Annotated in this window: 51 protein-coding genes and 5 pseudogenes (2 of these 56 cut by a window edge); 22 read left to right on the forward strand and 34 right to left on the reverse strand. The window is 69.6% G+C overall.

Features of this window, described 5'->3' with window-relative positions; genetic code table 11:
• The 11 genes and pseudogenes from AB0F91_RS15400 to purD form a co-directional block, all read right to left on the reverse strand.
• Positions 1-7: the 5' portion of a hypothetical protein gene (locus AB0F91_RS15400; protein ID WP_360598043.1), read on the reverse strand. Its footprint begins 617 nt before the window's first position; 7 of the gene's 624 nt are visible here — the first part of the coding sequence; the start codon lies at positions 5-7; its stop codon lies beyond the left edge, outside the window.
• Positions 8-162: 155 nt separating this feature from the next.
• Positions 163-348 carry a hypothetical protein gene (locus tag AB0F91_RS15405; RefSeq protein WP_360598045.1) on the reverse strand — a complete coding sequence of 62 codons (186 nt, stop codon included), beginning with the start codon at positions 346-348 and terminating at the stop codon, positions 163-165.
• Between the two features lie 122 nt (positions 349-470).
• Positions 471-1,637: a pyridoxal phosphate-dependent aminotransferase gene (locus AB0F91_RS15410; RefSeq protein ID WP_360598047.1), complete on the reverse strand. Its 1,167-nt coding sequence runs from the start codon at positions 1,635-1,637 to the stop codon at positions 471-473.
• A 69-nt stretch (positions 1,638-1,706) separates the two neighbouring features.
• Positions 1,707-1,922: pseudogene (locus AB0F91_RS15415) on the reverse strand (transglycosylase SLT domain-containing protein); the annotation flags it as partial.
• 420 nt (positions 1,923-2,342) lie between these two features.
• Positions 2,343-3,950 (reverse strand): annotated as a pseudogene (locus AB0F91_RS15420) (WXG100 family type VII secretion target); the annotation flags it as partial.
• 65 nt (positions 3,951-4,015) lie between these two features.
• The gene (locus AB0F91_RS15425) at positions 4,016-4,327 is read right to left on the reverse strand and encodes a hypothetical protein (protein ID WP_360598049.1); all 312 of its coding nucleotides are present in this window, start codon (positions 4,325-4,327) and stop codon (positions 4,016-4,018) included.
• A 143-nt stretch (positions 4,328-4,470) separates the two neighbouring features.
• Positions 4,471-5,229 carry an ESX secretion-associated protein EspG gene (locus AB0F91_RS15430; RefSeq protein ID WP_360598050.1) on the reverse strand — a complete coding sequence of 253 codons (759 nt, stop codon included), beginning with the start codon at positions 5,227-5,229 and terminating at the stop codon, positions 4,471-4,473.
• Positions 5,226-6,806 (reverse strand): hypothetical protein, encoded by a 1,581-nt coding sequence (locus AB0F91_RS15435; protein WP_360598052.1) that lies wholly within the window; start codon positions 6,804-6,806, stop codon positions 5,226-5,228. The genes AB0F91_RS15430 and AB0F91_RS15435 overlap by 4 nt, the downstream gene beginning before the upstream one ends.
• Positions 6,807-6,814: 8 nt before the next feature.
• Positions 6,815-7,426 carry a DUF3558 domain-containing protein gene (locus AB0F91_RS15440; RefSeq protein WP_360598053.1) on the reverse strand — a complete coding sequence of 204 codons (612 nt, stop codon included), beginning with the start codon at positions 7,424-7,426 and terminating at the stop codon, positions 6,815-6,817.
• Complete coding sequence (locus tag AB0F91_RS15445) at positions 7,407-7,796, reverse strand: PE domain-containing protein (RefSeq protein ID WP_360598055.1); 390 nt, start codon at positions 7,794-7,796, stop codon at positions 7,407-7,409. Before AB0F91_RS15445 ends, AB0F91_RS15440 begins: the two co-directional genes overlap by 20 nt.
• Positions 7,797-7,884: 88 nt before the next feature.
• The gene (gene purD, locus AB0F91_RS15450) at positions 7,885-9,150 is read right to left on the reverse strand and encodes a phosphoribosylamine--glycine ligase (protein ID WP_360598057.1); all 1,266 of its coding nucleotides are present in this window, start codon (positions 9,148-9,150) and stop codon (positions 7,885-7,887) included.
• Positions 9,151-9,372: 222 nt separating this feature from the next.
• Here purD and AB0F91_RS15455 point away from each other — a divergent pair, with 222 nt between their 5' ends.
• The 5 genes and pseudogenes from AB0F91_RS15455 to AB0F91_RS15475 all read left to right on the forward strand — a co-directional run.
• Positions 9,373-10,509, forward strand: coding sequence for a glycerophosphodiester phosphodiesterase (locus AB0F91_RS15455; protein WP_360598059.1), 1,137 nt, complete (start codon positions 9,373-9,375; stop codon positions 10,507-10,509).
• Between the two features lie 93 nt (positions 10,510-10,602).
• Positions 10,603-11,442, forward strand: coding sequence for a serine hydrolase domain-containing protein (locus tag AB0F91_RS15460; protein WP_360598061.1), 840 nt, complete (start codon positions 10,603-10,605; stop codon positions 11,440-11,442).
• Between the two features lie 276 nt (positions 11,443-11,718).
• Positions 11,719-13,261 (forward strand): annotated as a pseudogene (locus AB0F91_RS15465) (amino acid permease).
• Positions 13,262-13,801: 540 nt separating this feature from the next.
• Complete coding sequence (locus AB0F91_RS15470) at positions 13,802-14,293, forward strand: alpha/beta hydrolase (RefSeq protein WP_360598062.1); 492 nt, start codon at positions 13,802-13,804, stop codon at positions 14,291-14,293.
• A gap of 37 nt (positions 14,294-14,330) precedes the next feature.
• A pseudogene (locus AB0F91_RS15475) lies at positions 14,331-15,866 on the forward strand (sodium:proton antiporter); the annotation flags it as partial.
• Between the two features lie 145 nt (positions 15,867-16,011).
• On the opposite strand, the gene AB0F91_RS15480 reads toward AB0F91_RS15475, so the two are convergent.
• Positions 16,012-17,298 carry an adenylosuccinate synthase gene (locus AB0F91_RS15480; protein WP_360598064.1) on the reverse strand — a complete coding sequence of 429 codons (1,287 nt, stop codon included), beginning with the start codon at positions 17,296-17,298 and terminating at the stop codon, positions 16,012-16,014.
• A gap of 74 nt (positions 17,299-17,372) precedes the next feature.
• Between AB0F91_RS15480 and AB0F91_RS15485 the strand changes: the two genes are divergently transcribed.
• Both AB0F91_RS15485 and AB0F91_RS15490 read left to right on the forward strand, forming a co-directional pair.
• Positions 17,373-18,044: a hypothetical protein gene (locus AB0F91_RS15485; RefSeq protein WP_360598065.1), complete on the forward strand. Its 672-nt coding sequence runs from the start codon at positions 17,373-17,375 to the stop codon at positions 18,042-18,044.
• 147 nt (positions 18,045-18,191) lie between these two features.
• Positions 18,192-18,830: an HNH endonuclease family protein gene (locus AB0F91_RS15490; RefSeq protein ID WP_360598067.1), complete on the forward strand. Its 639-nt coding sequence runs from the start codon at positions 18,192-18,194 to the stop codon at positions 18,828-18,830.
• A 445-nt stretch (positions 18,831-19,275) separates the two neighbouring features.
• On the opposite strand, the gene AB0F91_RS15495 is transcribed toward AB0F91_RS15490, so the two are convergent.
• Positions 19,276-20,124, reverse strand: coding sequence for a phosphotransferase (locus AB0F91_RS15495; protein WP_360598068.1), 849 nt, complete (start codon positions 20,122-20,124; stop codon positions 19,276-19,278).
• Positions 20,125-20,278: 154 nt separating this feature from the next.
• On the opposite strand from AB0F91_RS15495, the gene AB0F91_RS15500 reads away from it, so the two are divergent.
• Positions 20,279-20,752, forward strand: coding sequence for a MarR family transcriptional regulator (locus AB0F91_RS15500; protein ID WP_360598070.1), 474 nt, complete (start codon positions 20,279-20,281; stop codon positions 20,750-20,752).
• A gap of 330 nt (positions 20,753-21,082) precedes the next feature.
• Here the strand turns inward: AB0F91_RS15500 and AB0F91_RS15505 are convergent, their stop codons facing one another.
• From AB0F91_RS15505 to AB0F91_RS15555, 11 genes are all read right to left on the reverse strand, one after another.
• A complete protein-coding gene (locus tag AB0F91_RS15505) occupies positions 21,083-22,909 on the reverse strand; it encodes a GAF domain-containing protein (RefSeq protein ID WP_360598072.1) in 1,827 nt (608 codons plus the stop codon).
• A 48-nt stretch (positions 22,910-22,957) separates the two neighbouring features.
• Positions 22,958-24,199, reverse strand: a complete 1,242-nt coding sequence (locus AB0F91_RS15510; RefSeq protein ID WP_360598074.1) for a bifunctional 3,4-dihydroxy-2-butanone-4-phosphate synthase/GTP cyclohydrolase II — start codon at positions 24,197-24,199, stop codon at positions 22,958-22,960.
• Positions 24,199-24,684, reverse strand: a complete 486-nt coding sequence (locus AB0F91_RS15515; protein WP_360598076.1) for a flavin reductase family protein — start codon at positions 24,682-24,684, stop codon at positions 24,199-24,201. The genes AB0F91_RS15510 and AB0F91_RS15515 overlap by 1 nt, the downstream gene beginning before the upstream one ends.
• Before the next feature lie 82 nt (positions 24,685-24,766).
• Positions 24,767-25,855 carry an LLM class flavin-dependent oxidoreductase gene (locus AB0F91_RS15520; protein WP_360598078.1) on the reverse strand — a complete coding sequence of 363 codons (1,089 nt, stop codon included), beginning with the start codon at positions 25,853-25,855 and terminating at the stop codon, positions 24,767-24,769.
• A gap of 146 nt (positions 25,856-26,001) precedes the next feature.
• Entirely contained in the window at positions 26,002-26,715 is a 714-nt protein-coding gene (locus AB0F91_RS15525; RefSeq protein ID WP_360598080.1) for an SDR family oxidoreductase, read from the reverse strand.
• Positions 26,712-27,512, reverse strand: a complete 801-nt coding sequence (locus tag AB0F91_RS15530; RefSeq protein ID WP_360598082.1) for an alpha/beta hydrolase — start codon at positions 27,510-27,512, stop codon at positions 26,712-26,714. The genes AB0F91_RS15525 and AB0F91_RS15530 overlap by 4 nt, the downstream gene beginning before the upstream one ends.
• Positions 27,513-27,540: 28 nt before the next feature.
• A complete protein-coding gene (locus tag AB0F91_RS15535) occupies positions 27,541-28,659 on the reverse strand; it encodes an LLM class flavin-dependent oxidoreductase (RefSeq protein WP_360598084.1) in 1,119 nt (372 codons plus the stop codon).
• On the reverse strand, positions 28,656-30,227 hold the full coding sequence (locus tag AB0F91_RS15540; RefSeq protein WP_360598086.1) for a long-chain fatty acid--CoA ligase: 1,572 nt from the start codon (positions 30,225-30,227) through the stop codon (positions 28,656-28,658). Before AB0F91_RS15540 ends, AB0F91_RS15535 begins: the two co-directional genes overlap by 4 nt.
• A complete protein-coding gene (locus tag AB0F91_RS15545; RefSeq protein WP_360598087.1) occupies positions 30,224-31,261 on the reverse strand; it encodes an LLM class flavin-dependent oxidoreductase in 1,038 nt (345 codons plus the stop codon). Before AB0F91_RS15545 ends, AB0F91_RS15540 begins: the two co-directional genes overlap by 4 nt.
• 104 nt (positions 31,262-31,365) lie before the next feature.
• On the reverse strand, positions 31,366-32,370 hold the full coding sequence (locus tag AB0F91_RS15550) for a phosphotransferase family protein (protein WP_360598088.1): 1,005 nt from the start codon (positions 32,368-32,370) through the stop codon (positions 31,366-31,368).
• A complete protein-coding gene (locus AB0F91_RS15555; RefSeq protein WP_360598090.1) occupies positions 32,367-33,647 on the reverse strand; it encodes an acyl-CoA dehydrogenase family protein in 1,281 nt (426 codons plus the stop codon). The genes AB0F91_RS15550 and AB0F91_RS15555 overlap by 4 nt, the downstream gene beginning before the upstream one ends.
• A 672-nt stretch (positions 33,648-34,319) precedes the next feature.
• Between AB0F91_RS15555 and AB0F91_RS15560 the strand changes: the two genes are divergently transcribed.
• Positions 34,320-34,487: a hypothetical protein gene (locus AB0F91_RS15560; protein ID WP_360598092.1), complete on the forward strand. Its 168-nt coding sequence runs from the start codon at positions 34,320-34,322 to the stop codon at positions 34,485-34,487.
• Here the strand turns inward: AB0F91_RS15560 and AB0F91_RS15565 are convergent.
• Entirely contained in the window at positions 34,477-35,040 is a 564-nt protein-coding gene (locus tag AB0F91_RS15565) for a hypothetical protein (RefSeq protein WP_360598093.1), read from the reverse strand. The two genes, AB0F91_RS15560 and AB0F91_RS15565, sit on opposite strands and share 11 nt — an antisense overlap.
• Before the next feature lie 241 nt (positions 35,041-35,281).
• Between AB0F91_RS15565 and AB0F91_RS15570 the strand changes: the two genes are divergently transcribed.
• On the forward strand, positions 35,282-36,598 hold the full coding sequence (locus tag AB0F91_RS15570) for a PQQ-binding-like beta-propeller repeat protein (protein ID WP_360598095.1): 1,317 nt from the start codon (positions 35,282-35,284) through the stop codon (positions 36,596-36,598).
• Between the two features lie 22 nt (positions 36,599-36,620).
• On the opposite strand, the gene AB0F91_RS15575 is transcribed toward AB0F91_RS15570, so the two are convergent.
• Complete coding sequence (locus tag AB0F91_RS15575) at positions 36,621-38,516, reverse strand: FAD/NAD(P)-binding protein (RefSeq protein WP_360598097.1); 1,896 nt, start codon at positions 38,514-38,516, stop codon at positions 36,621-36,623.
• Positions 38,517-38,858: 342 nt separating this feature from the next.
• Here AB0F91_RS15575 and AB0F91_RS15580 point away from each other — a divergent pair, with 342 nt between their 5' ends.
• Both AB0F91_RS15580 and AB0F91_RS15585 read left to right on the forward strand, forming a co-directional pair.
• Positions 38,859-40,118, forward strand: a complete 1,260-nt coding sequence (locus AB0F91_RS15580) for an MFS transporter (protein ID WP_360598098.1) — start codon at positions 38,859-38,861, stop codon at positions 40,116-40,118.
• Between the two features lie 313 nt (positions 40,119-40,431).
• Positions 40,432-41,619, forward strand: coding sequence for a diguanylate cyclase (locus AB0F91_RS15585; RefSeq protein ID WP_360598100.1), 1,188 nt, complete (start codon positions 40,432-40,434; stop codon positions 41,617-41,619).
• A gap of 48 nt (positions 41,620-41,667) precedes the next feature.
• Here AB0F91_RS15585 and AB0F91_RS15590 read toward each other — a convergent pair whose 3' ends face one another.
• From AB0F91_RS15590 to AB0F91_RS15605, 4 genes are all read right to left on the reverse strand, one after another.
• Entirely contained in the window at positions 41,668-42,312 is a 645-nt protein-coding gene (locus AB0F91_RS15590) for a TetR/AcrR family transcriptional regulator (protein WP_360598102.1), read from the reverse strand.
• On the reverse strand, positions 42,312-42,482 hold the full coding sequence (locus AB0F91_RS15595) for a DUF397 domain-containing protein (protein WP_360598104.1): 171 nt from the start codon (positions 42,480-42,482) through the stop codon (positions 42,312-42,314). Before AB0F91_RS15595 ends, AB0F91_RS15590 begins: the two co-directional genes overlap by 1 nt.
• Positions 42,454-43,329: a helix-turn-helix transcriptional regulator gene (locus AB0F91_RS15600; protein ID WP_360598106.1), complete on the reverse strand. Its 876-nt coding sequence runs from the start codon at positions 43,327-43,329 to the stop codon at positions 42,454-42,456. Before AB0F91_RS15600 ends, AB0F91_RS15595 begins: the two co-directional genes overlap by 29 nt.
• Positions 43,330-43,464: 135 nt before the next feature.
• Positions 43,465-43,875, reverse strand: a complete 411-nt coding sequence (locus tag AB0F91_RS15605; RefSeq protein ID WP_360598107.1) for a DUF3151 domain-containing protein — start codon at positions 43,873-43,875, stop codon at positions 43,465-43,467.
• A gap of 223 nt (positions 43,876-44,098) precedes the next feature.
• Here AB0F91_RS15605 and AB0F91_RS15610 point away from each other — a divergent pair, with 223 nt between their 5' ends.
• Genes AB0F91_RS15610 through AB0F91_RS15620 form a run of 3 tightly spaced genes read left to right on the forward strand, consistent with a single transcriptional unit; the run spans position 44,099 to position 45,982 of the window.
• Positions 44,099-45,271, forward strand: coding sequence for a hypothetical protein (locus AB0F91_RS15610; protein WP_360598109.1), 1,173 nt, complete (start codon positions 44,099-44,101; stop codon positions 45,269-45,271).
• A gap of 32 nt (positions 45,272-45,303) precedes the next feature.
• The gene (locus AB0F91_RS15615; protein ID WP_360598293.1) at positions 45,304-45,585 is read left to right on the forward strand and encodes a type II toxin-antitoxin system prevent-host-death family antitoxin; all 282 of its coding nucleotides are present in this window, start codon (positions 45,304-45,306) and stop codon (positions 45,583-45,585) included.
• Positions 45,578-45,982, forward strand: coding sequence for a type II toxin-antitoxin system VapC family toxin (locus AB0F91_RS15620; RefSeq protein WP_360598111.1), 405 nt, complete (start codon positions 45,578-45,580; stop codon positions 45,980-45,982). The genes AB0F91_RS15615 and AB0F91_RS15620 overlap by 8 nt, the downstream gene beginning before the upstream one ends.
• A gap of 54 nt (positions 45,983-46,036) precedes the next feature.
• Here the strand turns inward: AB0F91_RS15620 and fbaA are convergent, their stop codons facing one another.
• Together fbaA and AB0F91_RS15630 are read right to left on the reverse strand one after the other, a co-directional pair.
• Entirely contained in the window at positions 46,037-47,068 is a 1,032-nt protein-coding gene (gene fbaA / locus AB0F91_RS15625; RefSeq protein WP_360598113.1) for a class II fructose-bisphosphate aldolase, read from the reverse strand.
• 113 nt (positions 47,069-47,181) lie between these two features.
• Positions 47,182-48,003: an LLM class F420-dependent oxidoreductase gene (locus tag AB0F91_RS15630; protein WP_360598115.1), complete on the reverse strand. Its 822-nt coding sequence runs from the start codon at positions 48,001-48,003 to the stop codon at positions 47,182-47,184.
• Positions 48,004-48,064: 61 nt separating this feature from the next.
• On the opposite strand from AB0F91_RS15630, the gene AB0F91_RS15635 reads away from it, so the two are divergent.
• Positions 48,065-48,979, forward strand: coding sequence for an aldo/keto reductase (locus AB0F91_RS15635; protein ID WP_360598116.1), 915 nt, complete (start codon positions 48,065-48,067; stop codon positions 48,977-48,979).
• Here the strand turns inward: AB0F91_RS15635 and AB0F91_RS15640 are convergent.
• Positions 48,976-49,605 carry a maleylpyruvate isomerase N-terminal domain-containing protein gene (locus tag AB0F91_RS15640; protein ID WP_360598118.1) on the reverse strand — a complete coding sequence of 210 codons (630 nt, stop codon included), beginning with the start codon at positions 49,603-49,605 and terminating at the stop codon, positions 48,976-48,978. The two genes, AB0F91_RS15635 and AB0F91_RS15640, sit on opposite strands and share 4 nt — an antisense overlap.
• 120 nt (positions 49,606-49,725) lie before the next feature.
• Between AB0F91_RS15640 and AB0F91_RS15645 the strand changes: the two genes are divergently transcribed.
• The 4 genes and pseudogenes from AB0F91_RS15645 to AB0F91_RS15660 all read left to right on the forward strand — a co-directional run bounded on the left by AB0F91_RS15645 (position 49,726) and on the right by AB0F91_RS15660 (position 53,418).
• A complete protein-coding gene (locus AB0F91_RS15645; RefSeq protein ID WP_360598120.1) occupies positions 49,726-50,610 on the forward strand; it encodes an SDR family oxidoreductase in 885 nt (294 codons plus the stop codon).
• An 11-nt stretch (positions 50,611-50,621) separates the two neighbouring features.
• Positions 50,622-51,095, forward strand: a complete 474-nt coding sequence (locus AB0F91_RS15650) for a pyridoxamine 5'-phosphate oxidase family protein (RefSeq protein WP_360598122.1) — start codon at positions 50,622-50,624, stop codon at positions 51,093-51,095.
• 80 nt (positions 51,096-51,175) lie between these two features.
• On the forward strand, positions 51,176-52,648 hold the full coding sequence (locus tag AB0F91_RS15655) for an NAD(P)/FAD-dependent oxidoreductase (protein WP_360598124.1): 1,473 nt from the start codon (positions 51,176-51,178) through the stop codon (positions 52,646-52,648).
• Positions 52,645-53,418 (forward strand): annotated as a pseudogene (locus tag AB0F91_RS15660) (metal-dependent hydrolase). The gene AB0F91_RS15655 and the pseudogene AB0F91_RS15660 overlap by 4 nt, the downstream one beginning before the upstream one ends.
• Before the next feature lie 563 nt (positions 53,419-53,981).
• Here AB0F91_RS15660 and AB0F91_RS15665 read toward each other — a convergent pair.
• Positions 53,982-54,263 carry a YciI family protein gene (locus AB0F91_RS15665; RefSeq protein WP_360598126.1) on the reverse strand — a complete coding sequence of 94 codons (282 nt, stop codon included), beginning with the start codon at positions 54,261-54,263 and terminating at the stop codon, positions 53,982-53,984.
• Between the two features lie 170 nt (positions 54,264-54,433).
• On the opposite strand from AB0F91_RS15665, the gene AB0F91_RS15670 reads away from it, so the two are divergent.
• Entirely contained in the window at positions 54,434-55,009 is a 576-nt protein-coding gene (locus AB0F91_RS15670) for a SigE family RNA polymerase sigma factor (RefSeq protein WP_285971557.1), read from the forward strand.
• Positions 55,010-55,068: 59 nt separating this feature from the next.
• Positions 55,069-55,978, forward strand: the 5' portion of a protein-coding gene (gene nagA, locus AB0F91_RS15675; RefSeq protein ID WP_360598128.1) for an N-acetylglucosamine-6-phosphate deacetylase. 281 nt of this gene lie beyond the right edge of the window; only the first 910 of its 1,191 coding nucleotides appear in the window; it begins with the start codon at positions 55,069-55,071; its stop codon lies beyond the right edge, outside the window.

Here is a 55,978-nt window from a genome sequence, read left to right on the forward strand (position 1 = left end):
TGCTCATCGGTCCTTCCTCGGCGGAGCGGTGCGCGCTCCACGGTGGCGGACCGAGGTGAGGAAGCGATGAGGATCAGGTCAGGGTGGGAAAACGCCGATGCGGCGCCCAGCAGTCGTGGCCGGTCGCCGCATCCAAGGCCGCGTCCCCTGAAGTCCGAGCTGTCAGCGCCCGATGCGCTTCGCGTCCTTCTTGCCGCTGATCGCGCCGTAGGCCGCGGTGCCCAGGAACACCGCGCCGCCGATGATCGCGATCCACAGCACGGCCTTGAAGACGAAGCCGATCACCGCGCCGAGGACCATGAAGGCGATCCAGGCGACGATGAGCCCTCCGACGATCTTCCAGAACATGGCTCCTCCATGACGTTTCCGCGCCACGCCGGCCCGGTGCTGTCCAGCGTGCCACCCGCGGTGCGAAAACTCTCTCCGTCCAGTCAACGTTCAGGGGGATATCGGGGTTCCCCCTGACTGGTTCACCGGAGCCATTCACCCAGGCGACGAACCCCTTCGTCGACGTCCTCGGTCGCTCCCGCGAACGAGAACCGCACGAACTTCCCGCCGTCCACCGGGTCGAAGTCCACCCCCGGCGCGATGGCCACACCGGTGTCGGCGAGCAGGCGCTGGCACCAGCTGAGGCTGTCGTTGGTGTATGCGGAGACGTCGGCGTACGCGTAGAAGGCCCCTTCGGCGGGGGCGAGCTTGTCGAGACCGATTTTCTCGAGCCCGGTGAAGAGCCGATCCCGGTTGCGCCGGTAGTGCTCCACGTGCGCGTCGGCCTCCGCGTACGACTCCTGCGTGAACGCCGCGACGGCCGCGTGCTGCGCGATCGCGGGCGGGCAGATCGTGAAGTTGCCCGTGAGCACATCCACCGCCCGGTGCAGCCGCTGCGGCACGAGCATCCAGCCCAGGCGCCAGCCCGTCATGGCGAAGTACTTCGAGAACGAGCCCAGCACGAGCGCTTCGCGGCCGTACTGCCACGCGCAGTCGAGCTGCTTCTCGTAGGAGATGCCGTGGTAGATCTCGTCACTGACCAGCTGCACCCCGTGGGACGCGCACCAGCCGGAGATCGCCGCCAGCTCCCCCGGGGGCAGGACCGTGCCCGTCGGGTTGCTGGGGCTCGCCACGATCAGTCCGTCCAGCGGCCCCAGCTCGTCGAGGAGGTCGACAGTCGGCTGGAAGTTGGTCTCCGCGGTCGTCGCGAACTCCACGACCTCGCAGCCCAGGACCTTCAGCAGGTTCCGGTACGCCGGGTAACCGGGCCGCGCCATCGCCACGCTCGCGCCCGGGTCGAAGGCGCTGAGGAAGCTCAGCAGGAAGCCCCCCGAGGACCCGGTGGTCATCACGACGTCCTGCGCACTGACATCGACGTCGTACGTCCTGCGGTAATGCCCCGCGACGGCCTCACGCAGCTCCGGGATGCCGAGCTGCTCGGTGTACCCCAGCGTGTGCTCGTCCAGCGCTGCTTTCGCCGCCCGCCGCACCGCTTCCGGCGCGGGCGCCGACGGCTGCCCCGCCGCCAGCGACACCAGGTCCCCGTGACTGCGCTGCCTCGCCTGCGCCGCGGACAGCACGTCCATCACATGGAACGGGGGAACGCCGGCCCGCAGCGCGGGCCCACCGAAAGCACCGATGTCGACCATGCGGCCAGGCTAACCCGGCACGGCTCGTGAGCAACGGGCGCCGCTCACGAGCCCTGCTCCGGGCCCCGCTCAGTACCCGCGGTACGCGCCACCATGCGCCATCGCCGCGATGCCCGGCACGTTGCTCATCGAGCCGTACCGGTCGAGCGAATACCGCACGCCCGCGATGATGTTGTCGACCGGGTTGTAGATGTTGTCGTGCCCCGGGAGCTTGTGCGCTTGGAACGTCGAGTCGATGCACTGCATCAAGCCCTTGGAAGGGTGCCCGGCGGCCGCGTTGGAGTTGCCGGTGAGGAAGACGTGGTCGCCCTCACGCGCGGTCCAGGTGCCGAGCTCGGTCGTCACGCACCAGACGTCGGCGCGCCCGGCCGGCTCACGGCGCAGGAACGCCCCGCCGGCCACCGGGTCGTTCGCCCGCACGGCAGCCTCGCGACGCCACGTCTCGTGCTCACCCGTGCGGTCGGTGACCGACAGGCGCGCCTGGGCGCCGGAGAGGTAGACGGCCAGCGTGATCGCCTCGAGCACCTCGCCCGGCGCCTGGTAGATCGTCACCTTCGGCTTGGTGTACCCAGGCCGCAGGTGCCGCGTGCCCTCCGCGTCGGTCACGGCTTCGAGCCACGCTTCGCGCTGTGCGGTCGACATCGCCAGGACCTGCCGCACGGCTTCGGACTTCGGGTTTCCCGCGCGACGCAACAGGTCCTGCGCGTAGTCGTGGTCGATCAGGAACTGGTGCCGGGGCCCGCGGCCACCACGGTCGTCGACGCGAACGGCGTGCGGCACGCCGTCGAGCAGCTCGCGCAGCTTTCCGAGCATGTCCGGTTCGGACTGTGCAATGGAGACAGTCGGCCGGTGACGACGGGTCTCGACGTGGCCGTCGCCCGCGATCCAGCCGAGGATCGCCGCCTCGCGCACCGTCACGTCGAGCGCCGAATCTGTGTCGGCGGGCGCGGCGAGCAGGATCCGGTCACGACTGCCGACCTCGTCGGTCGTCACGAAGCGAACTTCGTCGGCGTGGACGTTGCGCTGGGCTTGGGGGACCACACCGTGGATCTCGCTGTGGTGCACAGCCACGCCATTCGCCGGCGCGGTGCTCGTGCGTGGCTTCCGGCCACACTCTGTCCCATCCCCGCCCGGCCCGGTGATCGGACCGTCCTTGGCGACCGCGACCCGCGGCAGGTTCAGCCAGCGGTGGTTCGGGGTGGTGGTCGCCGCCCAATGAGAGTTGGCCAGCGTGACCAGCGGCGCGTTCTCGTGGTGGACGACGCGCGTGACGCGGGTCCACTCGCTGCGCCGGGTCTGCGGGTTGTAGCCGATGGTCTCGTCGCCGACCTCGACGTCGTGGTGCTTCAGCAGCCCACGCCGCGTCAGGATGGCCGTGTCCAGCGGCACGCAGTCCCAGTTGTTGATCGCGTTGGGATTACCCCCCGATTCGTGCTGGATGATCGCCCAGATGTTCTTCACGTCGGCTTCCGTGACGTTCACGCCGTTGGCCTGCAGGATCTTGATGGCCTCGTCGATCCACTCCTGCACGTTGCCCGGCGGCGGGGACCCGGGCGGCCCGCCGCTGGGGCCGAGGCCGCCGCCCCCGCCGCCACCACCACCGCCGCCTCCTCCGCCGCCACCGTGGTGGGACGAGGTGTGAAGGCCGCCGGTGCTCTGGGGGACCGTGCCGTCCTTGCCGGGCAGGGGAACCTTGTCGTAACCGCCCTCGATCTGGGTCTTCATGAGTGTCTGCGACTGGCCGATCATGGTGTTGGCCTGGGTGAGCAGACCTTGCACCTCGCCGTCCCACTGCGTGGTGATGCCGTTGATCTGGGCCTTCGCCTTGGCCTTGATCTCGTCCGCACTGGGGCTGGGCGCGGGCTTCTTCTCGTCCGCGGCGGTCTTCGCGGCGGCTGCAGCGGCGTTCATGTCCTTCTGCGCCTGCTGGTTGACCGCGTTGACCGCTGCTTCGGCGCCCTGGAGCTTGTCGTGCGTGACCTTGGACTTGATGTCGGCGAGGTTTTTCGCGAGCGTCGTCAGGTCGTTCGCCACATCGCCCAGGTGCGCCTCGACCTTGGCGCCCGCGCTGCGGACCGTGCGCACGTAGTCGAAGAACTTGTCGGCCGCATCGCCGGACCAGACGCTGCTGTCGAGCGCCTTCGTGGTGTTGTCCAGCGCCTGCGAGTGGTCCGCCGCGTCGGTGGCGGCGCCGCGGAACTGGTCGGCCGCCTTGTTGATGGCGTCCACGTTGAGCTTGGCGACCTGGTCGACCTTGTCCGTGAACGCTTTCCAGTTGTCCGGAGTCCCGGCACCGACCCCATCCAAAGCCACTTGTCGCTCCCCCTGCTTTTCTTTTCTTTCCCGCGAGCCTGCTTTGTCCTATTTGCGGCAGTGCCTCAGTTGTCGACGTGGACCGTCAGGTCGCTCTTGCCGACCTCGTCCATTTCGGTCATCAAACCGGCGGCCTTACGCATCGCGGACGCGAGCGCGTCCATGTGCTGGCCCGCGGCGTCGAACTGGCTGTGCACACCGTTCTTGAACTCACCGACCGCACTGTGGGCGTCCTGCGAGCCGGGCATCCCGCCGAACGGGCTGTCCTTTTCGTGGTCCATGCCGGTGAGCTTTTCCTTGGACTTCTGGTATTCATCCTTCAGCTTCTCGACCTGCCGCGCCGCGATGGCCATCGAGTCGACGTCGTAGACAGCCACGGTCCGCTCTCCCCTTCACGAAAACCAACGTCCGACCGATCAGACGTGGGCATGACCAAGTCGGTTCCCGACCCACTTTAAGACCTCGGCCGCGCTCCCGGTACGGATCTTCGGCGAATCCACCCCGGCGTGCCGGGAGCGGTTCACAAAGCCGCCTGCAACTCCCGCACCCGCTCCACCAGCACCGCGTTGTCCGCCGGGGTGATGGTGGCCCACGTTTGGCCGTCGGGGTCGTCGGTGAGCTGGAAGAGATAGCGGCCCGCGTCGGTGTCGAAGAAGGCCGTGGGGTGGGGCGAGCGGCGGATGGTGCCGTCGCGGAGGGTGCGTTCGGCGGTGAACTGGCCGCGGGCTTCCTGGCCGAGCAGCATGCCGGCGAGCTCCTGGGCTTCCCACAGGGCGAGGCCACGGTCCTCCAGCGCCGTGACCAGGGATTTGGGTTCGCCGCCGGCTTCAGCGTCCGCGGCGACGAGGGTGGCGTGGGGCACCGAGACGCTCTGTCCGAGACCTGCGGAGAGGTCGCCGGCGACGGGGACGGCGGCTTCGGCCAGCGCGCCCTCGTCGGCGGGGATGAGCCAGACCTCGTCGCGGTCGACGACGGCGAGCACGGCCTGGCTGCCGCGGCTGACGGCGCGCCCGTGGATCTCGCGGTCGGCCCAGACCCAGACGTCGAGCGCGTACTGCGGGCGCGACAGCAGGTGCAGCTGGTCGAACAGCTCACCCGACGCGCGGCGCCCGCGGGCGAGGCGGCGGTGCGAAAGTCCCTCCCACGCCTGTTCGATCAACTCAGCGCGCTCGGAATGGGTGCGGCCGGGCGAGGGCACGCTGAGCGCGGCCGGGCGGCGGCCCAGCTCGAGCGACTCCCACAGGACGTCGAACTCGAGCGTCGAGAGCACGAGGTTCACGCGTCGTCGCCGATCACGTCGTCGGAGACCAGGCGGGGGTCGGTGAAGAGGTCCTTGTCGTCGACGCCGAAGCGGCGCACGTGGTCCGCGTCGTCCTCGTTCTGCGTGGCCGCGGGAGCGAGGAACTTCGCGTCGCCCGAGGGCTGCTTGGGCTCGATCTGCTCGGTCTTGCGCAGCGCGATCGCCTCTTCCTCCGGCAGCTCGCCCACCGGCAGCGGACGCACCGGTCCCTTCGACGGCGCACCACCGAAACCCCGGCCGGGCCGTTCGCGATCACCGGCCAGCGCGCCACCGGCCACGCCCGCGCCGAGCGCCGCGGCACCCGCGCCGAGCTCACCGGCCGACGCACCCGCCCGCGGCGGCGCGGCGGGACCGCCCACGCTCTCCTCCGGCACGACGGGTGACTGCGGACCGCTGCCGACCAGCCGCCCCCGGCTCAACGCCGGGTTGCCACCACCGGTCCCCCCGGCCGGACCGCGGCCGAGGACGGCGTCCAGCCCGGTCGACGAGCTACCCGGGGCAGCACCACCGGAACCCGGCCCGGGACCACCGGCAAAACCACGACCGGCACTGGGCCGGCCCTCGAAACCAGGACCAGGCCCGCCACCCCGAACCGGCGCACCGAACCCAGGCCGCCCAGGCACCTCCGGCTGACCGCCGCCCCGAGGCAGTTCCCAACCAGGCGGAGGCGGCGGCGTCGAAGGCCCGGAAACCGGCGGAGCAACAGGCGGCACCGGGCGCCCGGGAGCCGAAGCCGGCGCCGTGTACCGAGCCGACCCGCCCGAGCCGCCTGAACCGGCCGACCCACCAGCCCGCGGTGGCACCGCGATCCCATACGCCGGTGTCGGCGGATCCACCGCCACCAGGTTCGCCACCGGCTGCACCAGCGGCGGATCCACGTACTGCGACTCCACCGACGCCGAAGCCGGCCGCACACCACCGTCCGGCGTCACGTCGACCGCCGAACCCGCCAGGTCGAGGACGCTCTTGCGCCCGTCCGGCTGCGTCATCGACAGCGACTGCGGCTGGCTCAGCGGCTCCGACGACAGCAGATTCTCGCCGCTCTGCTGCGCGTACGCGTTCAACGCCTCGAGCGCCTGGCTTCGCGCGTTCTGCGCGGCATCGACCGCCGACGCGTGGTCGGTCTCGAAGCCGATGAGGCTCAGCACGGAATCGCCGAGCGTGTAGCCGCCGGCGCCCTTCATCAGCGTGGCCGGGTCGGGCAGCTTGAACTTGGTGCGGTTGAAGGCCTCGCCCTGCGCGAAGAGCAGCTCGGCGGTGTTCGACACCTTCCGCATGGCGTCCTGAGAGAACCCGGCCTGGTCGGTGAACACCTGCCCGGCGGCGCCGCCCGCCTGGCTCTGCCACTCCACGCCGAGCTGCGTCAGCTGCGTACGCAGCGCCTGGTCGGTCTCGGCGAGCGCGGTCGCGACGGCCTTCAACGCCTCGACGGCCGTGCCGATGCTGCCGATGCCGTCGCCGTCGGAGAACTTCCGGATCTCGTCCGCGAGGGACGTGTCCGTCCAGCCGTCGAAGCGCTGGTCGCGGATCTTGCCCGCGAGGTCGGCGATCTCCACGCGCCCTCCTAAGTCCGTGTCTTGAGGTACTGCAGCGCCAGGTCGGCCGCCTGCGTCGCCTGGTGGCACAGCTGCTGCTGGGTGAACGCGCCCGCGGTGACCGCAAACGCTTGCGCCGCCAGCGTCTGGCCTTTCGCGACGCCGACGAGCACCTCGCAGTCCGAAGGCGTGCCGGCCGCGCGGTAGTTCGTGAGCGCCGGGTAGCCCTCGACCGAGAACGGCGCCGTGGTCATGCTGTTCTTCCGCCGCGCGCCGGTGAGCCACTCCTGCAGGTCGGCGGTCACCGTGCGCAGGTGGTACGCGTGGAACGGCTCGGCCTTGTCCGCGTCGAACACGCAGGTAGGCCCGTCCTGCGGATCGGCGGCCTTGCGCGGCACGGCGTTGACCTGCAGCTCGTCGAGCTGCGCCTGGCCCAGCAGATCGCACGGGTCCACGCCGGTGAGCGAAAGGTCGGCCGGGCGCGGCGGCAGCTGCGAAGCCTTCGCGGCCTGCGAAGCCGAGCTCACCGCGGTCTGCACCGGCAACGCCGTGCCGGCATCGCCGGACGAGCACCCGGTGACACCGAGCGCGAGCACCGCGACCGCGCTGAAAGACAGGGCGCTAGTGGATGCCGTGCGCACCACGGTCCCCGAACGCCGCGGCCTTGTCGTCCTCACTCGTCTGGTACGTCTGCGCCGCGCCCCGCAGCTGCTCGCCCAGGCGCCGCAGGTTGGCGACGTACGCCCGCGCTTCAGCGGCGTAGGAGTGATCACCTTCCGCGACGATCATGTTCCACGCCGCCACGGAGTTCACGCTCACCGCGTCGGCCGAGGGCGCGTCGATGCGCAGCTCGCCCAGGCGCGTGAGCAGCTTGTCCTCGAGCGCGTTGGCCTGCTCGTCGACGGCCTTCGCCACGTCCAGCAGCTTCTCCGGCGCCACGATGAGGTCCGCGACGCCGGGCGCGGCCGGGACGGACGACGCCAGGTCGGACAGCGGACTGCTTTCCGCCATAACGCTCCCCCTCGGTGATGTCTACGGACAGTGACCGTTCGGCCCCGCTACGAGGCTACCAACCGTCGGGTGATCGGGAGGTGGAAACTCAGGCGTTCACCGGCATGGTGATGTCGCCGTTGGCCGCCTTGAGCGCGATGTCGGTGCGGTGGTGCGAGCCCGCGAGGTGCACGCGCTCAACCGTCTCGTACGCGTGCTTGCGCGCCGACTTGAGCGATTTGCCCGTGCCGACCACGGACAACACGCGCCCGCCCGCCGACACCACGGCGCCGTCCTCCCGCCGCCGCGTGCCCGCGTGGAGCACGCCTTCGAGTTCGCCGCCGGTGATCACGTCGCCGGTGCGCGGCTTGCCGGGGTAGCCGTCGGCCGCGATCACGACCGTCACGGCCGCGCCGCCCGACCACTCCAGCGGCGGCTGCTTCGCGAGCTTGCCGGTGGCCGTCGCGTGCATGAGGCCGGCCAGCGGCGTGCGCAGCAGCGCCAGCACGACCTGGGTCTCCGGGTCGCCGAAGCGGCAGTTGAACTCGATCACCTGCGGGCCCTCGGACGTCAGCGCGAGGCCGGCGTAGAGCAGGCCGGAGAAGGTGGCGCCGCGCGCGTCGAGCTCGTCGACCACGGGCTGCACGATGCTGGCGACCACGTCGTCCACCAGGTCTTCCGGGGCCCACGGCAGCGGGGCGTACGCGCCCATGCCGCCGGTGTTCGGGCCCGCGTCGTCGTCGCCCACGCGCTTGAAGTCCTGCGCGGGCAGCAACGGGACCACGGTGCGGCCGTCGACGAAGCAGAACAGCGAGGCCTCCGGTCCGTCCAAAAAGGACTCCAGGAGGACGGGGTGACCACCGTCGAGGAGCATCAGGGCATGCTTGCGCGCGACCTCGACGTCCTGCGTGACGACCACACCCTTGCCGGCCGCGAGGCCGTCGTCCTTCACGACCCAGGTGGGGCCGAAGCGCTGCAGCGCGGCGTCGAGGCGTGCCGGGGTGTCCACGACCTCGCTGCGCGCGGTCGGGACGTTCGCCGCGGCCATCACGTCCTTGGCGAACGCCTTCGAGCCCTCGATGCGCGCGGCGGCGGCCGACGGTCCGAAGCAGGCGATGCCCGCCTTCCGCACCGCGTCGGCAACGCCCGCGACCAGCGGAACCTCGGGGCCGACCACCACGAGGTCGGCCTTCCATTCGCTCGCCAGGGCAGCGACCGCTTCGGGATCAGCCGGTTCGACACCCATCTGCTCGGCGACCGCGGCCGTCCCGGCGTTGCCGGGCGCGCAGGCGAGGGCGGTGACGGCGGGATCGCCGGACACCGCGAGGACGAGTGCATGCTCCCGGGCGCCGGACCCGATTACCAGTACGCGCACGTCGAACAGCCTAACGGGCGCTGCTCCTCGTGGACATTTCGCCGTCCGTCAGCCCTGTCCGCGGTGCTGTCCGGAAGCGGAGTCCATGCACCGTTTACCGGCTTGTCAGCCTCTTGTCCGTCCTGTGCCGCCCGCCCGACGCTTGCAGCCGTGAGGGTGGCGCGGTAGTCGTGGCGCAAAACCGTCGTAAAGGACGGATGCCCGGTAGAGAGAGGTCCCTCCATGAAGCGCAAACGCGTGGGTGTGCTCGCCCTGTCCGGTCTCGCCCTGCTCGGGGTCGCGAGCCTGGCCATCGGTCCCGCCACTGCGGCTCCGCAGGCGGTGCAGGGTGCGGCGGCGCACGGACCCGGGCACGATGACCCCGTGATCGTCGGACACCGGGGCGCGCCCGGCTACCGCCCGGAGCACACGCTCGCCTCCTACGAGCTGGCGTTCCGCATGGGCGTGGACTTCGTCGACGTCGACCTCGTGCCGACCAAGGACGGCCGGCTCGTCGCACGGCACGAGCCGGAGATCGGCGGCACGACCGACGTGGCGGACCACGAGGAGTTCGCCTCACGCAAGACCACCAAGGTCATCGACGGCGTCACGATGACCGGCTGGTTCACCGAGGACTTCACGCTCGCGGAACTCAAGACGCTGCGCGCGAAGGAGCGGATCCCGGAGAACCGCCCGAACAACCAGCTGTACAACGGCCGCTTCCAGATCGCGACGTACCAGGAGGTCATCGACCTCACGCGGCGACTCGGCAAGGAGCTGCACCGCACGCTGGGGACCTACCCCGAGGTGAAGCACTCGACGTACTTCTCCTCCATCGGCAATCCGACCGAGCCGAAGCTCGTCGCGTTCCTCGACCGCAACGGCCTCAACCGCTCCGACGCGCCAGTGATCATCCAGTCGTTCGAGGTGGCGAACCTCAAGGAACTGCACAAGCAGGTGCGGGTGCCGCTGCTGCAGCTGACCGAGGCCACCGGCGCCCCGGCCGACTTCGTGGCCGCCGGCGACAAGCGCACGTACGCCGACATCGTGACGCCGGCGGGGCTGCGTGAGGTCGCGAAGTACGCGAAGTACCTCGGCCCGGACAAGGCGCAGGTCATCCCGCGTGACGCTTCGGACAACCTGGGCAAGCCGACCTCGCTGGTTGCCGACGCGCATCGCGTTGGCCTGAAGGTGCAGCCGTACACCTTCCGCAACGAGAACCCGTTCCTGCCGGCGAACCTGCGATCGTCGGCCGACCCGACGGCGTTCGGCAACGTGTTCGCGGAGGAGGCGGCGTTCTTCAAGGCCGGTGTCGACGGCTTCTTCGCCGACCAGGCGGACACGGCGCTGGAGTCGCTGCACGATTTCCTGGGTCGCTGATTTTCCTTTGCAGTAAGGCTTTTTGCAGGCCCGTTCACCCGATGGTGGACGGGCCTGCTGTTTTTGTCGGTGCGGGTTCCTAGTGTTGTCGGCATGGTTCTCGGGCAGGAGATCGACCGACTGGCGCGCGACACCGGGTTTTCCGGGGTCGTGTCCGTCAGCCGTCGTGATGAATCGGTGCTCGCGCGTGCGTACGGCTTGGCGCACCGCGGGTACGGCGTACCGAACACAGTGGACACACGGTTCGCGATCGCCAGTGGCACCAAGGGTTTGACCGCCCTGGTGGTGGTTCGGCTCATCGTCGAGGGCTTACTGACCTTGAGCACACGGGTGTGCTCTCTGCTGGGGGCTGACCTGCCGTTGATCGACGACGAGGTGACGGTGGAGCACCTGTTGGCCCACCGGTCGGGCATCGGCGACTACTTCGACGAGGACGCGGAGCCACCGGCGCAACCGCAGTCGTTCACGTCGGCGGCGGCGTATTTGCCCGCACTGGACGGGTTCCCGCAACGGTTTCCGCCGGACTCGCGGTTCGAGTACAGCAACGGCGGGTTCGCGGTGCTGGCCCTGCTGGCCGAACGGGCCGCCGGTGAACCATTCGCCGACCTGGTGCGCTCGCGCGTGACCGAGCCGGCCGGCATGGCCCACACCGGCTTCCCGCGCTCGGACGCGCTACCCGGCGGCACTGCCACCGGCTATCTGGAAGACGGCCGTACCAACGTCTTCAGCCTGCCCGTAGTGGGCAGCGGAGACGGCGGGAGCTATTCCACGACAGGCGATTTCGCGGCATTCTGGCGCGCGCTCCACACCGGGCGGATCGTCCCGGCGGAGTGGGTCGCCCGCATGATCGCGTCCGAAGCCCGGAGACCGCCACCCGCGAACAGCTCCGCTACGGCCTCGGCTTCTGGCTCCCTTCCGACGACACCACGGTGATGCTGGAGGGCTACGACTACGGCGTCTCGTTCCGCAGCGTGTCGAGGCCGTCCGACGGACTGGTGTTCACGGTTGTTTCCAACACCTCTGAAGGTGCGTGGCCGCTGAGCCGGTGGCTCGGAGGGGAGTTGCTGAGGTAGCGATCCCGGGCCCGGGTGGACCAGGCCGGTGGTCCTCGCCGGGGTTCTTGACGGATCCTTGACACCCGCAGACGCGCCGGGCTAGCTTCTCCGGAACTTCAAAGGTCTGTCCACATACCTTTCAGGTGGGTGCCCGATGGATGTCTCCGACCAGCAGACCGCCGAACCCGACCGACACGACGAGGACAGCGCCCGGCTGCACGCGCTGGGGTATGCGCAGGAGCTCAAGCGCACGATGTCGTCGTTCTCGAACTTCGCGGTGTCGTTCACGATCATCTCGATCCTGTCCGGATGCCTGACGCTGTACGGCTTCGGCATGGAGACCGGCGGTCCCGTGGCGATGATCTGGGGGTGGCCGCTCGTCGGCCTCTTCGTGATCCTCGTGGGGCTCGGCATGGCGGAGGTGTGCTCCAGCTACCCGACGGCGGGTGGTCTGTACTACTGGGCGGCGAAACTCGCCACGCGCAACGGGCCCGCGTGGTCGTGGTTCACCGGGTGGTTCAACCTGATCGGCCAGATCGCCGTGACGGCGGGCATCGACTTCGGGGCGGCGCTGTTCCTGAACGCGTTCCTCGACCTGCAGTGGGCTACTCCGCGACGCCGGGGCACACGATCCTGTTGCTGGCGATCATCCTCGTCGTGCACGGGGCGTTGAACACGTTCGGCGTGCGCGTGGTGGCGATCCTCAACAGCGTGAGCGTGTGGTGGCACTTGATCGGGGTGCTGGTGATCGTCGGTGTGCTCGTGTTCGTGCCGGCGCAGCACCAGGATGCGTCGTTCGTGTTCGGGCACTTCGCCAACGAGACGGGCTGGAGCTCGTCGGTGTACGTGTTCGCGCTCGGGTTGCTGCTGGCGCAGTACACGCTGACCGGCTACGACGCCTCGGCGCACATGACGGAGGAAACCAAGAACGCCGCGAAGGCCGGGCCGCGCGGGATCATCAACTCGATCCTGGTGTCGCTCGTCGCGGGGTGGGTGCTGCTGATCGGGCTCACGTTCGCCATCCAGGACTACGACGGCGCGGTCAACTCGGCCACGGGCGTGCCGCCGGCGCAGATCTTCATCGACGCCACCGGTGCGGTCACGGGCAAGTTCCTGCTGCTGATCTGCATCGGCGCGCAGCTGTTCTGCGGCATGGCCTCGGTGACGGCGAACTCGCGGATGATCTACGCGTTCGCCCGCGACGGCGCCATTCCCGGCTCGAATATCTGGCACCGCATCAACAAACGCACGCAGACGCCCACCAACGCCGTGTGGCTCGCGGCCGGCGCCGCGCTGATCCTGGCGCTGCCGTACCTGTGGAGCGCCACGGCGTACGCGGCGGTCACGTCGATCGCGACCGTCGGGCTGTACGTGGCCTACGTGATCCCGGTCTTCCTGCGGGTCCGGCGCGGCGACAGCTTCGAGAAGGGGCCGTGGAACCTCGGGCGCTGGGGCAAGCCGATCGGCATCGTCGCGACGGCGTGGGTCGTGGTGATCTTCGTGCTGTTCATGCTGCCGCAGGGCTCTCCCATCACGGCCGACTCGTTCAACTACACGCCGATCGCGTTCCTGATCGTGCTCGGCGGCGCGGCGCTGTGGTGGGTCGTGTCAGCGCGCAAGTGGTTCCCCGCCCGAAGGTGCAGGGATCCACGGCAGAACTGGAAGCCGTCGAACGGGAGCTCAAAGAACTGGGATAGACCCGGGATCAACCCGGAGGCGGAGGTGGCGGGCGGCGAGCCTGGTGAGGATCGGGGCGGTGGAACCGGACCGAACAGCCGCATTCGCGCTCGCCGCCGTAAGCCTCAGCGCCCGCACCGTCGCACCCGCCGCCGCGGCCACCCCGACCGTGCCCTGGGGGACTTGCCCCGTCCCGACTCCCGACGCGTCGAACAACACCGTCCAGCGCGACCCGCGCCAGCAGTGCGCCACGCTGACCGTCCCGCGGTCCGGCGGGTCCGGACTGGGCCAGCCGAGCGTGCAGTCGACCACCGCCGTCGGGAAACACCTGCTGAGCCAGTACGACCTCATCGGCTTCGACGACCGCGGCATCGACAATTCCACTCCGGCCCTCTGTGGACTGCCCGACACCGACCGCGCCGCCACCCTCGCCGACCCGTACCCGGCGCCCGACGGCGACATCAGCGCCAACGTCGCCGACGCCCGCCACGTCGCCGACACCTGCGCGAAGAACGTCGGCGACTACCTGCCGTACCTCGACCCAAAGCGTCGCCCAGGACATGGACCGCATCCGCCAAGCCTTGGGCGCGCGGCAACTGAACTACTGCGGCGCTTCCTACGGCACCTCACGCGGCGCCGTCTACGCGTCGATGTTCCCGCCGAACACCGGCAAGATCGTGCTCGACAGCAGCACCCCGCCGGAAGGCGTCACGGCCGTGATCCGGCTGACGGGCGAGGGCGTGGAAACGGCGTTTCCAGCGTCTGCCACCTGGGCCGCGGACCACGACAGCACAACGCCGTGCGGAAGGAGCGCCAGGCCCACCCGCTCACCAACGGCATGCCCGCCACTGGTGCTCCAGAACCACGCCGGCCCCTCCACCGCCTACTCCGGTGCCCTGCCGGTGCGCGCCGCCCTCGGCCGCCGCGCCGAGCTGACCACGATCGACGGCGCCCGCCACGGCGTGGACCTCACCCACGCGTGCACCGCGGGCCGGCTCACCGATTTCCTCTGCGAAGATCACCTGCCCGGGCGCGACACGGCTTGCCCGTAACCCGTCGTCCGAGATCAACCTGGGTGAAGATGCGGACATGGAGACCCTCACGCTGGTCGGAGTTCTCGCCGGCTCGCTCGGCCTGACCGCGCTCGCCCGGCGCTACCACGTGTCGGCGCCGCTGCTGATCGTCGTGGTCGCGCTGGGGGTCGCGCTGATCCCCGGCGTGCCACGCATCGAGCTCGAACCGGAGCTGATCCTCACGGTGGTGCTGCCGCCGCTGCTCTACTCGACGTCACTCGACAGCTCGCTCACGCACTTCCGCGCCAACCTGCGCCCGATCATCGGGCTGGGGGTGGTGCTGGTGGTGGTGACGGCCGTGGTCGTCGCGTTCGTGGTGCACCTGCTGCTGCCCGATCTGCCGTGGGCGTCGGCGCTGGTGCTCGGGGCCGTCGTGGCGCCGCCCGACGCCGTGACGGCTGTGGCGATTGGGCACAAGCTCGGCCTGCCGCGCGGGGTCATGACGGTGCTGACCGGCGAAAGCCTGGTCAACGACGCCGCCGCGCTCACGCTGTACAAGGTCGCGCTCGCCGCCGTCGCGGGCACGGCCGGGTCGATCGGCCACGGCCTGGGCGTGTTCGCGGTGGCGACGGTGCTCGGCATTGCCACCGGCCTCGTCGCCGGGTTCGTGGTGGTGTTCATCCGCTCGCGGCTCGACGACCCGCTGCTGGAGTCGGCGTTCGGGATCATCGTGCCGTTCGCGGCCTACGTCACGGCCGAGCACCTGCACCCCTTCGGCGCCGAGTTCAGCGGCTCGGGGGTGCTCGCCGTGGTCACGGCCGGCCTCTACCTCGGCCAACGGTCGCTGCGCGCGTCCCCGGCCACGCGCATGCAGGACCGGTCCGTGTGGACGTCGATCGACGTGCTGCTCGAAGCGCTGGTGTTCGCGTTGATGGGCCTGCAGCTGCCCTTCGTGCTCGACGGCGCCGACCGCGCGGCCCGCGACAACGGCACGCTCGCGATCGTCGCCATCGCCGTGTTGCTGGTCACGATGGCCGTGCGGATCCCCGCCGTGTTCCTGTCGAGCTACCTGCCGAGAACGCTGCGGCTGTTCGGCCGCACGCGAGACTCGGCTTCGTGGCAAGCGCTGGCGGTGGTGTCGTGGACGGGGATGCGCGGCGTGGTCACGCTCGCCGCGGCTTCGGCCGTGCCGTTCGGGACACCGGGGCGCCCGGAGATCCAGCTGTTCGCGTTCACGGTCGCCGTCGGCACGGTGCTGGTCCAGGGCCTCACGTTGCCGCCGCTGATCCGCTGGCTCAAGGTGCAGGACCCGGCCGAGGCCGCGCGCGACCAGGCCGAGGAGCTGGCCGCGAGGGAAGTCGCGCAGCAGGCGGCACACGCGCGGCTGAAGGAGATCACGCAGGCGGCGATGTCCAAGGCAGATCTGCCGCCGGACCGCATGAAGCGGCTGGAAGAACGCCTGGAGCGGCTCGTCGACACCCGCTACCGCTTCGCGCGTGCCGCGATCACGCTGGCCGGCGAAGAGCGCAGCACCAGCCCGCAGGCCAAGTTCGCGCAGACCCGGCGTGAGCTGCTGATCACGCAGCGCGCGGCGATGATCGCGGAGAACCGCGCCGGGCGCCTCGACGACGAAGTGCTGCGCAAGGTCCTCGTCGAGCTGGATCTGGAGAGCTCTCCGCCACCAGCACCCTCACCAACCGGATGGGCATGGGCTGACGGGCGTTCGGTCGGGAACGCCCGTCAGCTCAGTGAAGACCTCAGACGAACTCGTGCCGCACGATCGTCTGCTCGCGACCCGGGCCCACCCCGATCGCCGAGACGCGCGCGCCCGAGAGCTCCTCGAGACGCTCCACATAGGACCGAGCGTTGGCCGGCAGCTCGTCGAACGTCCGGCAGCTCGAGATGTCCTCGAACCAGCCCGGCAGCTCTTCGTACACCGGCACGGCGTGGTGCACGTCGGTCTGCGTCATCGGCATGTCGTGAGTGCGGCGGCCGTCCACGTCGTAGCCGACGCACACCGGCACCTTCTCCAGCCCCGACAGCACGTCGAGCTTGGTGAGGAAGTAGTCGGTGATGCCGTTGACGCGCACGGCGTAGCGGGCGATCACGGCGTCGAACCAGCCGGTGCGCCTCGAACGGCCCGTGGTCACGCCGAACTCGCCGCCCTGCTTGCGCAGGTACTCGCCGGCCTCGTCGTCGAGCTCCGTCGGGAACGGGCCCGAGCCGACGCGCGTGGTGTAGGCCTTCAGGATGCCCAGCACGGTGGTGATGCGGCCCGGGCCGATTCCCGAACCCGCGCTCGCGCCGCCCGACGTCGGGTTCGACGACGTGACGAACGGGTACGTGCCGTGGTCCACGTCGAGCAGCGTGCCCTGCGAACCCTCCAGCAGCACCGTTTCGCCCCGCTCGAGAGCCTGGTTGAGCTGCAGGCGCGTGTCGGCGATGCGGTGCGCGAACTTCTCGCCCGCCGCGAGCACCTCGTCGGCGACCTGGTTGGCGTCGAGCGCCTTGCGGTTGTAGACCTTCACCAGAACCTGGTTCTTGAACTCACACGCCGCTTCGACCTTCTGGCGGAAGATCTTCTCGTCGAGCAGGTCCTGCACGCGGACGCCGACGCGGGCGATCTTGTCCTGGTAGCACGGCCCGATGCCCCGGCCGGTGGTGCCGATCTTGCGGCTGCCCAGGTAGCGCTCGGTGACTTTGTCGATCGCCACGTGGTACGGCATGATCAAGTGCGCGTCGGCCGAGATCCGCAGCCCGCTCGTGTCGACGCCGCGTTCCTCCAGGCCCGCGAGCTCGGCGAGCAGCACGCCCGGGTCGACCACCACACCGTTGCCGATGACGTTGGTCACGCCCGGCGTCAGGATCCCGGACGGGATGAGGTGGAGGGCGAAGTTCTCGCCGTTGGGAAGGACGACGGTGTGGCCGGCGTTGTTGCCGCCCTGGTACCGGACGACCCATTGCACGCGGTCACCGAGCAGGTCGGTCGCCTTGCCCTTGCCTTCGTCCCCCCACTGGGCACCGATCAGCACGATCGCCGGCATGTGACACTCCAGGTGTTCGGCAACAGGGAAAGTGTCCCGATGGGACACGGGGTGGCGCTGGGAAATGCCGGTGCATGACTGTAACGGAGGACGTGGGCGTGCGCGGAATCGTGGTGGCCTGCGGTGATGATCCGCACTCGTTCACGGGCGTCCGTGACGTCTCCATCGTCCGCGTCTCGGCGCTTCCGGGCAAGGCGGAAATCGATCCCTTGCTGGGGAAACACGAGCGCGTGATCGTCGCGGGGACCGACGCGGACCTCGCGGCGGTGCTCGTGCGATTGCTGCGTACCGATCGGGTGTCGGGCGTGTCGGTCGGGTTCGTGCCGTCCGAGTCCGGTTCGGCCGTCGCGGCGCTCTGGGGACTGCCCACGGACCCCGTCAAGGCCCTCGAGATCGCCCTCGACGCTTCGGCCTCGAAAGTGCCCCTCGTGCGCGACGACACCGGTGGGATCCTGGCCGGCCGCGCCACTCTGCGTAATGTCCAGGGCCAGGCGTACTGCGACGAGCACCTGGCCTTCGACGGTGCCGCGGCCGCCGTGGAGGTGTCCTCGGACGAACACGGCCTGGTCGCGCGGGTGACGCGCGGAAAGCTCGTGAAGCGCACCGCGGCGTTCCACGGCCGGGCGTTCCAGCTCGGCTGCCTGCCGACCACCTCGCTCGTGAGCGACGGCGTCGCGCACCCGCGCGAGGTCACCAAACGGACCTGGTACCGCCACACCGAGGACCTGCGTCTGATCCGCCCGTGACCGGTTTCATCCGATAGTTCTGCGCCAGGTGGCCTAACAGCACTTTCTGTTCACTGAAGGTCTGTTACATGTCACCCGTAAGTGTTGTGTGTGCCACTTCCGTGGTCGAAGGTGAATTCGTCCCACACTCGACCCGGAGGCAGAAATATGCCCACAGTGCGTAGCGTCCGAAACTCCTTAACTGTCCTCGTCGGCGTGACGCTGCTCGGCGGCACGATGGTCGGCATCGCCGACGCCACCCCACCCGGCATCCCGTCGGCCGCGACGGCTGAGAGCGAGCTCGCCGGCCTCACCGTGAAGGCCGACGGATCGCTGACCGGTTACAGCCGTGACAAGTTCCCGCACTGGATCCAGCAGGGGGACAACTGCGACACCCGTGAGGTCGTGCTCAAGCGCGACGGCACGAACGTCGTCACCAACTCCAGCTGCACGGCCACCTCGGGCAGGTGGGTATCGCCCTACGACGGCGCGACCTGGACCGCGGCGTCCGATGTGGACATCGACCACGTCGTGCCGCTGGCCGACGCGTGGCGCACCGGTGCTTCGTCGTGGACCACGGCGCAGCGCCAGGCCTACGCCAACGACCTGTCCGACCCGCAGCTGATCGCCGTGACGGACAACGTCAACCAGGCGAAGGGCGACAAGTCGCCGGATCAGTGGAAGCCGCCATCCACGGGCTACTGGTGCACCTACGCCCGCATGTGGGTCGCGGTGAAGTCGAAGTTCAAGCTCACCGTGAACACCGCCGAGAAGTCCGCGCTGACGGACATGCTCGGCCGCTGCTGACGTGGTCCACGCGGGCCGGGATCGGTTCTGGGGTCTGGGGTTCGACGGCCGATCACCCCGGTCCCGCCCGCGCGGAACCCTACGGCCGCGCGTACGCCTCGCCGCTCGGCCTCACACAGCACGACGCGGGCGTCACCGACGTCCTTGTCGGCGCGATCCACCTCGACTCCGGCGGGGACGACGACCGCCGTCGGCCGCGAAGTTCAACCAGATGTGGCAGGACCTCGGCACTTTGCGCGCCCAGGGCATCCACGCCCTGGCGTTCTTCGGCGGCGCGGCGCAGGGCAGTTTTCCGCGGCGCGGAGAACCTGGGCCACCGCCCACAAGCGACAATCGCGCGTGACTCGGTCCGTTTCGCCATCGTCGCTGTGGGTGCGGCGCCGAGTGTGGGGTCAGTCGCAGCACATCGGTTCTGAGCGCTCAGACCGCCACTCGAGTCCGCCGGCTAGCCAAGCGGCCGGCCCGCGGCTCGCTCCAGCCAAGCGACGATGTGCGCCACGTAGCTGTCGACATTGGTCAAGGGCCGGCCGTTGAGTACGGCCACCAAGTGCTCGACGCCGAACACCGCATCCCAGACCTCGGCGCGCCGGTAGGTCTCGGTGTCGACGGCTGCGCGGACGTTTCGCCAGCCGTGCCAGGCCATGCAGGCGGCGTCGATCGCCGGGTCGAACGGCATGGCCAGGTCCCAGTCGAGGACACCGACCAGCTTGCCGTTCTCGGACCAGTGGACGTTCTCGCCGCCCAGATCGGCGTGCACGAGCGAGTCCGCAGCCGGTTCGAGAGCCAGCGCCCGGTCGAGGCGCCGTCGGCCTTCGTCTCGCCACTTCCGGGGCAGGCGTGGGATGACGTCTTGGGCCAGCACGTCCGCCCACCACCGCCCGCCCTCGGTCGGGGCGGCCAGCGCAGTCCGCAGCTCGGGAGTGAGAGGCACTTCGCGCAAAGCGGCAAGAACCTCGCCGATCTTCGCTGGATCCCCTTCGCCCTCCGGCAGTCCGGCACCGTCGAGCCAGGACACGGCGACGGCCGCGCGATCGCCGAACATCGCCACCGGTGTCAGGGGTTCGGGTACCGCGAACGGCAGCCCGGCGCTTGCGATCACCCGGAGCAACTCCGTTCGGCGCGGTAGAGCCTCCGCACCCGACGGGCGTCGACTGATCCGCACAGCAGCGACACCGGGAAGCAGAACGACGTGATGGATGTTGCCGTGACCGGCCAGGCGCGCGGAGCCGAGGTCGACGCCCGGCATGAGCGCCTCGACGATCTCGAGCAGGTCGGCAGGTACCTGGTCATTCACGCCCTGAGTCTCTTCCTTCGGCACTTCATTCGACGGCAACAACTCTCAACACTGCAGAAGCAACCTGATCAATCGACGGAAGTTCTTCCTGGTCCTTGACACCAGCACCCCTCAGGCCTGTAATCGGTGTCACGACATCGAAATAGGAGACCAAGTGCGCAGGGCCGAGCAGCTCCGCTACCTCATCCTCGCGGCGCAGCGCGAGGGCAACCGCCGGCTGACCGGGCGGCTGGGGGAGATCGGGGTGACACCCGCACAGTCGGAGGTGTTGCGGATCCTCGCGGGGCACGGGCCGATGGCGTTGCGGGAGCTCGGGGAGATGCTCGTGTGCGACAGCGGCACGAGTCCGAGCCGGATCGTGGACAGGCTGGTGGGGGCGGGGCTCGTGGAGCGGACCGTGAGTGAGCAGGACCGGCGGCAGGTGCGGTTGGCGCTCACCGAAGACGGGCGCGCCAAGGCCGAGCGCGTCGCCGAGATCGAGGATCAGCTGTACGACCAGCTTGACGGAGCAGCCCAAGGAACCGACGTCGAGGCGTTTGTCGAGCTCCTCACGAAGTTTACCCACGAATCACCGGCAGGGCGAGCATGGGCGAACCGCCTTGCTGCCGAAGGAAGGCGGAAGAAATGAGGTTCGAGTTGACCCTGACAATCGACGCGCCACCACAAGAGGTATCGGTAGACGAACGGTGTCGGGCCGCTGAGTGACGTGAACGTGACGGCTCGTTCGGGGGTGAGGTCGGTTATGGCCACCTCGTTTCGGGCAGGACCTCCGGGCGGGTTCCGGTGGACCTCTTAGCGGATCCCGATCCCGGTGTTTCCTCCTAGCCGGTTGACCCGCTGCACAGTTGCTGAGTACCACTGCGGCATGGTCGTGAAATCGGTCCCCTGGCCGAAAAGCTGTTCAACCGCGGCGTGCAGGACAACCTCGGTACCCTCGCCGAAATCCTGCAGAAACAACTCACCAGCCGGCCAGGTCCAAGATCTGAAAAGCAATCCGCGACTGCAGCAGACAATCCAACGCACCCGGATCCTGCCCGATCAGCTTCCCGATCTTCCCCAGCCGGTACCGGATCGTGTTCTCGTGCACGCCCAGCTCCGCCGCCGTGCCCTGAACCCGGCCCTCGGCGGCGACAAAAGCGCGCCACGTCTCCAGCAGCGACGAGTCCGCCTCCCGCAACGGCCGGATCGTCTCGTGCGCGAACTGCACGGCCTCCTTGACCCGGCCGCTGGACGCGACGAGCCGGAACAGCCCCAGTTCAGTCACCGTCACCACGCCACCGGACCAGCCGAACGACGTGGCCAGTTCGTCGATCTCCCGCAATTCCCTGTGGGCCAGGGGGAAATCCTCTGGAGTACGGCACACACCGGAGATCACCGCGGTCCGCACCCGCAAGCGAGGACCGACAGCCAGCCGCACCTCGTCGACCGCGGCGCGCAAGTCCCGCGGTTCCGAACCTTCCGGAAGGGACAGCAACGCCACCACCGCGCCCGGCAAACTCACCGCGGCAGGTTCGGACACCGACAAAACCGCGGCCAGCGAACGGATCACCAGCTTCCGCCCCACCGAAACGCTCACGTTCTGGCTCGCGTTGTCCAGCGCGAACCGCACCAGCACGTGCGGCTGAGCCAGGTTCACCCCGAACTGCGGCCCCCTCCGCGCCAGCTGCTCGGCGTCGCGGGTGCGGTGCAGCAGATCGGAAAGAAAGTCCTCCCGCGCCTGCCCTTCGGCCTCCGCCTGGCGTCGTTCGGACAGCACTTGCAACGACAGCACCGTCGCCCCGTGTTCGGCGAGCTTCGTGTCCAGCTCCTCCAGCCCGCGCCCGACCTCGACGATTCCGAGGTACCCGCTCGGCTGGCCCTCGATGATCAGGCGGCACATCAAGTGCCGGCGTCCGACCCACACGGCGGGCGTCGGCGGCACGATCGTCGACGGGCAGCTCGCGCTGAGTGACGCCAGCGCCTGCTTCACCGACGGCAGCTCCCGGATCCGCGCAGCCAGCTCCGGCGGCTGCGCCATCTTCAACCCCGCAGGTGCGGACCACGCCAGCACCTGGAAATCCTCGTTGTAGAGCACCACGGGCTTCGCCGAGAGCTCACCCAGCAGCGTCACCACGGTCTGGATGCTCGCTCCGTCGAGCACGGCGTTGGTCAGCTTCTGGTGCACGTCCGCGAGGTACGCCAGGGTGTTCTTCTGCCGCACGACCTCGGCGGCCTTGTTCTTCAGGTGCGCGTTCAGCATCGCTTGCCGCAGGAACAACGCGCCCAGCCGCGCGAACAGCTCCGCGAGCGCCACGTCTTCGTCGGCGTACACGTGGTCCTTCTGCACGTTGTCGACGAAGATCAGGCCGATCACCTTGCCGTCGAACACGAGCGGCACGCCGAGCATCGCGCGCACGTGCCAGTGCTCCATGGTGCGGCGGTGCGGGCGCGGATCGCGCGGCACGTCGGAGATGAGCACGGGCGCGGCCGACTCGATGACCTCACGGCTGAACCGGTCGCCCTGGATGCCGGCCTCCTGCGCCTGCACGGCGGCCGAGATGTCGCCCTCGCTCTCGCAGTAGCCGGCGGCGCCGCGGAACCGGCCGTCGCCGTCACGCAGGTACACGGAACAGCGCGTGACACCCAGCAGGTGGCACAGCTGCTTGCCGAGCAGTCCCAGCAGGTCTTCGAGCCGCGTGGTGGTGATGGCTTCGGTCGTGATCTCGCTGAACGCGGCGATGACCTCTCGCTCACGGTGCGCCGGGTCCACGGGGCGCGCCAGGGACCGAACCGAAGCATCGCGCATGGGATCCGCCTTCACCGGTGAACTCGGACTCCTCGAGGGTGCCTCACCTCACCCGCTCCCGTCCATGCCCGAAGCGAGTACGCCCAGGTCATGACCCATTCGCTCCTGCTTGGTCCGCAGGTAACGCACGTTGTGCGGCGTCTGCGTGACGGGCAGGCGCACCCGTCCGACGATGTCGAGCGCGTAGCCCTCGAGCCCGCCGTACTTGGCCGGGTTGTTCGTGATGAGCCGCATCCGGCGAACGCCGAGGTCGGTCAGGATCCGGGCGCCGATGCCGTAGCTGCGCGAATCGACCGGCAGCCCCTGCGCGAGGTTGGCCTCGACGGTGTCCAGACCCTGCTCCTGCAGCGCGTACGCGTGGATCTTGTGCGCGAGCCCGATCCCGCGACCCTCGTGGCCCCGCAGGTAGATCACCGCCCCGGCGCCCTCGTCGGCGATCGCCCGCAGCGCGTACTCCAGCTGCGCGCCGCAGTCGCACCGCAGCGAGCCCAGGATGTCGCCGGTGAGGCATTCGCTGTGCACCCTGACCAGGGCACCAGCAGACGACTGCCCGGCCGCCGCGACGTCGCCCCGCACCAACGCGAGGTGCTCCGTGCCGTCGAGCACGGACCGGTACGCGACCGCCCGGAAGTCGCCGAACGCCGTCGGCATGGCCGCGCTCGCCACCGGCTCCACCAGGCGTTCCGTCGCCCCGCGGTAGCGCACGAGGTCGGCGATCCGCAGCAACGGCAGGTCGTGCCGCAGCGCGAACTCCTCCACCGCGGCACCCCGCAGCATCGACCCGTCCTCGGCCACGAGCTCACTGATCACGCCGACGTCCCCCGCGCCGGCCATCGCCAGCAGGTCGACGGCCGCTTCCGTGTGCCCGGCCCGCACGAGCACGCCGCCCGCACGCGCCCGCAGCGGGAACACGTGGCCGGGCCGGCGCAGCTCACCGGGCTTGGTGGCGGGGTCCGCCAGCGCCCGCACGGTCGTGGTCCGGTCCGCGGCCGACACACCCGTGCCACTCGTCAGGTGGTCGACGCTCACCGTGAACGCGGTGCCGTGCGCGTCGGTGTTGTCCGCGACCATCTGCCGCAGCCGCAACGCGTCCGCGCGCTCGCCGGTCATCGGCGCGCAGACGATCCCCGTGGTGTGCCGGACGAGAAACGCCATCTGCGCAGCGGTCATCGTCCGCGCGGCACCGACGAGGTCTCCTTCGTTCTCGCGGTCGGCGTCATCGACGACCACGACCAGCCGGCCCTGCGCCAACGCCGCGACGGCGTGCTGCACCTGCTCTCCGCGCACCATCAGCCGTCCGTCCGCGCGTGGGTGCCGAACGTGCGCGCGTGGTAGGTCAACGGCGCCAGCGGCCGCGAGTCCGCCGCTTCCACCAGGCCGAGTGCGACCACGTGGTCACCACCTTCGATGAACTTCTCGACTGTGCACGCCACCCAGCCGGACGAGCCCGCGAGCCGCGGCAGGTCGTCCTCGAGCTCCCAGGTGACGCCGTCGAACTTGGCCATTCCCTTGCGGGCGAAGCGTTTCGCGAGCTCCGCCTGGCCGCTCTCGAGCACGTTGAGCCCGAAGCGCCCGCCGCGCCGCACCACCGCGAGGAGGTCGGACGTACGGTCGAGCGACACGAGCACCATCGGCGGATCCATCGAGAGCGACGCGAACGCGCTCACCGTCGTGCCGTGCGGCCGCGTGCCGTCGAGGGCGGTCACCACCGAAACCGGCGTGCACACGCCCGACATCACTTCACGGAACTGCTCGACGAATGCCGGTCTGGTCACGGTTTCCATCCGGCTCCTGCCCGTATGCCCGAAGGTCCGATGCGTGCCGTGACCCGGGCGGAACCCGGGCCACGGCCCGGCCTCACACCCCCGCGGGCGCGCGTGAGGACATCTTGTGCAGCTGCGGCACCACCTTCTCGCCGAACAGCCGCATGCTCGCCTCCGCCTTGTCCAGCGGCAGGCCGCCGAAGCAGAACGCGGCGTTGGCCATCAGCTCGCCACCCTGCTCGCGCCGAGCGGCGTACTTCTCCACGATCTCCTCCGGCGTGCCCCAGATGTTCGCGTCGACGTACGCGCTCGCCGCGGTTTCCATGCCCGCCTCGCGGATCATGTCGGCGCCGGCCTGGTAGGCCTCGTAGCCCTTCGTCTCCCGCCAGTGCGAGCCGGCGAAGTCGTAGTGCTTGATCACCGACAGGAAGTAGCGGGAGATGTGCTCGTGCGCGACGCGCTTCGCCTCTTCGGGGTCTTCGTGGCAGTACACGAAGTCCTGGATCAGCGGGGCGCCTGGCTCCGTGCCGTGCTTCTCGCGGTGCAGGCCACGCCAGCGGTCGATCGCCTCGAGGTGCTGCGCGAAGTCGTACTGCATGAATGTCATCATCTGCGCGCCCAGCTCCGCGACGGCCGGGATCGAGTCGGGCGACATCGCGACGCCGAAGATCCGGCCTTCCCACGAGTGCCCGGCCAGTCCGGGGCGGACGGTGACGCGCGGCTGCTTGTAGTACTTGCCGTCGTTCTCGACATACCCGTTCTGCAACCCGCGGATGATCATCGCCGCGGCCTCGTCGAAGCGCTCGCGCGACTCGTTCATGTCGACGCGGAAGCCCTCGTACTCCATCTTCGCCAGGCCGCGGCCCATGCCGAGGAGCAGCCGCCCGTTCGACATGTGGTCGAGCATGATGGCCTTCTCCACCACGCGAAGCGGGTCGTTCCAGGGCAGGATGACCGCGCCCGTGCCGAGCTTGATCTTCGAGGTGCGCCCGGCCAGGTAGGCCATGATCTGAAGGTTGTCCGGGCACATCGAGTAGTCGTCGAAGTGGTGCTCGGCCGACCAGACGGAGTCGAAGCCGTACTGCTCGCCCAGCACGCCCATCTCGAGCTCGCGCGTGAAGACCTCGTGGTCGCTGACGTCCTCGAACCAGTTCTGGAAGACCAGCAGCATTCCGACGTCCATGGGTGGTTCTCCTTCTTCGTGGGGGTGGTCGGTGTTCTCCGTCTACGGGTGGGTCGCCCTGGTTCGTTTCCGACGCTAACCAGGACCGGGCGCGGGAAGAACGGTCTTCGCGTGCGAGCATTGGAGGTCCACACAAAACGCGCGGGTCAGCCGCCGCCGAACGTGGCGAGCAGACCGCCGTCGACGGGCACAGTCGCGCCCGTCATGTACGTCGAGCGCGCCACGGCCACGATGACCTCGGCTATCTCGGCCGTCGTCCCGATGCGCCCGGCGGGAATCTTGTCGACGATGCTCCTGCGGGCCCGATCGCTGAGCCCCGCGGTCATGTCGGTGTCCACAAAGCCCGGGACCACGAGGTTCACGCGCACGCCCCGGGGAGCGAGCTCCACGGCGAGCACCTGAGTCAGCCCCGAAAGCCCCGCCTTGGCCGAGCCGTACGCGACGTCGCCGGGAAAGCCACGCAACCCGACGACCGCGCCGACGTTGACGATCGCCGAACCCCGCGCCAGCTTCGGCACCACCGCGCGGCAGACCTCGAACGCGCCGGTGAGGTTCGTGGCGAGCACCTCGTCCCACGCCGATCTCGCCAGCGCATCGATGCGGCGGCCGCGGTGCACGCCGGCGCTGTTGACCACCACGTCGATCGAGCCGAACCGCTCGGTCACGGCCTCCACGCAGCGGCGGATCGAGTCCTCGTCGGTCACGTCGCCCTTGACCTCGAGCACGCGGTTCGGCACCGACGGCGGCGAGGAGCCCGCCGAGCGCGCCAGCGATGCCACGTTGTCACCCGAGGCGGCGACGTGGTCGACGACGGCGCGGCCGATCCCGCGCGAACCGCCGGTGACGAGCCAGGTGGTCATCGGTTCAGGAAGCCGGTGAGCTCGGCGAGGTAGGTGTCGCGGTCCTCCAGGAACGGCGCGTGGCCCGCGTTGGGGAACTCGACAAGCCGCGCGTCGGAGCACAGGTCACGCGCGGCTTCGGCGCCGGAGAACGGCACGAAGCCGTCCTTGCGCCCGTGCAGGAACAGCACGGGAACACCGAGCCCGCCGAGGGTCTTGCGCTGGTCGAGCTCGGCCAGGTCCAGCAGGGACTCGTCGCCGATCGGGCCCATCTCCATGAACATCCCCCACAGCCACGTGAGCGTGTCGGCCGTCGGCGGCTCGGCGCACACGGCTTCGGCGACGCCCTTGAACGTGTTCGCGCGGTCGGCGGCGGCCGCACCGAGTACGCCCTTCACGTCGTCCACCGTGGCACCGTGCGGCCAGTCCGAAGTGGACGTGTAACGCGGAGTGGCACCGCCGGTCAAGACCAGGCCCGAGCAGTTCGATCCCAGCTTCGCCACCGCGTCCACCGCCACCGCGCCGCCGAGCGACCAGCCGTTGACCACGGGTTCGCGCAGGCCGAGGTGCTCCACGAGCCGCGCGACGTCGGAGCCGAGCGCGGAGATCGTGACGTCGGAGAAATCGTTGTCCGAGCGGCCGCACGCGCGCTGGTCCAGCAGCACGACCTCGTTCCCTTCTGTGCGCAACGCGGGCGCGGTCGTGTCCCAGCAGCGCGCGGTCGCGCCCCAGCCGTGGATCAGCACGATCGGGCGGCCCGAGCCCCGGTGGTGCTCGAAGTACACGCGCCGGCCGTCTTCGACCTCTAGGTAGCCCATCGGATCTCGCCTCTCTCCTTGGTGGAACTCAATGGATGGCAGCGACTTCGGCGCGCAACGCTCGCGGCACGACCGGCGGCCGGTCGCGGAAGCGCGGCAGCACGTGCTCGGCGAACAGTTCCAGCGAGTGCAGCACCTTTTCGTGCGCGAGGCCACCGATCCGCATCCAGCAGATGAGGTGCTGCAGCCCGGTTTCCTCGTACAGCGTCTCGATCTCGGCGACGAGCCCCGCCGGGTCGCCCGCGTAGACCACGCCGGCATCGCGCAGCCCGTCGAGCGTCGGCCCGCCCGCTTCCTCCGACGCCGCAACGAGTTCCGCGTAACGCTCGTAGGTGTGCGGCGCCCGCGGCCCGCTCGGGACGAGGTCGAGCACGTGGCGGTAGTACCAGGACAGCGGCTCGGCGACGTTCGCCAGCGCTTCCTCGGTGGTGTCGGCGAGGTGGACCTGCCAGTTCATCGGGAAGTCGAGCGACAGCGGGTCGCGGCCGCTCGTGATGAGCGAACGCTTGATGTCCACCACCAGCCGGTTCAGCTCCGGCAACGTCATCAACGTCGGCGTGACCAGCAGGTTGTAGCCCTGCGCGGCAGCCAGGTGGAAGGTCTCGGGGCTGATCGACGCGACATAGATCGGCGGGGTCGGGCGCTGCACCGGCGTGGGCCGGCAGTCGACCTCGGTCAGGTCGAAGTGCTTGCCGTGGAACGAGAACGGCTCGCCGGCGCGTTTGCTCCACAGACCGCGCACGATCTCCAGCGCCTCGTCGAACACCTCGCGGCTCACGTCCTGGCGGTCACCGACGCCCATGTTGTGGAACTCGCCCGGCTGGTACCCGCGGCCGGCGCCGAAATCGAGGCGGCCGTTCGACAGCACGTCGACCATCGCGTAGTCCTCGGCCACGCGCACAGGCCAGTCGAAGGTGAGGTTGCTGACGGCGATGCCGATGCGCATCCGGCTGGTGCGCTCGGCCACCGCGGCGGCCGCGACCTGCGGCGACGGCATCGAGCCGTAGTCGCTGCCGTGGTGCTCGGCCAGCCACACCTCGTCGAACCCGAGCTGCTCGGCGTACGCGATCTGCGCGAGCATCTCCTCGTACGCGCGGCGGAAGTCGTGGTCGCGGCACTCGAGGACGTAGAAGACACCGAACTTCATCCGGCACCACCCGCGGCCACTTTCGCGCGCAGCACCTTCTTGTCGATCTTGCCGACGCTCGTGCGCGGCAGCTCCGCCACGACGAGCACGCCCTCGGGCAGCCACCAGCGCGGTACGCGGTCACGCAGGTCAGCGAGGATTTTCGCCGGCGTGTCCGCGCGGCCGGGTTCGAGCACGACGAGCGCGTACGGCCGTTCCTGCCAGCGCTCGTGCGGCACCGCGACCACGGCGGCCTCGGCCACAGCGGGGTTGGCCGTGAGCGCCTGCTCCAGTGCCACGGAACTGATCCACTCGCCGCCACTCTTGATCAGGTCCTTGGCGCGATCGACGATCTCCAGGTACCCGTCGGCGTCGATGGTCGCGATGTCGCCGGTGCGCAGCCACCCGTCGGCAAAGCTGTCCGGGTGCTCGTCGCGGAAGTACCGCGCGGCGACCCACGGCCCGCGGATCAGCAACTCACCGCGCGAAACGCCGTCGTGGGGCCGGTCGGTTCCGTCCTCCCCGACGAGCCGCCACCGCAGACCGGGCAGCAGCCGGCCCTGTTTGCGCACGTTGCGGCGCCGGTCGGCCGGATCGGTCGCGGTCGGCAGCGGCCGTGAGAACGTGCCCATCGGCGAGATCTCGGTCATCCCCCAGCCCTGGAACGAGGGGATGCCCAGCGCGTCGAGGGCGCGCAACAGCTCGTCGTCCGGGGGCGAGCCGCCGAGCACGAGCGCCCGCAGGCTGCTCAGGTCGGCGCCGGTCGCGGCGACGTGACGCACGAGGTCGGCCGCGACGGTCGGCACCATGCCGGTGTAGGTCACGCGCTCGGCCTCGACGATTTTCGCGATCTCCGGGGGCACCGGGTGCGGACCGGGCAGCACCTGCTTGGCGCCCGTCATGAGCGCGGCGAACGGGATGCCCCACGCGTTGGCGTGGAACATCGGCACGACGTGGAGTACGGTGTCGCGCTCGCTGATCGCGTGGCCGTCGGCGAGGCAGGCGGCAAAGGTGTGCAGGTACAGCGACCGGTGCGAGTAGCCGACGCCCTTGGGCGGGCCGGTGGTGCCGGAGGTGTAACAGAGCGCGGCGAGATCGTTTTCGTCGACCTGAGGCGGGTTTTGCAGAAGCGGGCCCTCGGCCACGAGGTCCTCGTACGTGAGTGCCCCGGGCGCGAAACCGTCGGTGGCGACGACCAGCATCGCCGGCCGCTCCGCCCGTGCGACCTCCAGCCGGGCCAGCAGCGACAGGTCGACGAACACCACGACGTCCTCGGCGTGGCCCAGCACGTACGCGATCTCCGTCGGCTCGAGCCGCAGGTTCACCGTGTGCAGCACGGCGCCCGCGAGCGGCACGGCGAAGTACAGCTCGAGGTGGCGGTGGTGGTTCCAGGCGAGGGTGGCGACCCGGTCACCGGGCCGCACCCCCAGGCGGACCAGGGCTCCGGCGAGCGCGACGACGCGTTCGTGGAAGTCCCGGTTGGTGTAGCGGTGCGTCTCGGCACCGCCGCCGTACTCCACGATCTCCTGGGCGGGAAAGAACTCCCGCGCGCGGTGCAGGAGGTCGGTGAGCACGAGTGGCTGGGTCACCCCGCCACCCCCGCCTTTTCGGCCAGCCGCTGCCGCACCTGCGGCACGACCTTCGTGGCGAGCAGCTCGATGCGCGCCGAACCGCTGTCCACGGGCTCGCCGGGCAGCTGCGCCCAGAAGTGCACGTCCTTGATCTGCGGCTTGTCCTCCAGCAGCGAGGTCAGTTCGTCGACGGCCGTGGCCACGTCCCACAGCTGGAACGCGCCGCCTGCCACGATCTGGTCCGCGTTCTCGAACTTGGGCACCACGTCGGGCGGGCCGAAGGCGCCCCACTCGATGTAGTTGTTGAGCTGGTACAACGCGTATTGCCCGATCCGCGCCCACTCGCGCTCCGGATCCTCGGCGATCACGGCCCACTGGCCGGCGAAGATCTGACCGTCGGCCGAGGACTTGCCCACACGGTCCAGCGCGTCCAAATAGGACTGCTGGTGCACGTTCTGGGTGCTGAGGAACCCGTCGGAAATGCGGGCCGCGCGCTCGATCGCCGGGTCGGCCATCGCGCCGACAAGCAGCTTCGGGGTGACCTCGGGCTTCGGCGTGATCCGCACCGACGGCAGCGAGAACCGCTTGCCCTCGAACGGTTTCTCCTCACCCGACCAGGCCTGGCGGATCACCGCGACGCTCTCTTCGAGCAGGCTCGGCCGGTGCTTGAGGTTGCGGTCGAACGCCGCGAACTCGGGCGCCCAGTAGCCCTGCCCCAGCCCGAGGTCGAAGCGGCCGCCGGTAAGCAGCGACAGCGTCGCGGCGTCCTCGGCGAGACGCACCGGGTTGTGCAGCGGCGCGATCACGAGGTTCGTGCCGATGCGCATGGTCTTCGTGCGCTCGCCGATCGCCGCGGCCAGCGTGTACGGCGACGGCGTGTAGCCGTCCTCGCAGAAGTGGTGCTCGGTCAGCCAGACCGAGCCGATCCCGACGCTCTCCGCCCACGCGAGCTGGTCCAACGCCTCGCGGTACAGCGTGGAAAAGGGCCGGAACCACCGCTCGGGGTTGCGGAAGTCGTACCAGAGCCCGAAGTTGACGCTTTGCTCGGTCACGCCGTCTCCTTTGTCGACGTAGCTGATGCTTGCCTCCCACCGTGCTCAGCCGGAGAGCGCCAGGCCACCCCCGATCGCGGGTGCCGTTGTGGCTCCCTCCAACGTCACGGCGTCACCCCCGCCGTGTCGAGAGCTTCGTCGAGGAGCGCGGGCACGTCGTGCTCCAGCGCGGCGGCGTAGGCGCTGGTGAGTTCTCCAGTGAGGAACTGCGACCACGCGGCCTCCACGATCGCGGCGAGCTTGAACAGCGCGAGGCACTGGTAGTAGCGGATCTGCGGGAGCTCGCGGCCGACGAGGTGCTCGTAGCGCTGGAGCAGGTGCTCGCGCGGGGGCGCGCCGGGCGCCCGGGAGACGCCCTGGATGGCCGGCATCGCGCTGCCGCGCCCACCCCACAACGCGAGCAGCAACCCCAGGTCGAGCAGCGGATCGCCGATGGTGGCCATCTCCCAGTCGATCACGGCTTTCAGGCGCGGCTCGTGCGCGGAGAACAGGCAGTTGTCGAGGTGGAAGTCGCCGTGCAGCAGCGCGGGTGCACTCGGCTCCGGCTTGTTCTGCTCCAGCCACGCGGCGATCTTCGGCATCGCCCGCAGCGGCCGCCGCGCGATGCCTTCCCACTGCCGGTACCAGCGCTCGACCTGCCGATCGAGGAACCGGTCGGGCCGCCCGAACCCTGCGAGCCCGGCGGCTTGCCAGTCGAGCGTGTGGACGGCGGCGAGCGCGTCGACGACCTCGTCGGCCACCTGCGCAATGTCCTGCGCGGGGTAGGGCAGCGTGTCCGTGATCGACACCGAGCCGGCCACGTGCTCCATCACCAGGAACGGCGCCAGCGTCTGTGCCGGGTCCTCGCACAGCGCCACGGGTTTCGGCGCGAGGACTTTCGTCGGAGCGAGAGCCGTGAGCAGCCGGTGCTCGCGCGCGACACTGTGCGCGGACGCCGACAGCGCGTGGTCGGGCGGGCGGCGCAAGACGTAACTCTTGCCGTGGCCGATCAGCAGGCACGTCTCGTTGGAGTTGCCGCCGGTGAGTTTCCGCAGCTCCCACGGCCCGGGGTCGCCGGTGTGCGCGGTGAGCCAGCCGGCCAGCGGCCGGTCCAGCAGCCGCGTGCTCACTGGGCCGCCGTGAACTCTTCGAGCCGGTCGCGGAACTTCTCCAGCGCCGCGGCGCGCCGCGTCGGAATGTGTTCCGTCGGCACCTTCACCGGCTGGTACTGCTTGAGCAGCCGCCGCGCGACGGTCACCCGGTGCACCTCGTCCGGCCCGTCGTAGATGCGCGCCGCGCGGGCCCAGCGGTACATCTGCTCCAGCGGCATGTCCGTGGAAAAGCCGAGCGAGCCGTGGACCTGGATGGCGCGGTCGATCACGTCGTGCAGCACGGTGGCGCCGTGGTAGGAGATCATCGCGATCTCGGTGCGCGCGGCCTGCGCGCCGACCTGGTCGATCTTCCACGCCGTCTGCAGTGTCAGCAGCCGTGCGGACTCGATCTGCGCGGCGCTGTCGGCGACCCAGTTCTGCACCGTCTGTTTGTCCGCGAGCGGTCCCCCGTGCACGTCAATGCTCACCGCGCGTTCGCACAACATGTCGAACGCCCGCCGGCACACGCCCACCCACCGCATGCAGTGGTGGATCCGCCCGGGCCCGAGCCGCTTCTGCGCCAACGCGAACGCCTCGCCGCGTTCACCCAGCAGGTTCTCCTTCGGCAGGCGGACGCCTTCGTACCCGACCTCGCAGTGCGACCAGATGGCGTTCTTGTGATCCGGGTCGTTCATCAACCCGATCTCGCGCGTCGTGATCCCCCGCGCGGAGGTGGGGACGATCAGCATCGACATCCGGTGGTACGGGTCGGCGTCGGGCTCCGTCACGGCCATCACGATGTGGAAATCCGCCCGCGACGCGTTGCCGACGAACCACTTCGCGCCGTCCAGTACCCACTCGTCACCCTCGAGCCGGGCCGCCGTCGTGAACTGCCGCGGATCGGACCCGGTGCCCTGCTCCGTCATGGAGAACGCGGACAGCAGCTCGCCGTCGAGCAGTGGTCGCATCCAGCGCGTCTTCTGGTCTTCAGTACCCGCGATCGCCAGCAGCTCCGCGTTACCCGAGTCCGGCGCCTGGCACCCGAAGACGTAAGGCGCGTACTCGCTCGTCCCGAGGATCTCGTGCAACAGGCCGAGCTTGAGCTGCCCGTAGCCCTGGCCGCCCAGCTCGGGCCCCAGGTGCGCGGCCCAGAGGCCGTTGTCCTTCACGGCCTGCTGCAACGGCTTCGCGATCCGCCGGAAGCCCGCGTGGTCCAGCCCCAGCACCTCCAGCGGGTAGATCTCGGCGCGCACGAACTCCCGCGCCCAGTCCAGCTTCGCCGCGAACTCCGGTTCCGTGGAGAAATCCCAGGTCATCTGCCGCCCTTCCGGTTCGCCGTACGCCCCTCACGCTAGGAAGGGCGCGCCCGGCGAACCAGCCGCGCGGTGACGGGCCGTTGTGGATTTCCACAGTCCCTGGGCCGTCCGGCGGATCCGGAGGTCACCCGGCCGGGGCCGGTACCTGACGGTGGAGTGGCTCGTCCCGGTGGCCGGGGCACCGCGGCTTTCAAGCCGGTGGCCATGATTCCCGGACAACTTCGCCCTTCGTCCGGGTTCGACGCCGTCCACACCAGCGGCCTGAGCTGCGCGCCGATGCCTCCGGAGCGCGCCGACCGGCTGCGGCTGCCACCGATGGCGCAGTCAACGAAGGCGCCGCGGGCACGCACACCGTGTCGGGCCAACGGCCTCGGCCGAACCGACACGTCCGTCGAGCTGATGGCCGCCCGGGCTCGCGCCGGTGGCCGTGATCAGCGAGGGATGCAACGACGACACCAGCGTCGCGCGCCTGCCCCGGCTGCGCGCACTCGCCGACCGGCTGTGGCTCAAGGTCACGTCGATCGAACAGATTTGCGCCTTCGCGCCCCGCCCGAGGCGGTGCGGTGACGCTCACCGCCACGGTCTTCGACCTCGACGAGACCGTCTTCGACAGCGCCACCACGCTGCCCTGGTCGCACGCCGGAGTCGGCCGTCGCCGAATGCGTCGACGGCATGAGCGCGGCTGTCGGCGGCCGCGGGTTCGGCCTGGTAACCGGCGGCGACGACCTCGCCCACGGCGAACCCGCACCCGACGCGTGCCCGCTCGCTGCGAAGACCGTGGGCCAGCTGCCGCGGCCGGCGAACCCGAGCCGGTGGCCCGGCTCGGCGCTCAGTCGGTGACGAACCACTGGCCGCCGCGGTACTCCAGCGTGACGTCGCCCAGGTCGCTGTCGGTGAACTTCACGGCGGCCCGCACCGCGGCGGCCGGGATCTCGACCTTCGTCGAGCTGTCCTCCGTGACGCGGGCCCGGTCGACGGTCGCGCTCTGCAGCGCCTTCTTCTGCGCCGGGGAGATCATCTGGAACATCACCGGGAACGTCTGCTCGCACGGTCCCCAACCCTCGTCCTGCGCCTTCTTGGCCGCCGGCGCGGCGATCTCGCACGCCGTCGCGAGGTCCTGCTTGCCGACCGCGTGCAGATAGGTCTCGTAGCGCGCGACCGCGCCGGCGGCGGACTTCTCCGAGGTCGCTGGCTTCGACGACGTGGCGGGCGACGACGACGTGGCCGGCTGCGCGGGACTGGAGGCGGGGGCGGACGTGGACGTGGAGCTCGAGCGCCCCGGTGCCGAGCTACTCGGCGAAGCCGGTGCCGCCGAGCCGGCGACGCCGTCCGAGCATCCGGCGATCAGCAGGGCAGCACCCGTGGTCAGGACGACTAGCGCACGAACGGACATGGAGCACCTTTCCCCTCAGTGAGAACCATCGGAGAGTAAGCGACAGCCGCCGAGCAGGTGGGCGAAACCGGAAACCCGATCGAATCATCACTCGGAGGCGGGTTTCACCGGGAGATCTTCCCTGATCCACCCCGCTGAGCAGGAAATTGTGACACATTCGTGTGAACTGACACATCACGCGCATCCACTCGGCTATCGTGCGGCGGTCGAAGCAGTGGACCTTGGGGGAAGGCAGGCGCACATGCGACGAGCTCTGGTCATCGTGGCGTGCTGGGGGACAGCGATCACGGTCGCCGGCTGCGGCGGCACGAACGACGGCACCGCTTCGGCGCCGTCCGGATCGACACCCGCCGCACAGCAACCGACGTCCACCGAGCCCGCGGCCACGACCGCCGATCCGCCGACCGCGTTCGACGCGGGCGCCGGCGTCGGCCTGCCTGCCGAGGCATTGCGCGCCAACGTGGCCGGCAGCGTCGTGTCGACGTTCACGACCTTGCGCGACCGCACCGCCTACATCATCAAGCCGACCGCGCTCAACGCGGTGGACGTGCTGACGGGCCGCCAGAAGTGGACCGTCCCGGTCGCCGGCAAACCCGGCGACCCGTACAACCAGAGCGGCCCGTTCGTGAACGAGACCGGACCGCGCCCACCGGCGGTCGGCGACAAGCTCGCGGTCGGCGCCGTTCCGGTCCTCATGCCGGAACAAGGCACCACACCGTCCTACATCACGCTGTCGGTGCTCGCCGCGGACAAGCAGTCCGGCACCAAGGCTTGGCAGGCGGACATCAAGGTGTCCGACGATCAGTACGCCGACGCCGGCAACGCCGTCACGCAGGTCGTCGCCGTCACCGACAAGGCCGTGGTCGCGAGCTACAGCCAGGACGAAGACCACGTGACGGCCGCGCTCGACCCGGCCACCGGCAAGACCCTGTGGCAGCGCAAGGACTACGTGGCCGGCAGCCTCCACGGCGACGTCCTCGTCGGCACCGACTTCAACGTGCCCGAGAACTCCTCGATGACCCAGGCCACCGCACTCGACCTGGTCACCGGAGAGCAGAAGTGGATCGGCGCGCGCGAGTCCTACGGGCTCACGATGGTCCAGGCGGATCCGGCGCTCGTCGTGGCCAACCGCACCGACTACGGCAGCGGACATCCCTTCCTGCTGTTCCTCGACCCCGCCACCGGCGCCGAGAAGGCCAAGATCGAAGGCGCGCACGGCTTCGGCTCCCAGGCCTACGGCGACTGCCTCTACGACCAGCAGTCCGTCCTGACGTGCGAGGAAGACGGCGTGCTCACCGGCTACGACGCCAAGACCGCCGCCAAGCTGTGGAGCCTGCCGGACCAGGCCGCCAACCGCGTCGCGCCCAGCGTCACCGTCGCCTGGCACGGTGCGTTGTACGGCAAAACCCAGGGCGGCCAGCCGATCGTGCTGGACGCCAAGACCGGTAAGGACCTGTCCACCGACCACGTCGGTGCCGCGCCCGTCCTGGTCAGCGCGTACGCCGGCATCGCCGCCGATGAGGACGGCGCACCCAAGGCCTACCCGGTCAAGAAGTGATCGGCGCGACCTTCGCGGTGGGCTAGTCCTCAGGTGCCAGTTGCAGCAGTTCCCGCGCCAGAGCGTCGTTCTGGCGGAACATGATCGCGTTCGTGCGGGGGCGCGTGAAGGCTCCCGGCGAGCGGATGCTCGTGTGCACACCCATGGCGAAGCGGCGCGGATGCGCGGTGCCCGCGGCGTCGAGCAGGCGGGAGTCCGTGATGCGCGTGGCGATGCGGCCCGAGGGCTGGTCGTCGCCGAGGGCGTCGGGGACGGTTTCCTCGGTCAGGGTCCCGGTGTCGCGCATCTGGCGGAGCAGCGTGTCGAACGCGCGTGGCACGCTCGCTTCCGGCAGGCGCGCCTCGATCAGCGTCCGAGCGCGCACCACGTCGGGAAAGCTCGAACTCGACGCGGCGAATTCCCCGGCGTTTTCATCCGCCGTCACCAGCAAATCCGCGCCCAGGAACGAAACCAGCCCGGCGTCGGCGAGAGCCAGCAATTCCTCCAGCCGACGCGGTGGCGGGCCACTCGCGTAGGACGAAAAGAACCCGCGGAACCACCCGTCCATATCGGCGACCTGCGACGCCGCCGAAAGCCGGCCCGTCATCAACAGCGCCGGAAGCTGCCCGACCACGGACAACAACGCCATGAACGCGCCGAGATCGGCACTGAACCGCTGGTCCGCGCGGCGCGCGAGGTCCGCTTCCACGTACTCCCGGACAGCCTTTCCGAATTCATCCACGGACTCGAAGTGCTCGCCGCCGAAAGGCCGGTCCAGCCGTTCCAGGTCAAGCCGATCCTCTTCGGCAGGAACCGCGGAAACAACAAGGGATTCCATTTCGGACGTTCCCCACGCCAGATCCGCGAACCGGTCCGCGAAAACCGCGAAGTCCATCAGTACCCGATCCGGGTGTCCTGTGAAGAGCTCCGTGTAATACGCCCACGCCAGCTCCTTCGCGATCAACGGCCACACGTCGGCGCGGAAGTCGATCGGCCCCGGCCGAGCGCACAGCGCCTCGATCGCGTAGGAATCGAAGAACCTGGGCAACTGCAACGGTTTCCCGCGCAACCGGTATCCCGTCTTCGCGTGGTAGGGCACCCCGCGCCGCGAGCCGACGTGCAGCACGGGCTCGGCGCCGCCCGGGTGGTAGCGCAGGCCACCGCCCGGCCGGTCCTCGAAGCGGCCGCCGCGGCCCTCCGTGAGCAGGAGCATGAGGTCGACGAACGCGAGCCCGAACCCGCGCACGAGCACGGGCTCGCCGGCCGGCACGCCCGAATAGTCGACGTCGGCGGTGTAGCCCGCGGGGTAGTACGCCAGGTGGTGCCGCTGGGCAAAGGCCGCCAGCGCGCTCTCGCCCTCGTCCGGCGTCGCGTCGAGGTGGCCGACAGTCAGGAGCACGGCGTCGGCGGTCAGCTCGGAGCCATCGGCCAAGCGCACGCGCTGCGGCGGCCCGTCCTCGATCGCGACGGCCGAGCTCGCGTGCTCCACCACCTCGATCCCCGGCGGCAGCTCGGCGAGCACCTTCTCGTAGAACCACCGCAGGTACAGGCTCTGCAGCCGCCGCGTCGGGAAGTCCGTGCCGGCGAGCGCGTCGAACTCCGCACGCAGGTCGTCGGGCACGGGAAAGGACAAGGAACCCGCACGCACCTCGCGGGCCCATTCGATGAGCGACGGCCCGGGCGCAACCGGTCCCGCCATGCGCACCGAGTCGTCCGTGTACATCGTGACGTCCTCGGGCATGGAATTCATGCGCAGCAGCGGCGACTGCTCGTAGCGCCACACGCGGCCCGGCCCCACGGGGAACGGGTCGATCAGGTGCACCACGAACCGCCGGTCGCCGAGCAGTTCGGGTGCGTTGGCGCAGAGCCGCTCCAGGACACCGACCCCGCGAGGTCCGGCGCCCACGACGGCGAGCGCGAATGTCGGGTGATCGGCCACGGACTCGAAGCTACGCCGCAAAACGCCCACAAAGTGGTGCTCCCACAGTGCGGACACCGGTGCGACTGCACTACGCGGTCCGGCATCCGGGCGAGTGTGGCGCAGGCCACAGCACGCTACCCTCGTGATCTTGACGGTGCTCGGCGCTATGGTCTGGACACTCGGAGAACTGTCCGTGACCTGTTGGATACCGGCGAAAGAACCTAGAGATTCACCAACAGCCACGGGACACTGACCTTGGCGACTCACGTTTTGTGATTGGCTCGTGACCAAGAGGTCCTAAGGTCACCGCCTGATCACCGTGCGGCACCGTCCGCACACGAATGTCGGGGAGAAGCACGCATGACGGCAGCACCGGGACGGGTGACGTTCCGCGAGGTCTTCGGGGTCGCCGAGTTCCGCGCGATGTGGTTCGGCGAGCTGCTGTCGATCGCCGGTGATCAGCTGGCCCGCGTCGCGCTGTCCGTGCTCGTCTACGCCACCACGCAGTCGGCCACGCTCACCGGCCTCACCTACGCGCTGACGTTCTTCCCGTCCCTGCTCGGCGGCATCTTCCTCACCGGCATCGCCGACCGCTTCTCCCGGCGCACGGTGATGGTGGTGGTCGACTCCGCGCGGGCCGCGCTGATCCTGCTGGTGGCCATTCCCGGGCTGCCGTTCTGGGTCCTGTGCGTGCTCGTCGGCTGCGTCTCGCTGCTGAACCCGCCGTTCAAGGCGTCCCAGCTGGCCCTCCTGCCGCAGGTGCTCGAAGGCGACCGGTTCGTGGTCGGCATGGGCATCCGCAGCATGACGGTGCAGTCGGCGCAGCTGCTCGGCTTCGCGGGCGGTGGCGCGCTGCTGCTGGCGCTCGACCCGAGACTGGCACTGGTCCTCGACGCCGGCACGTTCGTGCTCTCGGCCCTGTTCATCCGCTTCGGTGTGAAGGCACGCCCGGCGGCCGCGACCGGGGAGAAGCGCAAGCCATTCCTCGCGTCGTTGAGCGCGGGCGGCAAGGTCGGCTTCGCGACCTCTGCGCTGCGTTCGCTGATGCTGTTCACCTGGCTCGCCGGCCTGATGCCCGTGTACGAGGGCATCGCGGCGCCGTACGTCGCGTCGTCCGGCGGCGGCCCCGAGGTGATCGGCCTGCTGCTGGCCGCCGACCCGGTGGGCAGCGTGATCTTCACCTTCGTCTACACGCGCTGGGTGCCCGCCGACGTGCGGCCGAAGCTGATCGGGCCGATGACGGCGCTCGCCGCGATCCCGCTCTTGCTCTGCTTCCTGCAGCCAGGGCCGGTCGTGTCGATCATCTTGTTCGTGATCTCCGGCGGATTCGGCACGATCGCACTGCTGCAGGCCACGGCCTCGCTCACCGTCGCGGTGCCGGACGAGACCCGGGCGCAGACGATGGGCCTGTCCAACACGGGCCTGACGACCACGATGGGCGTGGTTCCCCTGATCGGCGGAGTGATCGCCGACCACCTGACCGCCCAGACGACTGTCGGAATCTTCGGGTTGGTCGGACTCTTGATTACGATTCCGCTAACGATCATGTGGCAGCGGACGTTCGCCGGCCGGACGAGCGAGGGTACGGCGAAGGAAGCCACACGCGCCGAGCATGCCTGACATGCTCCGCGCGTGGGCTTTGACCTGCGCGACCTTGCGGTGCTGCTACGCGGTCACTGATCTTTGCTGCGCATAGCTGGTCACCCTTCATCCGGCGTGTTCGGGAAAAAGGTACACACCTAAGGCCCTTGTGGACAGGCGGCAAACGGCCCGAAACTGTGCGTGAGGAGATTGTCACCGGACATTCGCGCAAGGGTTTGGGGGAAAAATGGTCACATCGGGGGAACGGTCTGGGCAGGGCGCGGTCGCTGCGATCAAGGGGTGGGCGCTGTGGTCGCGGCCGCGACGGTGGATCGCCGTCACGCTGACGAGCATGGTCGTCGCCGTGGTCCTGGCGGTCGTGAGCAGCCTGCTGGTCCCGGTCACCGCAGGTCAGCTGGAGCTGTTCGCGCTGATCACCGGCCTGGCCGTCGCCCAGACCGAGATCACCCGGCAGATCGAGCGCCAGCGCCGGATGCTCAGCCGTGGCCCGCACATCAACGTGACCTCCGTCTGGCTGCTGCCGGCCGCGCTGCTGGTGCCGCCGCAGCTCGTGGCCGGGCTGGCCGTCCTGCTCTACGTCTACCTCGCGTTCCGCAGCTGGAACGGCACCCGTCCGGGTGAGGCCCACCGCGTCGCGGCGAACGCGACGACGATGATCCTGTCCGGTTTCGGCGCCGCGCTCGCCGGTCACCTCGCGGGCAGCCACGGTGTCACGATGGTCGCCGCCGCCGCGCTCGGCTACTTCGCCGTGAACACCGGGCTGACCGGCCTCGGCCTGTACCTCGCCGACCCGGCGAAGGCGACCCCCGCGTCGTGCCTCGGCACCATGGACGACAACCTCCTCGAGGCGTCGATCCTGTGCGTCGGCGGTCTGCTGACCATGGTGCTCACCAATGAGCCGCTGCTGTCGGCGCTGGTGATCCTGCCCCTGTACGTGCTGCAGCGCTCGGTGCTGATCAAGCGCCTCGAAGAGCTCGCGACCACGGACCAGAAGACGCAGCTGCTCAACGCCACCACCTGGCAGGACGGCGCGCAGCGCGAGATTTCCCGCGCCGAGCGCGAGAACGGCAGCTTTGGCGCGCTGATGATCGACCTCGACCACTTCAAGTCCATCAACGACACCTTCGGCCACCTCGCGGGCGACGACGTGCTCAAGGCGGTCGCCGCCGTCGTCAAGCAGGAGACCCGCGCCCACGACCTGGTCGGCCGCTTCGGCGGCGAGGAGTTCGTGGCCCTACTGCCCTCGACGTCGAAGGAAGACGCGATCGTGACGGCGGAACGCATCCGCCGGCGCATCAGCGAGCTCGTGATCCCGACGCACACCAACGAAGGCGCGGCCGTCGAGATCTCCCAGCGCACGGCGTCGATCGGCGTCGCGTCGTTCCCCATGGACGGCACGAGCGTCGACGAGGTCATGGCTTCCGCCGACGCCGCCGTGTACGCGGCGAAGCACGGCGGCCGCAACCGGGTGATCGGCGCGGTTTCCTCGCCGGCCCGGGAGCTCGCGGCCGTCGCGTAAGTTCTGCGCGGGATCCGGCCGGCTTCCTCCCCCGAGCTTCGGCCGGACCTACCGCAGCCTTTCGATCACATCCGCCGCCTGGGTCTGCAGCCTCAGCACCCCACCGACGGTGAACTCCGTGAGCAGGTCCACCAACGCGTCCTGGGCCGGCGGGTCACCTTCCCAGGACACTTGGACCAACGCCTCGGTCATCGCGAAGTACAACGTCACCAGCGCTTTGTCGGCGCGCCCCGAGTCCACCCCGTACGCCGCCCACCGTTTGCGGCTCGCCTCCGCGTAGATCACGGCCAGCCGCTCCCGCAGCCGCGTCAGCGCCGGATTCCCCGCCCGCTCGGCCTCTCTGAGCACGGGAAACGAGTGTGGGTCGTCCTCGACGAACCGGAACATGTTCGCGTAGTTCGCCCGCGCCCACGCCCGCAGATCCGGCTCCGACGCATCCCGCGCCGGCGCCCCGATCGCCGCGAACGCCCGCTCCTCAGCATCGGCGACCACCTCGGCGAACAGGTTCTTCCGCTCCCCGAACTGCTCGTAGACGGACTGCCGCGACACCCCCGCGGCCCGCGCGATCTCCTCGATCGTCGCCGCCTCGAAGCCATGCCGCGCCACGGCCTCCGTGGCCGCCCGCACGACCCTGCCGCGCTGCTCCGCCACGGGCAGCTTCCGCGGCCTCCCACGCGGCGCGGGGCTCGACATCAACGGAGGTGGCGAACGAACGCCTGCCAAGCCGAGGCGGGATAGCTGTGGCCAGGCAGCGCCGGGGCTTTCGAGTCACGCACGAGAACGGTGGCGCGATCGAGCGCGACCTCGACGCAGGCGCCTTCCTTGTCGCTGTAGCTACTCTTGCGCCACCTGGTCTCCGCCACGTTCCTCGATCTCCTCCGCAAGCCGGGTAGCCAGCGCGGCGGAATCGGCCGCGTTGAGTGCGACCTTGCGGATCCCCTCGATAGCCGCGCGGTACTGCCGCACATCGTAGTCATCGGCCACGAAGGCACCTGAGCTCAAATGCTCGAAGTAGACCACCGGTCGCGAGTCCCGGATGTTGTAGAGGATGAACCGCCCGGCGAGACCGGGGTGCCAGCCGATGCCCGACGGCACCACTCGGATGGTGATCGTCGGGCGTGCGGACAAGCTCGCGAGCGAGCGCAGTTGCCCGGCCATGGTGGCCGCAGTGCCGACTGTGTCCCGCAGGGCGGCTTCGCCGACCAGCGCCTCGAACGGCAGCGGGTCGGCGCCGACAATGAGCTTCCGCCGCTCCAGCCGCACCGCAATACGCCGCTCGACTTCGGCGGCCGCCAGCCCAGTCGACTCGAGCAGCGCCCGCGCGTAGCCAGCGGTCTGGAGAAGTCCCGGAATGCCGAGCGGCGACCACTCGACCATCGCCTTCGCGGCTTGCTCGCACGCCACCAGGCAATGCAGCTGGTTCGGTGTTCCGGGGCGGCCGTAGGCGATCCATCCTTCTTCGGCGGATCCGTGAGCCAAGTTGAGAATCCGCTGCTTCTCGTCTCCGACAACCCCGAGCGCGCCCAGCACCCCGGACACATCTTCGGCTGTCGGCACCCGCGACCCCAGCTCCCAATGCACCACCAGCGACGGGCTCACCCCGATCCGCCGGGCCAGCTCACGAACGCCGTAATGCGCACCGACCCGCGCCGCACGAAGGGACGCACCCAGGGTGCGGATCCTCGGCGTCAGCATGGCGGTGGTTTTCATTCAGTGAACGTAAAGTGTCCACAACTGGGGACACTGACGTTCACGCCGGAGATCACCCGAAGGAACGCCGCGAAGGGCTCCGCGCGCGATGACGGAGCCGCGAAAGCCCTTCGCAGCACGGTTATGTCAAGCCGCTTACTTCAACCCCGTCGCCTCTCCCGCAGCCGGGTCGGAGTCGTTGAGGAAGGTCTTCACGCGGTCGTACTCGTCGGTCTCGCCGATGCGGCCGGCGGCGATCCCGAGGGCGGCCAAGGCGCGCAGGAAACCCTGGTTGGGGCGGTGCGACCACGGCACCGGGCCGAAGCCCTTCCAGCCGGCGCGGCGGAGCTGGTCGAGACCGCGGTGGTAGCCCGTGCGGGCGTAGGCGTAGGCCGCGACGGTTTCGCCGTCGGACAGGGCCTTCTCGGCGAGGGCGGCCCAAGCCGCGCTGAAGTCGGGGTGTTCAGCGGCGACGGCCGACGGGTCGGTGCCCGCGTCCAGGGCGGCCTGGGCGGCAGTGTGCTCGGGCAGCAGCGTCGGCTCGGGGCCAAGGAGGTTGTGCGTCATGCCGACATTCTGCCGCGCGCTCAGAGGAACAGGCTCGTCAGCACTCCTCCGCCGGCCAGCACGAGGGCGGCGACGACGACAGCGGCGACAACGCGTTTCGGCATCATGGCGCGACACCCTGCCGTGAAAAAGACCGCCGGGGCAAATCCGCCACCCGTAGGGGTGAACCCCGGTTTTCGAGCGGTTTGCCACCTTCCGCACCACCGCTGCCCGCGCGCCGGGAATGATGTCGACCATGACGCAGGTAGACGTGATCCCGCGGAGCCCGGTCGGGAAGACCCGGCTGTTCTTCCAGCGGCACTGGCACCGCGGGGCGCCCGGCCGGCCGACGCCCGCGTGGGTGCTGCGGTTCTGCTACGGGATGTGGCTGGCGGCCTTCGCGTTCAAGCTCGTGGGCTCGTCGTGGGACATGTCGTGGCATTTCAAGTGGCTGCGCGACGACCTGGCGCCCCCGCACCTGATCAACACCGTCGGCACGGTGATCATCATCGTGCTCGTCGCGATCCACAGCTACACGGGACTGGCCTGCGACAAACCGTCACTGCGGCTGATGCAGACGGGGCTCGTGGTGTTCCTGGTCGCGGCGCCGCTGGACGTGATCAACCACCGCGTGAACGGCCTCGACCTCACCGCGTGGAGTCCGTCGCACATGATGCTGTACCTCGGCACCGGCATCATGCAGGCCGGCGTCCTGCTGGGCTGGGTGCGCCTCGCGCCGCCGGGCCGCTTCCGGACGGGCGTGCTGCTGGCGCTGTGGGCGTTCTTCCTGGAGAACACGTTCTTCCCCAACGGCCAGCAGGAGTACGGCATTCTCGGCCTGCGCGCGTGGGAGCGCGGGGCGCCGGAAGCGGAGCCGTCGCTGCTGAGCTTCGCCGCGAACCAGATCGGGCATCCCGTGGACCGGACGGCGATCTTGCACTTCACAATGCCCATCCCGGAGTGGGTTTATCCGCTGTGGGGGATCGCGGTGACGGCGTTGATCCTGGCTCTGGCGCGCCACACCCTGGGGTACCGCTGGGCGGGGCTGTCCGTAGCCAGTGCTTATGTGGCCTATCGGTGTGTGATGTGGCCATTGCTGCTGGGGCTGGGTTTCCCGGTGTCGACGGTGCCGTTCTACCTGCTGGCCGTCGGGTTGGCGGTGGATCTGGCGTTCGCGATCGGCGCTGGTCACCGCGTCGCAACGGCCGCGATCGGGGCGCTGCTGGTGGCGGCGTTCGGGTACGGGGCGCTGTGGGTCCAGTCGCAGTTCCGGGTGTGGTTCCTCGGTGACGCGCACACGGCGTCTGCGCCGCCGGTGGCGTACTGGACGGTGGCGGTGGCTTTGCTCGGCGTCTTCGTCCTGTGGGCGGGCGCCGGGCCGGTCGCGCGCAAGGTTACGGCAAAGGCGGACTCGTAGCACAGCGGGCTACACTGGGCTACACTCGAGTGATGCAGGTGATCACTCAGCGGGAGTTCCGCAACAACTCCGCCGCGGTCATGGACGCGGTCGAAGCCGGCGAGACCTTCCACGTGACGCGCAACGGCGTGGAAATCGCCGAGCTGCGACCGGTGCCGCGCCGCCGTCAGCTGACTGCCGAAGAGCTGGTCGAACGACACAAGCGACTGCCCAAGGTGGATGGGGCTGCCATGAGGCGAGAGGCCGACGAATTCTTCCCGGACAGTCCGTACCTCAGCGACGACGACAACCCGTGGGAGCGCAAGCGTGGCTGAACGCCACGCGAAGGGCGTGCTTGACACCTGCACCTACATCGCGCTCGCCTCACTGGACCCTGAAGTACTCCCGAAGTTTCCGCACATCACCGCGGTAACGATGGCGGAACTTCACCAAGGCGTGGTCATGACAGCAGATCCGGTGGAAAAGAGCCTGCGGAACGAGCAACTGGGCGCGGCGATAGTCGAATTCGAACCATTGCCATTTGATGGCGAAGCCGCCGCGCGGTACGGCACCATGGTGGCCCTGACCATCGCCGCCGGCCGATCACCACGGCCGCGCCAGCTGGACCTGATGATCGCTGCCATCGCCTCGACCCAGGGGCTGCCGCTGTACACCCGCAACCCGGAAGACTTCCGAGGCCTCGAAAGTCAGGTCGAGGTCGTCGAGATCTGACCACGACGAAGGGCTGCCACCGGCGAGTGGCAGCCCTTCGTTCGAATCAGGCCTCTACTTGACCTTCGTCCCCGCCGAGCCGAGCGCCTGGCAAGCCTCGACCACGCGAGCCGCCATGCCGCCCTCGGCGGCCTTCAGGTACGAGCGCGGGTCGTAGACCTTCTTGTTGCCCACCTCGCCGTCGATCTTCAGCACGCCGTCGTAGTTCTTGAAGAAGTGATCGACGATCGGACGGGTGAAGGCGTACTGGGTGTCCGTGTCGACGTTCATCTTGACGACGCCGTAAGTCACCGCCGCGCGGATCTCCTCCGGGAGCGAGCCCGAGCCGCCGTGGAAGACCAGCTCGAACGGCTTGGCGCCGGCGTCGAGGCCGAGCTTCTTGGCGGCCGCTTCCTGGCCGCCCTTCAGCACGTCGGGGCGGAGCTTGACGTTGCCCGGCTTGTAGACGCCGTGGACGTTGCCGAAGGTCGCGGCCAGCAGGTAGCGGCCGTTCTCGCCTGAGCCGAGGGCGTCGATGGTCTTCAGGAAGTCGCCTTCGGCGGTGTAGAGCTTCTCGTTGATGTCGTGCGCGACGCCGTCTTCCTCGCCGCCGACGACGCCGATCTCGACCTCGAGGATGATCTTCGCGGCGGCCGTCTTGGCGAGCAGCTCCTGCGCGATCTGCAGGTTCTCGTCGAGGTCGATCGCGGAGCCGTCCCACATGTGCGACTGGAAGAGCGGGTTCTGGCCGTTCTTCACGCGCTCGGCCGAGATCTCGATCAGCGGGCGGACGAAGCCGTCGAGCTTGTCCTTCGGGCAGTGGTCGGTGTGGAGCGCGACGTTGACGTCGTACTTCGCCGCCACGACCTGCGCGAACTCGGCCAACGCGGTCGCGCCGGTGACCATGTCCTTCACCTTCTGCCCGGACGCGAACTCCGCGCCGCCGGTGGAGAACTGGATGATCCCGTCGCTCTCCGCCTCGGCGAACCCGCGGATCGCGGCGTTCACGGTCTCCGACGAGGTCACGTTGATGGCCGGGTAGGCGAACTCGTTCGCCTTGGCCCGGTCGAGCATCTCCGCGTAGACCTCGGGGGTGGCGATGGGCATCGTTTCCTCCTCGGAACTGACTGGCTTCTCAGCCGCATCGTACGAGGTGGACCGGCCGCGTGGGCCGGTCCACCTCATTTGGGACGCCTATGGACATCCTCACGTGGAACGATTCAGATCAACTCGGCCGCCAGCGCCCGGTACGCCGGGAACGGGTCCTCGTTCAGGACCTGGATGTTCACGTGGTCAGCGCCCGCGTCGAGGTGCGCGCGCACGCCCGCCGCGATGGCCGGCGCGTCGCCGTGCAGGACCAGGGCGTCGACGAGCCGGTCGCTGCCCTCGCCGGCGAGGTCTTCCTCCGTGAAACCGAGCTTGCGCAGGTTGGCCGTGTAGTTGGACAGCTGCAGGTAGAACTGCACGGTCTTGCGGCCGAGCGCCCGCGCGCGCTCGGGGTCGGTGTCGAAGACCACCTTGTGCTCGGGCGCGAGCAGCGGGCCGGTGCCGAGGATCTCGCGGGCGGAGCGCGTGTGCTCCGCGGTGACCAGGTACGGGTGCGCGCCGGCCGTGCGGTCGCCCGCCAGCTTCAGCACCTTCGGGCCCAGCGCGGCCAGCGCGCGCGACGCCTGGGGGACGTCCGCCGCGTCGAGGCCGTCGAGATATTCAACGAGGGCGGCATAGGGCTTCTTGTACTCCTGCGTCGCCTCCGGGTGACCCGCGCCGACGCCGAGAAGGAACCGGCCGGGGTGCTTCGCCTCGATGCGGTGGAACGCCTTCGCGATGGACTCGGGTGTGTCGGCCCAGATGTTGACGATGCCGGTCGCGACGGCGAGGTGGTCGGTCGCGTCGAGCAGTTCCTCGACGATCGCCAGGTCGCCGCCGGGCGAGCCGCCCAGCCACACCGCGCCGTAGCCGAGCTTCTCCACCTCCGCCGCGAACTCGCCGTTCGCCTGCGTGGCGCCGCGCCAAATGCCGATCCTGCCCAGTTCGATAGCCATAACCCATCCCTACACCCGATGCCCGGCGGATTCTTCCGGGCCCGAAGGCTAGTTTCGTGGCATGACCAAGCTCGGCAACTCGGAACTCGACGTTTACGGCCTCAACCTCGGCTGCAACGTCTTCAATTTCACCGCGGACGAAGAGACGTCCCACGCGGTGCTCGACGCCTACGCTTCAGCCGGCGGCAACTTCCTCGACACCGCGGACGTGTACGGCGGTGGCGGCGGCTCGGAGACGATCATCGGCAACTGGCTGACCAAGCGGGGCCGCCGCGACGACATCGTGGTCGCCACGAAGGTCGGCGCGTGGGAGGAGCGCAAGGGCCTGTCGGCGGCCAACATCACGGCTGCCGCCGAGGATTCGTTGCGGCGGCTGCAAACCGACCACATCGACCTCTACTACGCACACAAGGACGACCAGGACACGCCGCTCGAGGAGACGCTGTCGGCGTTCGACGCCCTCGTGCGCGCGGGCAAGGTGCGCTACATCGCGGCGTCGAACTACTCGGCGGAGCGGCTGACCGAGGCACTGTCCATTTCGGACCGAGAAGGCCTCGCGCGGTACGTGGCCCTGCAGCCGCACTACAACCTGGTGGAACGCGACTACGAGACCGACCTGGCACCGACGGTTTCGCGCGAGGGGCTTTCGACGCTGCCGTATTTCGCTCTGGCGATGGGGTTCTTGACGGGCAAGTACCGTTCGGTGGACGAGGTGGGCGACTCCCCGCGCGCCCCGCGCGCGGTGAAGTACCTCGACGGCCGCGGCGAGCGCGTGCTGGCGGCGCTGGACTCGATCGCCTCGGCGCACGGTGCGTCCGTCGCCTCGGTGGCGCTGGCCTGGCTGCGCGTGCAGCCGACGGTGGCCGCGCCGATCGCGAGCGCCCGCACGCCGGAGCAGCTGACGGATCTCGTGGCGTCGGTGTCGCTGGAGCTGACGGGTGACGAGGTCGAGGCGCTGAACAAGGCGTCGGTCTAGAACGCGCTGATGTTCTGAGCTCGTTCGCGGCGGGTCAGGGTGCTGACGACCGCACCCTGACCGTGCCGCCGGACGGCGAGCCGGGACAGCAACGTGAGTACGGGCGTGAAGGCCGCATCGGGGAAGTCCGGCGCCGGCCGCGCCACGCTCGCGGCGAGGTCGGCGGAGTGGACGACGAGCTCCAGCAGGCGTGTGTGCAGGAAGTCGTTGCGACGCAAGGACCAGCCCTGCCACGGAATGTCCACCCGCTCCGCCGCCTGCCCGCGCAAGTGCCGAGTGACCACGGCGAGGTCGGCGTCGTACCGCGAGAGCATCCAGTCGAAGCCCGAGGCGGCCTCGGCGTCGTCGGTGGTGCGGTCGTTGGCCGCATCGGCGAGCGAGGTCGACGTGACCCAGGCGGCCCGCGCGTAGTGCTCGTCGACCGCGGCGAGCACCGGCAGGGTCGACGGGACCGCGAGCAGCTCGGCGGCTCGCGTCACCTGGCGGGCGAGGTGGCAGGCCAGCGCACCCACCGAAAGCTCCGGCAACGCGCTGGGCTCGGCCCAGCGCTCGCGTACGACGTCAAGCCGCAGCAGCGTCGAACAGACCGCAGCGGCGTCGAGAAACGGTTGGTCGAGATCCCTCACATGAGCACCAGCCATGCCCGTAGCCAACCACCTGCCGCAACCTACCGAGAAGTAGCTTACCCCGGGTAGGTTGCGGTAGCGTCCCCTCACAAGCGGAAACGCACGCCGAGGAGGGCACCAGTGGTCAAGAACGTGGACGGCAAGGTCGTGCTGATCACCGGGGCCGCGCGGGGCATCGGGGCCGGGCTGGCGGAGCGGCTGGCCGCGCGGGGAGCCAAGGTCGCGCTGGTCGGCTTGGAGGCGGACGAGCAGGCGAAGGTCGCCGAGAAGATCGGCCCTAACGCCAAGGCCTGGGAAGCCGACGTGACCAGCTGGGACGACCTAGAAGCGGCCACCCAGGGCGTCGTGGAGCACTTCGGCGGGATCGACATCGTCATCGCCAACGCGGGGATCGCCACGGCCGGCTTCGTGCGGTCCGTGGACCTCAAGGCGTTCGAGAAGGTCATCGAGGTCGACCTGCTCGGCGTGTGGCGCACGTTCCGCGTGACCCTGCCGCACGTGATCGAGCGGCGCGGCTACCTGCTGGCGATCTCGTCGCTCGCCGCGATCACGCACGCGCCCGGCATGGCGAACTACGCGGCGGCCAAGGCGGGCGTCGAGGCGTTCTCCAACAGCCTGCGCGCCGAGGTCGCGCACCTGGGGGTGAAGGTCGGCGTCGCGCACCCGACGTGGATCCGCACGGACTTGGTCGAAAGCGCCGACGCGCACCCGGTGTTCGGGAAGCTGCGGGCGTCGATGCCGGGGCTGATCGGGAAGACGTACCCGCTCGACGTGGCGCTGGACGACCTCGAGGCGGGCATCCTCAAGCGCGCGCGGACGATCCACGTGCCACGCTGGGTCGGCGGCCTCAAGCTGCTGCGCGCGTTCCTGCCGCCGATCGTCGAGCTCGGCGCGCGGGCCCGCGTGCCGGCGGCGGACAAGGCCGCGCTGGAGGACATCGAAAAGCGCGGCGCCTACGAGTCGGCGGTGACCGGCCACGGCGGCCGCGCGGCCACCGACCGCTAGAGGAGCCGCACATGTCGCGTCGCGACCAGATCCGCATGACGCCCGAGGAGATCCAGGCCTACCTCGAGGAGCAGAAGGTCATCAACGTCGCCACGATCGGGCCGAACAATCGCCCCCACCTGGCGCCGCTGTGGTACTTCCCGCACGAGGACGGCGTCGCGACGTGGACGTACGGCAGCTCGCAGAAGGCGAAGAACCTGCGCCGCCTGCCGGAGGCCACCGTGCTCGTCGAGAGTGGCGATTCCTACGAGAAGCTGCGCGGCATCTCACTCGAGGCCGACGTGCAGATCATCGAGGACACCGACGAGGTCACCCGCATGGGCATCACGCTCATGCGGCGCTACGCGGGCGCCAAACCGGGCGACCCCGTGCCCGCCGAACTCAGCGAGTTCATCGGCCGCCAGGCCCCGAAACGCATCGGCCTGATCTTCCACCCGACCAAGATCGTCTCATGGGATCACACGAAGCTCGGCGGAACGTACTGACGGGTAGCAGGTACTTTCGAGTAACTGTTACTTGAGGTAACGTCATCTGTGGCAGACCCCAGCGCAGCGGAGGCCGACAGATGACCGAGCGGTTCAAGGTCGTGATCGTGGGCACCGGGTTCTCCGGGCTCGGGCAGGCGATCCAGCTCGAAAAGTCCGGCATCCGGGACTACGTGATCCTGGAGAAGGCCGACGAAGTGGGCGGCACCTGGCGGGACAACTCGTACCCCGGGTGCGCCTGCGACGTCCAGTCGCACATGTACTCGTTCTCCTACGAGCAGAACCCGGACTGGTCCCGGTCGTTCTCGCCGCAGCCGGAGATCTTCTCCTACCTCAAGGGCGTCGCGGACAAGTACCGGCTGCGCGAGCGCATCCGGTTCGGAGTGGAGATCATCGGGGCCCACTGGGACGCGGGCGAGCGCCGCTGGACGGTCGAGACCAAAAGCGGCGACGAGTTCTCCGCGCAATTCCTGATTTCCGGCGTCGGCGGGCTGCACATCCCGTCGGTTCCGAAGCTGCCGGGAATCGAGAAGTTCACCGGCCAGACGTGGCACTCGGCGCAGTGGAACCACGAGTTCGACCTGCACGGCAAGAAGGTCGCGGTGGTGGGCACGGGGGCAAGCGCGATCCAGTTCGTGCCGCAGATAGCGCCGGACGTCGCCGAGCTGACGTTGTTCCAGCGCACGCCGCCGTGGATCATGCCCAAGCCGGACCACGCGATGCCCGCCTGGGCGAAGCAGCTCTTCCGCTCCGTGCCGGGCACGCAACGCCTGTACCGCAACGCGTTGTACTGGCTGCTCGAAGCACGCGCCATCGGTTTCAACGGGCACCCGAAGCTCATGCACGCGGCCGAGTCCATCGCGCGCCATCACATCGCGAAGGGCATCCGCGACCCGGAGTTGCGCCGCAAGGTGACGCCGGACTACACCATGGGCTGCAAGCGCGTGCTCATCTCCAACGACTACTACCCGGCCCTGAACCGGGGAGGCGTCGACGTGGTCACCGACGGCGTCCGCGAGGTCTGCGAGAACAGCGTGGTCGACGAAGCCGGGGTGGAGCACGAGGTCGACGCGATCATCTACGGCACCGGCTTCCACGTCACGGATGCGTTGGAGTACCTGGACATCACGGGCGTCGAAGGCCGCAGCCTCGCGAAAACCTGGGCCACGGAAGGGATCCGCACGCACAAGGGCATCACCGTCGCCGGGTTCCCGAACCTGTTCTTCCTGTTGGGCCCGAACACCGCGCTGGGCCACAACTCCGTGGTGTTCATGATCGAGGCGCAGTCGCGCTACGTCGTCGACGCGATCAAGCTCGCCGACTCCCACGCGGCCGCCGCGCTCGACGTGCGCCCGTCCGTGCAGGACCAGTTCCAGGCCGAGATCCAGGACAAGCTGGTCAAGGGCGTGTGGACGCAGGGTGGCTGCACGAGCTGGTACCTCGATGCGAAGGGCGTGAACCGCACGATCTGGCCCGGCTTCACGTGGAAGTACTGGCTCGAGACGCGCCGGGTGGAGCCGAGCGACTACGAGCTGTCCGGGCGACCCTCGTGAACCCCCTTGAGCACGAACAGCTCGTGCTGCGCGCGCGTGACGTCACGTTCGACTGGGCCGCGCTGCCGATGCACTGAATCCCCGGCGAACCGCAGGCCACGCACAGCATCAACGTGCTGCGCATCGCCCTGCCCGAAGGCGAACGCTGGTTCGTCGAGGTCTTCAAGCAGGCCGTGCCGCTGATCCGCGACGAGCGCCTCAAGGAGGACGTCCTCGGCTTCATCGGCCAGGAGGCCACGCGCGCCCAAGCCCACGACGGCGCCGCGGAGCACCTGGAAGCCGCGGGCCTGCCCGTGCGGCCGTTCGTGGCGCAGATGGAGTGGTTGTTCCGGCGGCTGCTGGGAGATCGTCCGGGCACCGGCGAGGCATGGCTTGTCGAACGGCTCGCGCTGATCGCCGCGATCGAGCACTACGGTGCCGAGGAAGTCGAGCACCGGTCCGTGACATACGACCTGTTCTGCCACCTCGACGGCCGCTACTCACGCCGCGTGCGCAGCATGGCCGTGGTGACGCCGGTGCTGGCGTGGGTTTTCGTGCGGCGCACCAAGTTCCTCATGCGCAACGATCCAGCACTACCGGGTCGAGCGGCCTGGCGGGCGTACCGGAAAGCGGCCAAGAAGGGTGTGGTGCCCGCGCCGCGCGAGCTGCTGCGGGACATCCGGCCGTACTTGCGGCGCTCGTACCACCCGACGAAGACCGGCGACACCGACCAGGCCGTGGCGTATCTGGCGAGCTCACCCGCGGCCCGGGCGGCCGACGCACCGAAGTGATCCCCGACTTCCCGCCGCGGCTCGACGGGACGGGCCGCCGCGACCGGCTGATGTCCACTTTGGACGGGGTCGGCGCGGTCCACCGGCGGCTCGCCCGGTACTCCGGGCGGCGCCGGCCGCCCGTGCAGGCGGTGGGCCGGGAGTTGCCGCTGGTGGCTGCCGGTTCCGCCCGGACACCGAGTACGACGTCCCCGCCTCCGGCGCGGAACTCCTCGAATGCGTCCCCGACGGCGCCTCGGTCTCCTGCTGCGGGCCGACGCCGATGATCACCGGCGTCCGCGTGGACCTCCAGCGCACCGGCGCCAAGGCCGTGTACTTCGAACGATTCTCGACGCCGCCGAATCGTCGGCGGCCGGCCGTACACCGTGGTCCTGCGCCGCGGCGGCCACACGCTCGCCGTGCCGGCCGACCGGTCGACGCTCGACGTGGTGCGCGAGGTGCTGCCTGACATGGCGTTCTCCTGCCGGCAGGGCTTCCGCGGCACGTGCGCCGTGGCGACCCCGGACGGCAGGTCGGTGCGGGTCTGCGTTGACCGCGGACCCGCCGTCCTGGAGCTGCAGGTGTTACCCCTGCGGAACCCAGGCGCCGAGCACCGGCTTGTACTCGCGAATCGAGCGCTCGGCGACCACACCTTCGAGCTGGTACGGGTCCTTGCCGATCAGTTCCTCGAGTGCCGCCTCGTCCTCGGCCTGCCACAGGACCAGACCGCCGGAGCCGTCGGCGAGCGGTCCCGCCACGGCCACGCGGCCATCGGCGGAGTGCTGGCTCAACCACTCACGGTGACGGGGCCGGACGTCGGCCACCTTCTCCTGCACGTAACGGATTTCGACCAGGTACCAGGCCATGTGGATCTCCCGGGTGGGTGCGTTGGTGACACTGCCGACGCTACCGGGCAACACCTCGGGGTCCCAGCATCCGACCAGTGGCGGGACCGAGCTCACCCGATACGCTAGGGCTGCGTCAGCAGCTCGGCGCAGGGGCACCACAGGGGTCGAGAACAGGCAGGCAGGGGTACATGCTGGAGGGCAACGCGGAACGCAGTGTCGAGGCGACCCTCGGGCACCTGCGGACCATGGACGGGCCGGTGCCGCCGCAGCAGCCGGCCGCACCGCTGACCCTGGAGGACCTGTACCGCCAGCACCGGATGCGGCTCGTGCGGCTGGCGATCCTGCTGGTGGACGAGCCGGCGACGGCCGAGGACGTGGTGCAGGAGGCGTTCACCGGTCTGCACCGCAACTGGGGCCGGCTGCGCGACGCGGCCGCGGCTGTCGGCTACCTGCGCACGGCCGTGGTCAACGGTTCACGCAGCGTGCTGCGGCGGCGGAAAACCGCCCGTGAATACGTGCCGCCGCACGCCGTGAACGCGCGTTCCGCGGAGAGCCTCGCGATGCTGTCGAGCGAGCACCAAGCCGTGGTCAGTGCCCTTTCGAAGCTCCCGCCGCGCCAGCGCGAGGTGCTGGTGCTCCGGTACTACGGGGGCCTGTCCGAGGCTGAGATTTCCGAAGCCGCGGGCATCTCGAAGGGTACCGTGAAATCGACCGCCAGCCGGGCGCTGGAGGCCCTGCAGAAGGCGATGCAGACCCCACAGTGACCCGGGTGGACCAATCTCGATCACCGAGTTGCGTAGCCATGTCTGGTCCAGACCAATATATGCTGGAGGGCGTGAAGCACGCCGGAGACTTCGTCATCACGGGCGGCCGGGTCGTCGCCCCGGACCGCGTACTCGACGACGGCTGGCTCGCCGTCTCCGACGGGCGGATCGCCGCAGTCGGCACCGGGACGCCGCCGGGCGGCCCCGAGACCGAGATCGTCGACGTGGGCGGAGCGCTCGTGGTACCCGGGTTCGTCGACACCCACTGCCACGGCGGTGGCGGCGCCTCGTTCTCCACACTGGATCCCGACGAGATCCTCACGGCGGTGCGCGCGCACCGGCGCCACGGCACCACGACCACGCTCGCGAGCCTGGTCTCGGACCCGATCGACCTGCTGACCGAGCAGATCGCGGCGCTGCGCGAGCTCGTGCAAGAGGGCGAGCTCGCCGGCATCCACCTCGAAGGCCCGTTCATCTCACGTGCCCGCTGCGGCGCGCACGACCCGGACACGCTGCGTGAACCGGACACCGGCACCGTCGAGAAGCTGCTGCGCGCGGGCGCCGGTGCGATCCGCATGGTCACGCTCGCGCCGGAGCTCAACGGCGGCGTGAAGGCAGTGCGCCAGCTCGCCGAATCGGGCGTGACGGCTGCGATCGGGCACACCGACGGCCTCGCCGAGCAGCTCGTGCCGGCCATCGACGCGGGTGCCACCGTGGCGACGCACCTGTTCAACGGCATGCGTCCCCTGCACCACCGCGAGCCGGGCCCGGTCGGCGTGCTGCTGGACGACGAGCGCGTGACGGTCGAGCTCATCTGCGACCTCGTGCACCTGCACCCGACTGTGGTCCGCCTGGCCGCTTCGCACGCGGGCCGCGGCCGGACCGTGCTGATCACCGACGCCATGTCGGCCACCGACGCCGCCGACGGCCGCTACACGCTGGGCCGCCTCGAGGTCGACGTGCACGACG

Origin of the sequence: Amycolatopsis sp. NPDC023774 (assembly GCF_040639695.1) — a bacterium.
In the GTDB taxonomy this organism is placed as follows: domain Bacteria; phylum Actinomycetota; class Actinomycetes; order Mycobacteriales; family Pseudonocardiaceae; genus Amycolatopsis.

Excerpts from the sequence above, each read along its gene's own strand:
- AB0F91_RS15505 (WP_360598072.1), bottom strand. The coding sequence starts at position 22,909 with ATGCGCGATGCTTCGGTTCGGTCCCTGGCGCGCCCCGTGGACCCGGCG.
- AB0F91_RS15535 (WP_360598084.1), bottom strand. The coding sequence starts at position 28,659 with ATGAAGTTCGGTGTCTTCTACGTCCTCGAGTGCCGCGACCACGACTTC.
- AB0F91_RS15410 (WP_360598047.1), bottom strand. The coding sequence starts at position 1,637 with ATGGTCGACATCGGTGCTTTCGGTGGGCCCGCGCTGCGGGCCGGCGTT.
- AB0F91_RS15555 (WP_360598090.1), bottom strand. The coding sequence starts at position 33,647 with ATGACCTGGGATTTCTCCACGGAACCGGAGTTCGCGGCGAAGCTGGAC.
- AB0F91_RS15520 (WP_360598078.1), bottom strand. The coding sequence starts at position 25,855 with ATGGACGTCGGAATGCTGCTGGTCTTCCAGAACTGGTTCGAGGACGTC.
- AB0F91_RS15605 (WP_360598107.1), bottom strand. The coding sequence starts at position 43,875 with ATGACGCACAACCTCCTTGGCCCCGAGCCGACGCTGCTGCCCGAGCAC.
- AB0F91_RS15630 (WP_360598115.1), bottom strand. The coding sequence starts at position 48,003 with ATGGCTATCGAACTGGGCAGGATCGGCATTTGGCGCGGCGCCACGCAG.
- AB0F91_RS15480 (WP_360598064.1), bottom strand. The coding sequence starts at position 17,298 with ATGCCGGCGATCGTGCTGATCGGTGCCCAGTGGGGGGACGAAGGCAAG.
- AB0F91_RS15525 (WP_360598080.1), bottom strand. The coding sequence starts at position 26,715 with ATGACCACCTGGCTCGTCACCGGCGGTTCGCGCGGGATCGGCCGCGCC.
- AB0F91_RS15490 (WP_360598067.1), top strand. The coding sequence starts at position 18,192 with ATGCCCACAGTGCGTAGCGTCCGAAACTCCTTAACTGTCCTCGTCGGC.
- fbaA (WP_360598113.1), bottom strand. The coding sequence starts at position 47,068 with ATGCCCATCGCCACCCCCGAGGTCTACGCGGAGATGCTCGACCGGGCC.
- AB0F91_RS15460 (WP_360598061.1), top strand. The coding sequence starts at position 10,603 with ATGGTTCTCGGGCAGGAGATCGACCGACTGGCGCGCGACACCGGGTTT.
- AB0F91_RS15510 (WP_360598074.1), bottom strand. The coding sequence starts at position 24,199 with ATGGTGCGCGGAGAGCAGGTGCAGCACGCCGTCGCGGCGTTGGCGCAG.
- AB0F91_RS15485 (WP_360598065.1), top strand. The coding sequence starts at position 17,373 with ATGACTGTAACGGAGGACGTGGGCGTGCGCGGAATCGTGGTGGCCTGC.
- AB0F91_RS15615 (WP_360598293.1), top strand. The coding sequence starts at position 45,304 with ATGCAGGTGATCACTCAGCGGGAGTTCCGCAACAACTCCGCCGCGGTC.
- AB0F91_RS15655 (WP_360598124.1), top strand. The coding sequence starts at position 51,176 with ATGACCGAGCGGTTCAAGGTCGTGATCGTGGGCACCGGGTTCTCCGGG.
- AB0F91_RS15455 (WP_360598059.1), top strand. The coding sequence starts at position 9,373 with ATGAAGCGCAAACGCGTGGGTGTGCTCGCCCTGTCCGGTCTCGCCCTG.
- AB0F91_RS15670 (WP_285971557.1), top strand. The coding sequence starts at position 54,434 with ATGCTGGAGGGCAACGCGGAACGCAGTGTCGAGGCGACCCTCGGGCAC.
- AB0F91_RS15580 (WP_360598098.1), top strand. The coding sequence starts at position 38,859 with ATGACGGCAGCACCGGGACGGGTGACGTTCCGCGAGGTCTTCGGGGTC.
- AB0F91_RS15560 (WP_360598092.1), top strand. The coding sequence starts at position 34,320 with ATGAGCGCGGCTGTCGGCGGCCGCGGGTTCGGCCTGGTAACCGGCGGC.
- AB0F91_RS15405 (WP_360598045.1), bottom strand. The coding sequence starts at position 348 with ATGTTCTGGAAGATCGTCGGAGGGCTCATCGTCGCCTGGATCGCCTTC.
- AB0F91_RS15585 (WP_360598100.1), top strand. The coding sequence starts at position 40,432 with ATGGTCGTCGCCGTGGTCCTGGCGGTCGTGAGCAGCCTGCTGGTCCCG.
- AB0F91_RS15665 (WP_360598126.1), bottom strand. The coding sequence starts at position 54,263 with ATGGCCTGGTACCTGGTCGAAATCCGTTACGTGCAGGAGAAGGTGGCC.
- AB0F91_RS15650 (WP_360598122.1), top strand. The coding sequence starts at position 50,622 with ATGTCGCGTCGCGACCAGATCCGCATGACGCCCGAGGAGATCCAGGCC.
- AB0F91_RS15635 (WP_360598116.1), top strand. The coding sequence starts at position 48,065 with ATGACCAAGCTCGGCAACTCGGAACTCGACGTTTACGGCCTCAACCTC.
- AB0F91_RS15610 (WP_360598109.1), top strand. The coding sequence starts at position 44,099 with ATGATGTCGACCATGACGCAGGTAGACGTGATCCCGCGGAGCCCGGTC.
- AB0F91_RS15565 (WP_360598093.1), bottom strand. The coding sequence starts at position 35,040 with ATGTCCGTTCGTGCGCTAGTCGTCCTGACCACGGGTGCTGCCCTGCTG.
- AB0F91_RS15445 (WP_360598055.1), bottom strand. The coding sequence starts at position 7,796 with ATGGCGGAAAGCAGTCCGCTGTCCGACCTGGCGTCGTCCGTCCCGGCC.
- AB0F91_RS15590 (WP_360598102.1), bottom strand. The coding sequence starts at position 42,312 with ATGTCGAGCCCCGCGCCGCGTGGGAGGCCGCGGAAGCTGCCCGTGGCG.
- AB0F91_RS15570 (WP_360598095.1), top strand. The coding sequence starts at position 35,282 with ATGCGACGAGCTCTGGTCATCGTGGCGTGCTGGGGGACAGCGATCACG.
- AB0F91_RS15530 (WP_360598082.1), bottom strand. The coding sequence starts at position 27,512 with ATGGGCTACCTAGAGGTCGAAGACGGCCGGCGCGTGTACTTCGAGCAC.
- AB0F91_RS15600 (WP_360598106.1), bottom strand. The coding sequence starts at position 43,329 with ATGAAAACCACCGCCATGCTGACGCCGAGGATCCGCACCCTGGGTGCG.
- AB0F91_RS15470 (WP_360598062.1), top strand. The coding sequence starts at position 13,802 with ATGGACCGCATCCGCCAAGCCTTGGGCGCGCGGCAACTGAACTACTGC.